The organism is Streptomyces sp. NPDC033136 (genome assembly GCF_055578235.1).
Map to the genome: position 1 here is coordinate 112628 of NZ_JBVIPD010000014.1, position 55278 is coordinate 167905.

General features: G+C 70.4%; 65 protein-coding genes and 2 pseudogenes (1 of these 67 running past the window's edge). 53 read left to right on the top strand and 14 right to left on the bottom strand.

Annotated features, from left to right (window positions below; all coding sequences use genetic code 11):
* The 3 genes from ACZ5TL_RS24810 to bldG form a co-directional block, all read right to left on the bottom strand.
* Positions 1-2263, bottom strand: the 5' portion of a protein-coding gene (locus ACZ5TL_RS24810; protein ID WP_468592435.1) for a sodium-translocating pyrophosphatase. Its footprint begins 143 nt before the window's first position; only the first 2263 of its 2406 coding nucleotides appear in the window; its start codon is at positions 2261-2263; its stop codon lies off the left edge, out of view.
* Positions 2264-2537: 274 nt separating this feature from the next.
* Positions 2538-2975, bottom strand: coding sequence for an ATP-binding protein (locus tag ACZ5TL_RS24815; RefSeq protein WP_468592436.1), 438 nt, complete (start codon positions 2973-2975; stop codon positions 2538-2540).
* Positions 2976-3096: 121 nt separating this feature from the next.
* Positions 3097-3438, bottom strand: coding sequence for an anti-sigma factor antagonist BldG (gene bldG, locus ACZ5TL_RS24820; protein WP_003991900.1), 342 nt, complete (start codon positions 3436-3438; stop codon positions 3097-3099).
* A 79-nt stretch (positions 3439-3517) separates the two neighbouring features.
* Between bldG and ACZ5TL_RS24825 the strand changes: the two genes are divergently transcribed.
* Positions 3518-6046, top strand: coding sequence for a DEAD/DEAH box helicase (locus ACZ5TL_RS24825; RefSeq protein ID WP_468592437.1), 2529 nt, complete (start codon positions 3518-3520; stop codon positions 6044-6046).
* 31 nt (positions 6047-6077) lie between these two features.
* On the opposite strand, the gene ACZ5TL_RS24830 is transcribed toward ACZ5TL_RS24825, so the two are convergent.
* The 6 genes and pseudogenes from ACZ5TL_RS24830 to ACZ5TL_RS24855 all read right to left on the bottom strand — a co-directional run.
* The gene (locus ACZ5TL_RS24830) at positions 6078-6461 is read right to left on the bottom strand and encodes an Rv3654c family TadE-like protein (protein ID WP_468592438.1); all 384 of its coding nucleotides are present in this window, start codon (positions 6459-6461) and stop codon (positions 6078-6080) included.
* The gene (locus ACZ5TL_RS24835) at positions 6458-6817 is read right to left on the bottom strand and encodes a TadE family type IV pilus minor pilin (RefSeq protein WP_468592440.1); all 360 of its coding nucleotides are present in this window, start codon (positions 6815-6817) and stop codon (positions 6458-6460) included. Before ACZ5TL_RS24835 ends, ACZ5TL_RS24830 begins: the two co-directional genes overlap by 4 nt.
* Complete coding sequence (locus tag ACZ5TL_RS24840; protein ID WP_468592441.1) at positions 6804-7016, bottom strand: DUF4244 domain-containing protein; 213 nt, start codon at positions 7014-7016, stop codon at positions 6804-6806. The genes ACZ5TL_RS24835 and ACZ5TL_RS24840 overlap by 14 nt, the downstream gene beginning before the upstream one ends.
* Positions 7017-7086: 70 nt before the next feature.
* The gene (locus tag ACZ5TL_RS24845; RefSeq protein ID WP_468592442.1) at positions 7087-7878 is read right to left on the bottom strand and encodes a type II secretion system F family protein; all 792 of its coding nucleotides are present in this window, start codon (positions 7876-7878) and stop codon (positions 7087-7089) included.
* A gap of 161 nt (positions 7879-8039) precedes the next feature.
* Positions 8040-8912 (bottom strand): type II secretion system F family protein, encoded by an 873-nt coding sequence (locus ACZ5TL_RS24850; RefSeq protein ID WP_468592443.1) that lies wholly within the window; start codon positions 8910-8912, stop codon positions 8040-8042.
* Positions 8896-9519 (bottom strand): annotated as a pseudogene (locus ACZ5TL_RS24855) (CpaF family protein); the annotation flags it as partial. The pseudogene ACZ5TL_RS24855 and the gene ACZ5TL_RS24850, both read right to left, overlap by 17 nt.
* A gap of 42 nt (positions 9520-9561) precedes the next feature.
* On the opposite strand from ACZ5TL_RS24855, the gene ACZ5TL_RS24860 reads away from it, so the two are divergent.
* Positions 9562-11046 carry a recombinase family protein gene (locus tag ACZ5TL_RS24860; protein ID WP_468592445.1) on the top strand — a complete coding sequence of 495 codons (1485 nt, stop codon included), beginning with the start codon at positions 9562-9564 and terminating at the stop codon, positions 11044-11046.
* Positions 11047-11062: 16 nt separating this feature from the next.
* Here ACZ5TL_RS24860 and ACZ5TL_RS24865 read toward each other — a convergent pair whose 3' ends face one another.
* Positions 11063-12049, bottom strand: a complete 987-nt coding sequence (locus tag ACZ5TL_RS24865) for a helix-turn-helix domain-containing protein (protein WP_468592446.1) — start codon at positions 12047-12049, stop codon at positions 11063-11065.
* Positions 12050-12271: 222 nt separating this feature from the next.
* On the opposite strand from ACZ5TL_RS24865, the gene ACZ5TL_RS24870 reads away from it, so the two are divergent.
* From ACZ5TL_RS24870 to ACZ5TL_RS25115, 50 genes are all read left to right on the top strand, one after another.
* Positions 12272-12457, top strand: a complete 186-nt coding sequence (locus ACZ5TL_RS24870) for a helix-turn-helix domain-containing protein (protein WP_468592447.1) — start codon at positions 12272-12274, stop codon at positions 12455-12457.
* 139 nt (positions 12458-12596) lie between these two features.
* Positions 12597-13319 carry a hypothetical protein gene (locus ACZ5TL_RS24875; RefSeq protein WP_468592448.1) on the top strand — a complete coding sequence of 241 codons (723 nt, stop codon included), beginning with the start codon at positions 12597-12599 and terminating at the stop codon, positions 13317-13319.
* The gene (locus ACZ5TL_RS24880) at positions 13316-13528 is read left to right on the top strand and encodes a hypothetical protein (RefSeq protein WP_468592450.1); all 213 of its coding nucleotides are present in this window, start codon (positions 13316-13318) and stop codon (positions 13526-13528) included. Before ACZ5TL_RS24875 ends, ACZ5TL_RS24880 begins: the two co-directional genes overlap by 4 nt.
* On the top strand, positions 13525-13836 hold the full coding sequence (locus ACZ5TL_RS24885) for a hypothetical protein (RefSeq protein WP_468592451.1): 312 nt from the start codon (positions 13525-13527) through the stop codon (positions 13834-13836). Before ACZ5TL_RS24880 ends, ACZ5TL_RS24885 begins: the two co-directional genes overlap by 4 nt.
* Positions 13833-14276, top strand: coding sequence for a hypothetical protein (locus tag ACZ5TL_RS24890; RefSeq protein ID WP_468592452.1), 444 nt, complete (start codon positions 13833-13835; stop codon positions 14274-14276). The genes ACZ5TL_RS24885 and ACZ5TL_RS24890 overlap by 4 nt, the downstream gene beginning before the upstream one ends.
* Before the next feature lie 102 nt (positions 14277-14378).
* Positions 14379-14678 (top strand): hypothetical protein, encoded by a 300-nt coding sequence (locus ACZ5TL_RS24895; RefSeq protein WP_468592454.1) that lies wholly within the window; start codon positions 14379-14381, stop codon positions 14676-14678.
* On the top strand, positions 14675-17302 hold the full coding sequence (locus tag ACZ5TL_RS24900) for a hypothetical protein (protein WP_468592455.1): 2628 nt from the start codon (positions 14675-14677) through the stop codon (positions 17300-17302). The genes ACZ5TL_RS24895 and ACZ5TL_RS24900 overlap by 4 nt, the downstream gene beginning before the upstream one ends.
* Before the next feature lie 229 nt (positions 17303-17531).
* On the top strand, positions 17532-17774 hold the full coding sequence (locus ACZ5TL_RS24905) for a hypothetical protein (RefSeq protein ID WP_468592456.1): 243 nt from the start codon (positions 17532-17534) through the stop codon (positions 17772-17774).
* A gap of 27 nt (positions 17775-17801) precedes the next feature.
* Positions 17802-18329, top strand: a complete 528-nt coding sequence (locus ACZ5TL_RS24910) for a hypothetical protein (protein ID WP_468592457.1) — start codon at positions 17802-17804, stop codon at positions 18327-18329.
* A gap of 74 nt (positions 18330-18403) precedes the next feature.
* Positions 18404-18895 carry a single-stranded DNA-binding protein gene (locus ACZ5TL_RS24915; protein WP_468592459.1) on the top strand — a complete coding sequence of 164 codons (492 nt, stop codon included), beginning with the start codon at positions 18404-18406 and terminating at the stop codon, positions 18893-18895.
* A 15-nt stretch (positions 18896-18910) separates the two neighbouring features.
* Positions 18911-19213, top strand: a complete 303-nt coding sequence (locus ACZ5TL_RS24920) for a hypothetical protein (protein WP_468592460.1) — start codon at positions 18911-18913, stop codon at positions 19211-19213.
* Positions 19210-19833 (top strand): hypothetical protein, encoded by a 624-nt coding sequence (locus ACZ5TL_RS24925; protein ID WP_468592461.1) that lies wholly within the window; start codon positions 19210-19212, stop codon positions 19831-19833. The genes ACZ5TL_RS24920 and ACZ5TL_RS24925 overlap by 4 nt, the downstream gene beginning before the upstream one ends.
* 32 nt (positions 19834-19865) lie before the next feature.
* Positions 19866-20078 carry a hypothetical protein gene (locus tag ACZ5TL_RS24930; RefSeq protein WP_468592462.1) on the top strand — a complete coding sequence of 71 codons (213 nt, stop codon included), beginning with the start codon at positions 19866-19868 and terminating at the stop codon, positions 20076-20078.
* Between the two features lie 126 nt (positions 20079-20204).
* On the top strand, positions 20205-20546 hold the full coding sequence (locus ACZ5TL_RS24935; RefSeq protein WP_468592464.1) for a hypothetical protein: 342 nt from the start codon (positions 20205-20207) through the stop codon (positions 20544-20546).
* Positions 20543-20908: a DUF6907 domain-containing protein gene (locus tag ACZ5TL_RS24940; protein ID WP_468592465.1), complete on the top strand. Its 366-nt coding sequence runs from the start codon at positions 20543-20545 to the stop codon at positions 20906-20908. The genes ACZ5TL_RS24935 and ACZ5TL_RS24940 overlap by 4 nt, the downstream gene beginning before the upstream one ends.
* The gene (locus tag ACZ5TL_RS24945) at positions 20905-22086 is read left to right on the top strand and encodes a helix-turn-helix domain-containing protein (RefSeq protein WP_468592466.1); all 1182 of its coding nucleotides are present in this window, start codon (positions 20905-20907) and stop codon (positions 22084-22086) included. Before ACZ5TL_RS24940 ends, ACZ5TL_RS24945 begins: the two co-directional genes overlap by 4 nt.
* A 116-nt stretch (positions 22087-22202) precedes the next feature.
* Positions 22203-22712: a hypothetical protein gene (locus ACZ5TL_RS24950; protein WP_468592468.1), complete on the top strand. Its 510-nt coding sequence runs from the start codon at positions 22203-22205 to the stop codon at positions 22710-22712.
* Positions 22709-23011 carry a hypothetical protein gene (locus ACZ5TL_RS24955; protein ID WP_468592469.1) on the top strand — a complete coding sequence of 101 codons (303 nt, stop codon included), beginning with the start codon at positions 22709-22711 and terminating at the stop codon, positions 23009-23011. Before ACZ5TL_RS24950 ends, ACZ5TL_RS24955 begins: the two co-directional genes overlap by 4 nt.
* Before the next feature lie 2 nt (positions 23012-23013).
* A complete protein-coding gene (locus ACZ5TL_RS24960) occupies positions 23014-23190 on the top strand; it encodes a DUF6257 family protein (protein WP_468592470.1) in 177 nt (58 codons plus the stop codon).
* Between the two features lie 87 nt (positions 23191-23277).
* Complete coding sequence (locus tag ACZ5TL_RS24965) at positions 23278-25386, top strand: FtsK/SpoIIIE domain-containing protein (protein ID WP_468592472.1); 2109 nt, start codon at positions 23278-23280, stop codon at positions 25384-25386.
* Positions 25387-25573: 187 nt separating this feature from the next.
* On the top strand, positions 25574-25774 hold the full coding sequence (locus tag ACZ5TL_RS24970; RefSeq protein WP_468592474.1) for a hypothetical protein: 201 nt from the start codon (positions 25574-25576) through the stop codon (positions 25772-25774).
* 193 nt (positions 25775-25967) lie between these two features.
* The gene (locus ACZ5TL_RS24975) at positions 25968-26342 is read left to right on the top strand and encodes a hypothetical protein (protein WP_468592476.1); all 375 of its coding nucleotides are present in this window, start codon (positions 25968-25970) and stop codon (positions 26340-26342) included.
* Between the two features lie 68 nt (positions 26343-26410).
* On the top strand, positions 26411-26623 hold the full coding sequence (locus tag ACZ5TL_RS24980) for a hypothetical protein (protein ID WP_468592477.1): 213 nt from the start codon (positions 26411-26413) through the stop codon (positions 26621-26623).
* A gap of 8 nt (positions 26624-26631) precedes the next feature.
* Positions 26632-26895, top strand: coding sequence for a hypothetical protein (locus ACZ5TL_RS24985; RefSeq protein WP_468592478.1), 264 nt, complete (start codon positions 26632-26634; stop codon positions 26893-26895).
* Between the two features lie 532 nt (positions 26896-27427).
* Positions 27428-27907, top strand: a complete 480-nt coding sequence (locus ACZ5TL_RS24990) for a hypothetical protein (RefSeq protein ID WP_468592480.1) — start codon at positions 27428-27430, stop codon at positions 27905-27907.
* On the top strand, positions 27891-29519 hold the full coding sequence (locus ACZ5TL_RS24995; RefSeq protein WP_468592482.1) for a hypothetical protein: 1629 nt from the start codon (positions 27891-27893) through the stop codon (positions 29517-29519). The genes ACZ5TL_RS24990 and ACZ5TL_RS24995 overlap by 17 nt, the downstream gene beginning before the upstream one ends.
* 11 nt (positions 29520-29530) lie before the next feature.
* Positions 29531-31015, top strand: a complete 1485-nt coding sequence (locus ACZ5TL_RS25000; RefSeq protein WP_468592484.1) for a phage portal protein — start codon at positions 29531-29533, stop codon at positions 31013-31015.
* Positions 31012-31998 carry a VG15 protein gene (locus ACZ5TL_RS25005; protein ID WP_468592486.1) on the top strand — a complete coding sequence of 329 codons (987 nt, stop codon included), beginning with the start codon at positions 31012-31014 and terminating at the stop codon, positions 31996-31998. The genes ACZ5TL_RS25000 and ACZ5TL_RS25005 overlap by 4 nt, the downstream gene beginning before the upstream one ends.
* A 51-nt stretch (positions 31999-32049) precedes the next feature.
* Entirely contained in the window at positions 32050-32733 is a 684-nt protein-coding gene (locus ACZ5TL_RS25010; protein WP_468592487.1) for a hypothetical protein, read from the top strand.
* A 20-nt stretch (positions 32734-32753) separates the two neighbouring features.
* Positions 32754-33605 carry a major capsid protein gene (locus tag ACZ5TL_RS25015; protein WP_468592489.1) on the top strand — a complete coding sequence of 284 codons (852 nt, stop codon included), beginning with the start codon at positions 32754-32756 and terminating at the stop codon, positions 33603-33605.
* Complete coding sequence (locus ACZ5TL_RS25020) at positions 33605-34051, top strand: hypothetical protein (RefSeq protein ID WP_468592491.1); 447 nt, start codon at positions 33605-33607, stop codon at positions 34049-34051. Before ACZ5TL_RS25015 ends, ACZ5TL_RS25020 begins: the two co-directional genes overlap by 1 nt.
* 13 nt (positions 34052-34064) lie before the next feature.
* Positions 34065-34658 carry a hypothetical protein gene (locus ACZ5TL_RS25025; protein ID WP_468592492.1) on the top strand — a complete coding sequence of 198 codons (594 nt, stop codon included), beginning with the start codon at positions 34065-34067 and terminating at the stop codon, positions 34656-34658.
* Positions 34655-35005, top strand: coding sequence for a phage head closure protein (locus ACZ5TL_RS25030; protein WP_468592493.1), 351 nt, complete (start codon positions 34655-34657; stop codon positions 35003-35005). Before ACZ5TL_RS25025 ends, ACZ5TL_RS25030 begins: the two co-directional genes overlap by 4 nt.
* A complete protein-coding gene (locus tag ACZ5TL_RS25035; RefSeq protein WP_468592495.1) occupies positions 35005-35160 on the top strand; it encodes a hypothetical protein in 156 nt (51 codons plus the stop codon). Before ACZ5TL_RS25030 ends, ACZ5TL_RS25035 begins: the two co-directional genes overlap by 1 nt.
* An 18-nt stretch (positions 35161-35178) precedes the next feature.
* Positions 35179-35607 carry an HK97-gp10 family putative phage morphogenesis protein gene (locus ACZ5TL_RS25040; RefSeq protein ID WP_468592496.1) on the top strand — a complete coding sequence of 143 codons (429 nt, stop codon included), beginning with the start codon at positions 35179-35181 and terminating at the stop codon, positions 35605-35607.
* The gene (locus tag ACZ5TL_RS25045) at positions 35604-36020 is read left to right on the top strand and encodes a DUF3168 domain-containing protein (protein WP_468592498.1); all 417 of its coding nucleotides are present in this window, start codon (positions 35604-35606) and stop codon (positions 36018-36020) included. The genes ACZ5TL_RS25040 and ACZ5TL_RS25045 overlap by 4 nt, the downstream gene beginning before the upstream one ends.
* Before the next feature lie 60 nt (positions 36021-36080).
* The gene (locus tag ACZ5TL_RS25050; RefSeq protein ID WP_468592500.1) at positions 36081-36500 is read left to right on the top strand and encodes a phage tail tube protein; all 420 of its coding nucleotides are present in this window, start codon (positions 36081-36083) and stop codon (positions 36498-36500) included.
* A gap of 18 nt (positions 36501-36518) precedes the next feature.
* Positions 36519-36920 carry a hypothetical protein gene (locus ACZ5TL_RS25055; protein WP_468592502.1) on the top strand — a complete coding sequence of 134 codons (402 nt, stop codon included), beginning with the start codon at positions 36519-36521 and terminating at the stop codon, positions 36918-36920.
* 32 nt (positions 36921-36952) lie between these two features.
* Positions 36953-37228 carry a phage tail assembly protein T gene (locus ACZ5TL_RS25060; RefSeq protein ID WP_468592564.1) on the top strand — a complete coding sequence of 92 codons (276 nt, stop codon included), beginning with the start codon at positions 36953-36955 and terminating at the stop codon, positions 37226-37228.
* An 11-nt stretch (positions 37229-37239) separates the two neighbouring features.
* On the top strand, positions 37240-39219 hold the full coding sequence (locus ACZ5TL_RS25065) for a phage tail tape measure protein (protein WP_468592503.1): 1980 nt from the start codon (positions 37240-37242) through the stop codon (positions 39217-39219).
* Positions 39220-39222: 3 nt separating this feature from the next.
* A complete protein-coding gene (locus ACZ5TL_RS25070) occupies positions 39223-42576 on the top strand; it encodes a hypothetical protein (protein WP_468592504.1) in 3354 nt (1117 codons plus the stop codon).
* A gap of 11 nt (positions 42577-42587) precedes the next feature.
* Complete coding sequence (locus ACZ5TL_RS25075; protein WP_468592506.1) at positions 42588-44567, top strand: right-handed parallel beta-helix repeat-containing protein; 1980 nt, start codon at positions 42588-42590, stop codon at positions 44565-44567.
* Between the two features lie 59 nt (positions 44568-44626).
* Complete coding sequence (locus tag ACZ5TL_RS25080) at positions 44627-45478, top strand: peptidoglycan recognition protein family protein (protein WP_468592508.1); 852 nt, start codon at positions 44627-44629, stop codon at positions 45476-45478.
* A gap of 3 nt (positions 45479-45481) precedes the next feature.
* Positions 45482-45766: a hypothetical protein gene (locus ACZ5TL_RS25085; protein WP_356656504.1), complete on the top strand. Its 285-nt coding sequence runs from the start codon at positions 45482-45484 to the stop codon at positions 45764-45766.
* On the top strand, positions 45766-46194 hold the full coding sequence (locus tag ACZ5TL_RS25090; protein ID WP_468592510.1) for a hypothetical protein: 429 nt from the start codon (positions 45766-45768) through the stop codon (positions 46192-46194). The genes ACZ5TL_RS25085 and ACZ5TL_RS25090 overlap by 1 nt, the downstream gene beginning before the upstream one ends.
* Entirely contained in the window at positions 46184-46561 is a 378-nt protein-coding gene (locus ACZ5TL_RS25095; RefSeq protein WP_468592511.1) for a hypothetical protein, read from the top strand. Before ACZ5TL_RS25090 ends, ACZ5TL_RS25095 begins: the two co-directional genes overlap by 11 nt.
* Positions 46562-46664: 103 nt before the next feature.
* The gene (locus tag ACZ5TL_RS25100) at positions 46665-47879 is read left to right on the top strand and encodes a helix-turn-helix domain-containing protein (protein WP_468592513.1); all 1215 of its coding nucleotides are present in this window, start codon (positions 46665-46667) and stop codon (positions 47877-47879) included.
* Between the two features lie 193 nt (positions 47880-48072).
* Positions 48073-48372 (top strand): hypothetical protein, encoded by a 300-nt coding sequence (locus ACZ5TL_RS25105; protein ID WP_468592514.1) that lies wholly within the window; start codon positions 48073-48075, stop codon positions 48370-48372.
* 111 nt (positions 48373-48483) lie between these two features.
* The gene (locus ACZ5TL_RS25110) at positions 48484-48978 is read left to right on the top strand and encodes a glycine-rich domain-containing protein (RefSeq protein WP_468592566.1); all 495 of its coding nucleotides are present in this window, start codon (positions 48484-48486) and stop codon (positions 48976-48978) included.
* 22 nt (positions 48979-49000) lie between these two features.
* The gene (locus tag ACZ5TL_RS25115) at positions 49001-49129 is read left to right on the top strand and encodes a hypothetical protein (protein WP_468592515.1); all 129 of its coding nucleotides are present in this window, start codon (positions 49001-49003) and stop codon (positions 49127-49129) included.
* Positions 49130-49317: 188 nt separating this feature from the next.
* On the opposite strand, the pseudogene ACZ5TL_RS25120 reads toward ACZ5TL_RS25115, so the two are convergent.
* Together ACZ5TL_RS25120 and ssd are read right to left on the bottom strand one after the other, a co-directional pair.
* Positions 49318-49962 (bottom strand): annotated as a pseudogene (locus tag ACZ5TL_RS25120) (ATPase, T2SS/T4P/T4SS family); the annotation flags it as partial.
* The gene (gene ssd, locus ACZ5TL_RS25125) at positions 49926-51029 is read right to left on the bottom strand and encodes a septum site-determining protein Ssd (RefSeq protein WP_468592516.1); all 1104 of its coding nucleotides are present in this window, start codon (positions 51027-51029) and stop codon (positions 49926-49928) included. The gene ssd and the pseudogene ACZ5TL_RS25120, both read right to left, overlap by 37 nt.
* Before the next feature lie 584 nt (positions 51030-51613).
* Here ssd and ACZ5TL_RS25130 point away from each other — a divergent pair.
* Positions 51614-52447, top strand: coding sequence for an HAD family hydrolase (locus ACZ5TL_RS25130; RefSeq protein WP_468592518.1), 834 nt, complete (start codon positions 51614-51616; stop codon positions 52445-52447).
* Positions 52448-52790: 343 nt separating this feature from the next.
* Here the strand turns inward: ACZ5TL_RS25130 and ACZ5TL_RS25135 are convergent, their stop codons facing one another.
* Together ACZ5TL_RS25135 and ACZ5TL_RS25140 are read right to left on the bottom strand one after the other, a co-directional pair.
* The gene (locus ACZ5TL_RS25135) at positions 52791-53615 is read right to left on the bottom strand and encodes a Fic family protein (RefSeq protein WP_468592519.1); all 825 of its coding nucleotides are present in this window, start codon (positions 53613-53615) and stop codon (positions 52791-52793) included.
* A gap of 134 nt (positions 53616-53749) precedes the next feature.
* Entirely contained in the window at positions 53750-55015 is a 1266-nt protein-coding gene (locus ACZ5TL_RS25140) for a polysaccharide deacetylase family protein (RefSeq protein ID WP_468592521.1), read from the bottom strand.
* Between the last annotated feature and the right edge of the window lie 263 nt (positions 55016-55278).

Here is a 55278-nt window from a genome sequence, read left to right on the forward strand (position 1 = left end):
CGATGCTCTCGTCCGGGCCGTAGGAGAACTTGATCACCGCGGGCGCGATGAGCAAGGACACCAGGTTCATGACCTTCAGCAGCGGGTTGATCGCGGGGCCGGCGGTGTCCTTGAAGGGGTCGCCGACCGTGTCGCCGATCACGGTCGCCGCGTGCGCCTCGCTTCCCTTGCCGCCGTGATGGCCGTCCTCGACGAGTTTCTTGGCGTTGTCCCAGGCGCCACCGGAGTTGGCGAGGAACACCGCCATCAGCGTGCCCGCGCCGATCGCGCCCGCCAGGAACGCGCCGAGCGGGCCGACGCCGAGCGTGAACCCGATGAAGACGGGCGCCAGTACCGCCAGCAGACCGGGGGTGGCGAGCTCGCGCAGGGCGTCCCTGGTGCAGATGTCGACGACCTTGCCGTACTCCGGCTTCTCGGTGTAGTCCATGATCCCCGGCCGCTCGCGGAACTGCCGCCGCACCTCGAAGACCACGGAACCCGCCGATCGCGACACTGCGTTGATCGCCAGCCCCGAGAAGAGGAAGACGACCGCCGCGCCGGCGATGAGGCCAACGAGGTTGTTGGGCTGGGAGATGTCCATCATCAGGCTCATCGGCGCACCCTCGCCGCTGAGTTTCTCCCCCACGTCCCGCGCGCCGGTGATGATCGCGTCACGGTACGAGCCGAACAGCGCCGCGGCCGCGAGCACGGCCGTGGCGATCGCGATGCCCTTGGTGATCGCCTTGGTGGTGTTGCCCACCGCGTCCAGGTTGGTGAGCACCTGAGCGCCCGCGCCCTGGACGTCACCGGACATCTCGGCGATGCCCTGCGCGTTGTCGGAGACGGGCCCGAAGGTGTCCATCGCGACGATCACGCCGACCGTGGTGAGCAGACCGGTGCCGGCCAGCGCCACCGCGAACAGTGCCAGCATGATCGACGTACCGCCGAGCAGGAACGCCCCGTACACGCCGAGTCCGATCAACAGGGCGGTGTAGACGGCGGATTCGAGACCTACGGAGATACCGGCGAGGACGACGGTGGCCGGGCCGGTGAGCGAGGTCTTGCCGATGTCCCTGACGGGCCGGCGGTTGGTCTCGGTGAAGTAGCCGGTCAACTGCTGGATCAGGGCGGCCAGCACGATGCCGATGCCCACCGCGACGAGCGCGAGGATCCGCGGATCGCCGTCCTTGCCCAGGATCGCGGCGTCGGTGACCCCGTCGAGCTCGGAGTACCTGCCCGGCAGGTAGATGAACACGGCCACCGCCACCAGCACGAGCGAGATCACCGCGGAGATGAAGAACCCGCGGTTGATGGCACTCATGCCGCTGCGGTCGGCACGCCTCGGCGCCACCGCGAAGATGCCGATCATGGCGGTGATCACACCGATCGCCGGCACGAGCAGCGGGAAAGCGAGCCCGGCGTCGCCGAAGGCCGCCGAGCCGAGAATCAGCGCGGCGACCAGGGTCACGGCGTACGACTCGAAGAGGTCGGCCGCCATGCCCGCGCAGTCGCCGACGTTGTCGCCCACGTTGTCGGCGATGGTCGCGGCATTGCGCGGGTCGTCCTCCGGAATGCCCTGTTCGACCTTGCCGACCAGGTCGGCGCCGACGTCGGCGGCCTTGGTGAAGATGCCGCCGCCGACTCGCATGAACATCGCGATCAGCGCGGCCCCGAGACCGAAGCCCTCGAGCACCTTCGGCGCGTCGGCCGCGTACACCAGCACCACGCACGAGGCGCCGAGCAGGCCGAGGCCCACCGTGAACATGCCGACCACGCCGCCCGTGCGAAATGCGATCTTCATCGCCTTGTGCGAGACCGCGGTCAGGTCCCTTTCCGGCTGGCCTTCCGCCGGGGTTGCTTCACGCGCCGCCGCGGCGACGCGCACATTACTGCGCACGGCGAGCCACATACCGATATAGCCGGTGGCCGCCGAGAACGCCGCTCCGATCAGAAAGAACACCGAACGTCCGGCACGCTGACTCCAGTCGTCCGCGGGCAGCAGCATGAGCAGGAAGAACACGACCACGGCGAATACGCCGAGTGTGCGCAGTTGACGTGCCAGATAGGCGTTCGCGCCTTCCTGGACCGCCGCCGCGATCTTCTTCATGCTGTCGGTGCCCTCGCCGGCCGCGAGCACCTGGCGCACCAGGACCCCCGCGAGCACCAGTGCCGCCAGTGCGACGACCGCGATGACCACGACGAGCACGCGGTTGCCATCGGTCAGTACGGCGACTGCGAGGTCTGTGGGATGGCCCGACTGTTGTGAGATGGAAAGCCCCGCCATTCGTCCTCCTTGACGCTTGGGCTGAGCTCAAGATGTGGACGGGATTGTAGGTACCGGAACCTGATCAAAACAGAGCGCGATAAACGGAATTGGCCTTCTGGGGTAATGCCCTGAAAGCATTCTCGGACTGTCGGCGGGCACGCGAATGATCGTGAACGAATTCACGCGATGAACGGCACAGGAACCACTGTAAAGGCGAGCACTGACACCCGCACATGACGAAGGGCCCCACGGGTGGGGCCCTTCGTCAAGAACGGTGTGCGCGGTGGCCGGTTCAGACCAGAACCGTCGGCGGCGGCGTGGTCGGCCAGGTCATCTTGATCAGCCCGCCATGCTCTCCCGCGCTGACCTCGACGTCGTCGACGAGTCCGCTGATGACCGCGAGGCCCATCTCGTCCTCGTCGGCCTCGCCGTCGGGGTCGCCCGGCCCGGTGCCGGATGCGCGCTCTCCGGGAACCGCGTGCCGGGCCTCGTCGCCGACCTCGATGGAGAACTGCTTCTCCTCCTCGATCAGCAGCACCTTCACCGGTGCCGAGATGCCGCCGGTCTGATGCAGTCCGACGGCCCGGGTGCACGCCTCTCCGACGGCGAGCCTGACCTCGTCGAGGACTGCCTCGTCCACTCCGGCCCTGCGCGCCACCGCTGCCGCCACCAGCCGGGCGGTCCTGACATGCTCGGGCAGCGCGCTGAAGCGGAGCTCAACGGTGGCCATGCATCCCCCTCGCAACTTCGGGCGTGCTGTCGGGAGGCTCCGGGCCTCCGAAACCCGGGCCCCCTCGGTCTTCACTTCTGCCGAACGTCGGCCGGCCCGGGCACGGGGCCCGGGACCGGTGTCAGTCGGTGGCCGCAACCGCTTCCTCGACCGAGGTGTGAATCGGGAACACCTTGGTGAGACCGGTGATGCGGAAGATCTTCAGAATGCGCTCCTGGTTGCACACCAGGCGCAGGGAGCCCTCATGGGCACGGACGCGCTTCAGGCCGCCGACCAGTACGCCGAGTCCGGTGGAGTCGAGGAAGTCCACGCCCTCCATGTCGACGACAAGGTGGAAACTGCCGTCGTTCACCAGCTCGACCAACTGCTCGCGCAGCTTGGGCGCGGTATATACGTCGATTTCGCCACCGACCCTGACGATCGTGCGATCGCCCATGGTCTCGGTCGACAGGGACAGGTCCACGGATCCTCCAGCACCTTGCTATCGAGCGGTCGCCCTTGGGGCATCTCGGCTTCAGCCCTTGGACGCTTCGCCAGCCGCGATGGCATTCAATCACTTACCGGCAGGCGTGCACGACGCCTTGGCTCCATTGTCCGTCACGCCAGTGACACACTCGGTGCCGATGGCCAAGAATCACCGATCCGATCGAACCCCGACGGACCCCGCCTCCAGGCCCGCGCCGGGCGCGGTCCTGGACCGGCTCGCGTCCGGTCCGAGCAGGGCTTCGCGCATTACTCATACGGAGCACTTGCCCCCGCGGGAGGGTCGGCATGCCGTCTGGCCGGACCGGATCCGCGCGGAGGTCGTCGCCGCCGTGCAGACCGCGGGTGTCGAGCATCCCTGGGCCCACCAGGCCCGCGCGGCCGAGCACGCGCTGGACGGCGACTCGGTCGTCGTCGCCACCGGCACCGCCTCCGGCAAGTCCCTGGCCTATCTCGCGCCGGTCCTGTCCACCCTTCTGGACGGCTCCGAGGCCCCGAACGGCCGCGGCGCGACCACCCTCTACCTGGCTCCGACCAAGGCTCTTGCGGCGGATCAGTGCCGCTCCGTGAAGGAACTTTCACAACCTCTGGGCAATTCAATCCGCCCGGCCGTGTACGACGGCGATACTCCGTTCGAGGAACGCGAGTGGATCCGCCAGTACGCCAACTACGTGCTGACCAACCCGGACATGCTGCACCGCGGCATCCTGCCGTCCCACCCTCGCTGGTCCTCCTTCCTGAAGTCGCTGAGATACGTCGTCATCGACGAGTGCCACAGCTATCGCGGCGTCTTCGGCTCACACGTCGCCCAGGTGCTGCGCCGCCTGCGCCGCCTGTGCGCCCGCTACGGCGCCTCACCCGTGTTCCTGCTGGCCTCCGCGACCGCCGCCGAACCTTCGGTGGCAGCGCGCCGCCTCACCGGCCTGCCGGTCGTCGAGGTCGCGGACGACGCCTCCCCGCGCGGTGAACTGGTGTTCGCCCTCTGGGAGCCGCCACTGACCGAGTTGCACGGCGAGAAGGGCGCCCCCGTCCGCCGCACGGCCACCGCCGAGGCCGCCGACCTGCTGACCGACCTCACCGTGCAGGGTGTGCGCTCGGTCGTCTTCGTCCGGTCCCGGCGTGGCGCCGAGCTGATCTCCGTCATCACCCGGGATCGACTGACCGAGGTCGACCGGTCGCTGGCCAGGCGTGTCGCGGCGTACCGGGGCGGCTATCTCCCGGAGGAGCGCCGCGCACTCGAACGCGCCATCCATTCGGGTGAACTCCTGGGCCTCGCCGCGACGAACGCCCTCGAACTCGGCATCGACATCTCCGGCCTGGACGCGGTCGTCATCGCCGGCTACCCCGGCACGCGCGCCTCGCTGTGGCAGCAGGCGGGCCGGGCCGGACGGTCCGGGCAGGGCGCCCTGGCCGTTCTGGTCGCCCGCGACGATCCGCTGGACACGTTCCTCGTCCACCACCCGGAGGCCCTGTTCGACCAGCCCGTCGAGTCCACCGTCCTCGACCCGGACAACCCCTACGTGCTTGCCCCGCACCTGTGCGCGGCCGCCGCGGAACTGCCCCTGACGGACGAGGACCTCGCCCTGTTCGGCCCGGCCAGCGAGGGCCTCCTGCCGCAACTGGAGGCCGCGAAACTGCTGCGCCGCCGCACCAAGGCCTGGCACTGGACCCGCCGGGAGCGCGCCGCCGACCTGACCGACATCCGCGGCGAAGGCGGACGCCCGGTCCAGGTCGTCGAGTCCGGCACGGGCCGGCTGCTCGGCACGGTCGACGCCGGCGCCGCGCACTCGACGATCCACGAGGGAGCGGTCCACCTCCACCAGGGCCGCACCTACCTGGTGCGGTCCCTGGACCTGGAGGACTCCGTCGCCCTCGTCGAGGAAGCCGCCCCGCCCTACTCCACGGTCGCCCGTGACACGACGTCGATCTCCGTCCTGGAGACGGACGTCGAGCTCCCCTGGGGCGACGGCCGGCTCTGCTACGGCTCCGTCGAAGTCACCAACCAGGTCGTCTCCTTCCTCCGTCGCCGGCTCATCACCGGTGAGGTCCTGGGCGAGACGAAGCTCGACCTCCCTCCCCGTACGCTGCGCACCCGGGCCGTGTGGTGGACCGTCACCGAGGACCAGCTGGACCGGGCCCGGATCAACCCGGAGATCCTCGGCGGCTCCCTGCACGCCGCCGAGCACGCGTCGATCGGCCTGCTGCCCCTGTTCGCCACCTGCGACCGCTGGGACATCGGCGGCGTGTCGATCCCGCTCCACCCCGACACGCTCCTGCCCACGGTCTTCGTCTACGACGGCCATCCCGGCGGCGCGGGCTTCGCGGAGCGCGCCTTCCACACCGCCCGCGCCTGGCTGACCGCCACCCGGCAGGCCATCGCCTCCTGCGAATGCGACGCCGGCTGCCCGTCCTGCATCCAGTCCCCCAAGTGCGGCAACGGCAACGACCCGCTGCACAAGAGGGGGGCGGTGCGGCTCCTCACGGTGCTGCTGGAGGGGGCTCCGGAGGAGAAGGAGACGGCTGACGAGGCAGTCGGTCAGCCGCCAGGGCACCCGGAGGCTGACCGGGAGGATCCGCACGCGCCCTGACTCGCGAGGACAGGAGATCGCGCAGGGCACGTCACCCCTCGCTCTTGGCCGGCGTCACCCCCAGCGGAGCCGTCGGAGGACCCGCCCTCGCTCTCACCTCCGCCGTGAACGGCCCCCGTCCCGAGGCCGCCGTCACGTCCGAGATCTCTCCGACGACCTCGCACCGGACGAGCCGCACGCCCTGTGCCCGGGCCACCCGGCCGGCCCGGGCACAGGCCGCCGTACCGCCCTCGGCCCAGTGGTCCGCCGCCGCGAGGGCCGCGAGATCCGCCCCGCCGGCCGCGCGGTGCCGGGTGACGACGGCCTGTCCCAGGGCGAGGACGGCCCCGAAGACCACGCACAGGACGGCGATCACCCCGACGCTCCAGACGGCCGCGGACCCCCGGTCCGACAGATCACGCCCCCGGCACCTCATGTGCCCACCGCCTCCTCCACGGACGCGACGGCCTCCTCGCGCACGGCGAAGGACAGCCCGCGCAGCACCGGCGGCTCCGCCACGACGGTCACGCGCACGTGCTCCGCGTCCCGGCTGACGGTCACCTTCGCGCCGGGCGGTGCCGCCTCGCGGGCCAGCCGCACGACCGCGCCGGGCGGGTCCTGGCGGGCCGCCGCGCGGGCGCCCGTGCGGGCCGCGTCCACGCACTGGATCTGCGCGGCCACGACCAGCAGCCCCCACACCAGCGCCATCGCGAACATCACCAGCACGGGCAGCACCACGGCCGACTCCGCCGTCACGAACCCCCGGTCCCTGTCCCGCTCACATCCGCGCATTGAGGGCTTCCTTCACGATGCCCTGCAGTTCCGCGCTGACCGTGCCGCTCGTGACGACCTTGTAGAGCACCACCGCGAACGCCACCGCCGCGACGATTCCCATCGCGTACTCGGAGGTGACCATCCCCGCGTCCCGCCGCGCCGCCGCACGCATCCCGCACACCAGGGCACGCAGCCGCGCCCGTACCGCCTGATACATCTCAACCCCCGTAGGAAAGAGTCTCAACTTCTCTTGTCTGCCGCTCACTTACTGCCGCCCTCTGACCCCCTCATCCACCACCCCCTCCGAGCGCTCCTCCCGCGAGTCCGATCACCACGGGCAGCACGCCGACCGCGATGAACGCGGGAAGGAAGCACAGCCCGACCGGCGCGCTGACCATCACGCCCGCCCGACGGGCCCTGGCCGTCGCGGCGCGGCCCCAGTCGGCCCGAGCCTCCGCGGCGAGCCGTGCGACCGGTACAGCGGCGGGCAGTCCGGACACATCGGCCCCTTCCAGCAGCCGGGCCAGGCCTGCGGCTCCCGGGACGGCAGCCAGCCTCTGCCAGGCCACGGCCGGTTCGCCGCCCAGCCGTACCTCCGCCGCACCACGGGCCAGGGCATCGCCCACCGGACCGCCCAAGGCCTCACCCACCGCCTGTGCCGCGATCACCGGGCCGGCGCCCGCCGCGATGCAGGCCGCCAGCAGGTCGGCGGCGAGGGGCAGTTGCCGTGCCGCCTCGGCGAGGTCGGGGGCGTTCGTGCCCTTTCCGGCCGCCGCCTCCTGCCGTAGCCGCCATCGCCATATCCCCACCGCGCCGGCCAGTGCCACAGCGACACCGGCGAGGCCGCCGACCAGCGCCCACCCGGCGCACGCCACACCCGCGGGGGCCAGCCACGTCCGCGCCGCCCCGCGTAAGGCGAGGCGCGGGACCGGAGCAGCCGCCTTCCGGGCCGACAACTCCGCCAGTCGCCGCAGCGTCCTCCGGCGGCGCCGCATCTCGACCAGCCACCGCAGCCACCACCCGAGGCCGAGCACGATCCCCATGGTCACCCCCAGCCTGTGGACAACTTCCCCGCTCATATCGCCGCCTCCGTTCCCCGATCCCCGCTCATATCGCCGCCTCCGCTCCCCGATCCCCGCTCATATCGCCGCCTCCGCTCCCCGATCCCCGCTCATATCGCCGCCGCCCTCGTGCCTCGTATCCCACTCACGTCACCACCGCCCCGCACCCCATCCCCCACTCATGCAGCCACCTCCGCTCCCCGCACGATCCGCAGCACCCACCACACCCCCAGGCCCTCCAGCACACCGCCGGCCGCCAGGCAGCCCAGGCCCGCCGTGGTGTGGAGCAGGACATGGAGGGGATCGGCGCCGAGGGCGGTGCCGATGAGGAGTCCCAGGGCCGGCAGACCGGCGAGCATCACCGCCGTGGCCCGGGCCCCAGCCAACTGAGCGCGCAGGTCGGACTGCTGGTCCCGCTCGGCACGCAGGGCGGCGGCCAGCCGGTCGAGTCCGTCCGCGAGCCCGGCGCCTTGGTCCACGGCCACCCGCCAGCACGCCGCGAGCCCCCGCAGTCCCCCGGCACCCGGTTGCCGGGCCGCCGTCGCGAGCGCGTCCGGCACGTCACCGCCGAACCGCGCCGCCGCCAGCACCGTCGCCCGTGCGTCGGCGAGCCCGCCGTGATCCCGGGCGGCCCTCAGCAGCGCCTCACCCGGCTGGCGTCCGGCCCGTACCTCGCCAGCCAGCGCCCCGCACAACGCGATCACCGCTTCGGCCCGGCGCTCCCGGTCCCGCCGCGCCCGAGAGGCCAGCCGGGCCCTGCGCAGTAACGGCACCCCGGCCGCGCCCAGCACCACCGGCAGCACCGACGCCCCCAGAACCGCCAGGACCAGCCCGGCCACCGGCGACCACCACTCGGCCCGCAGCCGCCCACGGGCGCGCCGCACCCCACCGGCCATCCGCTGCCACCCGGGCGGGTCACTCCCGGCGGTTCCGCCGCCCGCGAGCAGCACCCTCGCCCGCCGCGCCGCCGGGTTCCGCTCGCCCAGCAGCCACACCGCCGCGCCCACGCACACCACGGCCGCCCCCATGGACATCTCAGCCGCCCTTGTCATGACCCGCCTCCTCCACCGCGGCCTCACACGGCCCGTTTCCACCGCCGCGAAGCAGCCCCCGCAGCCGCTCCCACCCACGCTCCCGCACGAACGCCTCCGCTCCCCACCGCAGCGCCGGCACCGTCCGCACCAGCCCCGATGGGTCGCGTTCCAGCACGTGCACCTCGGCGATCCGCCGCCGTCCGGCCCGGTCGCGTACGAGGTGCAGGACCACGGAGAGGGCGGCCGCCACCTGGCTGTGCAGCGCGGCCCGGTCGAGCCCGGCGGCCGTACCGAGCGCCTCCAGCCGGGCCGGTACGTCGGCGGCAGCATTGGCGTGCACCGTCCCGCACCCGCCCTCGTGGCCGGTGTTCAGCGCGGCCAGCAGGTGCACCACTTCGGGTCCGCGCACCTCTCCCACGACCAGCCGGTCGGGCCGCATCCGCAGCGCCTGGCGCACCAGGTCCTCGAGGGTGACGAGCCCCGCGCCCTCCTGGTTGGCGGGCCGGGCCTCCAGCCGCACCACATGCGGGTGGTCCGGCCGCAGCTCCGCCGAGTCCTCGGCGAGGACGATCCGCTCGTCCGGCCCCACCAGACCCAGCAAGGCGCTCAGCAACGTCGTCTTCCCGAACCTGAGACAAAGACGCCTCTAGTCCGGCACACTCGGGCCATGAAGACCACCCGGACGGACGCGGGCCAAAAGACGCGCGCCGTCATCTATGTGCGCATCTCCCAGGACAGGACAGGCGCCGGCCTCGGCGTCGACCGGCAGCGCGAGGACTGCGAAGCCCTCGCCGAACGGATGGGCTGGGACGTCGTCGAGGTGTACGTCGACAACGACGTCTCCGCGTTCTCCGGGAAGCTCCGCAAGGACTACCGGCGGATGCTCGCCGACCTCGCCGAGGGCAAGGCCACCGTCGTCATCGTCTGGCACACCGACCGGCTCACCCGCTCGATCGTCGAGCTGGAGGAGTACATCGAGCTGTCCGACCGGCGCGGCATTGCCACCCACACCGTTCAGGCCGGGACCGTCGACCTGGCCACGCCATCCGGCCGGATGACCGCACGGATCCTCGGCGCCGTCGCCCGCCAGGAGTCCGAACACAAGGGTGAGCGCGTCGCCCGGGCCCGCCGCCAGAAGGCGTTGAAGGGCGAGTGGATGGGCGGCATCAGACCGTTCGGATGGGGCGTGCCCACCGGCGAGGTGCGCAAGAAGCTGGACCGGAAGACCGGCGAAGAGGTCGAGGTCCCCGAACTCGACATGATGAAGACCGTCCCCGAGGAAGCCGAAGCGCTGCGCTACTGGACGGATCAGATCCTGTCCGGCGCGTCGATCCGGTCGCTGGTGAAGTGGTGCGCCGACAAGGGCGTCACCACCACGCGCGGGAACACGGTCACCCACCAGGACATGCGCGACATGCTGGTGCGCCCCAGGAACGCCGGGATCGCCGTCTACCGGGGCGAGGAGGTCGGCCGCGGCCAGTGGGAGCCGATCGTCGACGAGGCGAAGTACAGGGCCGTCGTGGCGATCCTGAAGGACCCGTCACGCCGGACGACGCCCGGCGCCACCCCGAAGTGGCTGGGATCGCTGCTGTACCGGTGCGGGCGGGGTGAGTGCCCGCACTTCGTGTACGTCACCCAGTCCGGAGGTCGCCGGTTTCCCTCGTACCGCTGCCAGACCGGGCACGGCGGCGGCCGGCGCGCCGAGATCGTCGACCAGTACGTCGAGGACACCATCGTCGAGCGGCTGTCGCGGGACGACGCTCACGAGCTGCTGGAGCCCGCACCGGACGGCGTGGACGTGGCCGCGCTGCAGGCGGAGAGCGAGGAGATCCGCCGGCGGATGACGGACCTGGCGGGCCTGTTCGGTGCGGGGCAGATCGGCATGGAGGCGTTCACGACGGGCACGGACACGGCCCGGGGCCAGCTGGAGGGTGTGACGCAGCAGCTGGCGCGCGCGGCGACACTGGACCCGCTCGTCGGCCTGGTGGGAGCGCCGGACGTGCGGAAGGCGTGGAAGCGGCTGGAGCTGGAGCAGCAGCGCAACGTGCTGCGGTCACTGGTCGAGGTCACGCTGAAGACGCCGCGCCCGGGACGCATGCCCGACGGCGGGTACTTCGACTACGACGCGGTGGTGTTCGACTGGAAGCGATGACCTTCCCCGTCGATGATCACTCGCCTCGCGCCTTGCGGCTCCGAGTCGCATGGTCATCCCAGTTGCCCATAACTTCCTCAATATATGTTTCCGAGTATCCCTGTTCCTCCAAACTTCTGCGCATTTCATGTTTTTCCGCTTCGTCGTCGCGCTCCGGCTCCGTCACGCCGTACTCCTGCCGGAACTGCTCGACCAAGGGGGCTGGGTCTGCCTCAAGCGCATTCGCCAAGAGCTTGATGTAAACCGGGCCGTGCATGAAGGCTCCCGGGAAGGCGCCGTCAGCCTCAAGAAGCTCGATAATCCTGTCGGGTACGCCGGTCTTCGCACTTAGCTCGTCCCGCTCCAGGCCAGCGACTTCACGAGCCTTCCGCAGCGAGTTGCCGAAACTGCCAGGCTCTTCGTCGACTGGATCCATGCCCAGCGCCGCCCACCCGAGATCAGGACGGCGCTGCATGGCGTCGGACTTTGACTTTCCCCCCTTCGCCTGGGCCTCGTGGTACCTCTGCACCTCGATAGGCCCGTGCCCGGAAGAGAACATATTGGCCAACAACTCATCTTGGGCATCCTGGTACCTCGCAATTAGTTCCTCGGAGGCGTTCCACCGGGAGGCGAGGTCAGCGAAGAGAGTGGCATAGCTTGCGAGCTGCATCGCCTCCTGGATCTTTTCCGTTACGGCACGCAGCAGCGGGTCCTCGATGTCCTCCGGTCGCCGCAAGCTAAGGCGGCCTGTCGCTGGCCCCTCTACCTCGAAGGTGGGCTGTCCCCCGGCCAAGATCCGTTCAAAGCTTCCGCGACCAAGCTTCAGGGCTTTCTCAACCCGCAAGTAGCCCGCTGGAACCTTGCCGCGAGCCGGTACGCGACCGCGCTCGTAGTTGCTGATGGTGTTCTCCGAGACACCTGCGGCCTCCGCGAGCTGACGCTGATCCATCCCCATCTGCTTCCGGCGGACAGCGATCCACTGCCCGAGCTCAGCCCAGGCTTCAGGGTCCTTCGTTGTGGCCATGGGCCTCATTCTCTCTCAACGTTGGTCATCGGCAACCAACAGGATCCACAACATTGCGCGCGTTGTGAAGTGCATCTTCGAGGGGTACGCCCGGCTGGAGCCACAACAGTTCGAACATCCACAACGTTGTCGTTGACGTTGGTCAAAACGTTGCGTATGTTGTGGGTACGGGTCGCAACGTCAGTCACAACGGCGTTGCCCAGCCACAATGGAGCACTGCCCATGACTCAGCGTCTTGAACTGCTCACAACGAGGCAGCTCGCCGAGTACCTCAACAAGCCGGTCAACACCATCCGCGGATGGCGGCACCGCAAGGTCGGTCCGGCCGGTTTCCGGCTCGGGCGGGACGTCGTCTATCGCCGCGAGAGCGTCGAAGCCTGGCTCGCCGAGCGCGAGAAGGCGGCGTGACGGCATGACCACGAGCACGGCGGCTGCTCCCGTGTACCAGCCGGGAGCAGCCGCCGGAAACGACGAAGCGGCCGGGTACCAGCCGGCCGCCTCTGTCGAGCGAATCCGCACCTACCTGCAAGTAAGACGGGACAAGCTCATGAGCACAGTATCCGCGACGGCAACGGCGCCGTCGACCCAGAGCGTCCAGCGCCCCGGCATCACCGTCGCCATCGGCGCCTCCTACGGCCCCATCGAGTACGACCAGGCCATCAGCCTCTGGGCAACCCCCGACATGGACGATCACGCCTTCGAGGCCGTCTACGACCCCGCCCGCATCAGCCTCGCGGACGCCGAGAAGGACATACGCACGCAGCTCGCCGAGCACAACGTCCACGTGAGCGCCTTCCTCAACGCGGACGGGCCGCTCGTCGCCAGGCAGCGTGGGGCCGACTGGATGCTCCGCTGGGGCTGCACGCCTGACTGCATCACCGACCACACCGACCCGAACGCACCCGAGTGGCACCTGAGCGCCCGCGTCGAGACCCAGATGCGGGACATCGACACCTGTCACAGCGCCGCCGAGAACGCCCTGGTGCCGTTCCTCGCCGCGCAGGTCGTCGTCAGCAACGAAAAGCCGCAGGCTTACGGACGCATCACGCGCGTCTGGCTCGACTACGGCCGCACCACCGGGGAGATCAGCCCGGCCGAGGCCCGCCAGGCGCTGGAGGCGATGCGGGGCTTCGTCGGCTTGTTCGAGGCCGTCATCGAGGCCGCTGAGCGGACCGCCGTCGACGACTTCGAGGGCGACCCGGAGATCGCGCGCCTGGACGAAGAGGCGACGACCCGCCGGATCCGCGCCATCACCGAGGCCAGCGGATGAGCGCCGCGACGAACGCACCGACGGCCGGGGACACCCCCGGCCGCTCGGCCTCCGCCGACCGCCCCGTCCGCTTCGACGACCCCGCGCGCAACGCCGCCTACTGGGCACGCATCGAGCGCATCGTCGACGCCGCCCCGCCGCTGACAGACGAACAGCGCGCCGTCATCCGCACCGCGTTCCACCAGACCGAGGCCCGGGAGGCAGCGTGACCAGCCCCCTCGACACGTTCCTGTCCGACCAGGCCCTGGCTACTGGCCGCGACCTCGCCGTTCACGGGACGCCCGCCATCGTCGTCCTGCCCGCCTCCGGCACCTGCAGCTGGTGCGACTGCCGGATCACCAGCGAGAACTACCACCACCAGTTCTGTGCCGGTTGCCCGCGGGAAGCCGCGGTGGTCCTGCACGTCTACAGCGCGGCTACCGGCGAACGGGACGCGGACATCCTGCTGTGCCCCGAGCACAAGGAGGACGCACTCCAGTTCCTCACCGCTGTCGTCGCAGCAGGAGGGTTCCAGTGAGCGAGCGCCGCCCCGGCCAGTGGCCGGTCGACCGTCCCGTCCGTCTGGAGCCGGTCCCGGCTCCCGTCCTCGACGAGCAGCCTCCACAGGATCCGCCGCAGGTCGAGGTCCCCGTGCCCTCTGTCCGGCTCGTCGTCACGGTCGACCTCACCGGCCGCTACGACGACAGCAGCGAGGTATCCCGGGACCTGTACGAGCAGACCCGCTACTCCACCGACTGCCACACCGCAATCGTCCGCCTCGGCGAGGACGCCCTCCGCGTCTCCTCGGGGCTCGGCAGTGCCATCGCCTCCCGGTTCTTCCTCGCCGCCCGCGAGGTCGAGATCCACGTCCCGGCCGGCACCCGGTGGGCCTACGTCGCCACCGAGACCCAGCAGTACATGCGCCACTACGCCGCCGACCACGCCCAGACGATCAGCAGGACGCGAACGCCCGGCTGATCCGGGGAGCGCACCGCGGCCCCGGTCCACTTCCCCCTGGCCCGGGGCCGCACGCGCACTCACGAACACCACTGGCCCCGCTCGCAGAAAAGAGCACCGTTCGTGAACACCAGCACTACCCTCCCGCCTTTCGGGGAGGACACCGAGCAGGACGAGGCGGAGATCCAGCCGCCCGCGGTCCGGCTCGGCATGGCAGCAGCGGCGGCCCGCGTCGTCGCCTACCGCGACACCCGGTTCGAGGACGACGAGCCGCACGCGCTGCTCGTCGTCGACTGCCCGTTCTGCGACCACCAGCACATCCACCCCGCCGGCCTCGCCTCGGCACCGCGCGTCTGCCTCCGGCGGTCGCGGTGCGTCGGCCGACCGACCGGCGTCTACTACTTCCCGGCGGTGCACCCGTGACCCAGGCTCCCCCGGCCAAACTGGTCGCCGACCAGCAGCTGGTGCACGCGTCCCTGGCCTACCACTTCCAGGACGTGCCCGGCCTGCTCAGCATCTGCTCGGACAAGGACGGCTGGGCCGGACGCCGGTTCACCACCGACGAGGCCGGCATCGAGGCCGCCACCCAGTACGCGATGGCTCTGGACGGCCGGTCCGCGAAAGGTGTCTACGCGCAGGTGACCACCCTGCGCGAGCGGCCCGCCGAAGGGCGCGGCGGGAAGGAGTTGGCCCACGGTCTGACGTTCCTGTGGGCGGACGGCGACTTCGGCGACGTCGGGCACAAGCCCGGCCTGGACGACATGCCGCACCCCGCCGACGCGGACCACGTCCGCGAGATCGTCCTCGCCTCCGGACTGCCCGCGCCGTCGGGCTGGTGGCTGTCCGGCGGCGGCTACAACCCGATCTGGGTCCTCACCGAGCCGCACATCATCGGCAGCGACGACGACCGCGCGGCCGTCGAGCAGTTCACCATGGGCCTGCAAGCCGTCCTCGGCGGCTCCGCGTACTCCCACGGCTGCTCATGGGACACGCAGATCGGCAACCTCGACCGGCTCATGCGGATCCCCGGCACGGTCAACCGCAAGGCCGGACCCCGGCCAACGGGCAGCTTCCCGGGCACCGGGGAGACCGTCGACCTGGCCGTGATGCGCGAGGCCGTCCACCGCCTGGAACCCGACGCGCGAGAACTGCTGGAGAAGGCGGCAGCGGAGAAGCGCGCCCGGCACGACGAGCGCACCGGCCGTACCACCGTGGCCGCGCCAGCGCCGCGCCGAGCATCCTTCCCCCGCTCCGGCGGCGGCACCAGCGTCTTCGACATCCTCGCGTCCGAACTGTCGTTCCGCGATGTCCTGGAACCCGCGGGCTGGACGTACCGAGGCACGGCCGCCGACGGCCGGGAGAAGTGGCTGCGTCCCGCCGGCGCCGAGGGCCAGGCGGACAGCGAGTACAGCCTCGTCTGCGACGACCACGTGGCCGTGAACTGGTCTGAGCGCTCCGGGCTGCCGGTGGGGCAGCAGCCGTCCGGGCGGAAGCTCACCGTCCCCACGCTGTGGGCGCACCTGCACTACGGCGGCGACGAGCGCGAGGCCACCCGCGACGTGCTGCGCGCTGCATTCGACCATGACGCCCAGGCTGCAGCCCGGGCGCTGCCCGCCGCACTGCTCGGCCGGGTACGGCAGCACTGCCGGCCTCCCCGCCAGCCCGCCGCGCCTCCGCCCGGCGAGGACATGTGGTCGGGCGACCAGCTCAACGACCCGGCGCCCGAGCAGGAGCCGGACGACGACGACCCCAAGCGCCCCCGCGGCCTGCTCCCAGAGGAGTTCTGGACGCGGCGTCCTGTGCACCAGCACATCAGGCAGGCCGCGCACGCCGAGGGATCCAGCGGCGACGTGCTGTTCTACTCGCTGCTCGCCCGGATGTCGGCGATGATCTCCCACCGCATTACCGCGGTTTCCGGAATCGGCGGCCGCGCTTCCCTCAACCTGTTCGTGGCGATCGTCGCTGCCTCCGGCGGCGGCAAGTCGATCGGCACGAAAGTCGCCCGGTCCCTGCTCCCGCCGCTCGACCCTGAGTTCCGCGACGGTTTGCCGATCGGCTCCGGCGAGGGAATCGCCGAGGCCTTCATGGGCACGGTCGACGAGGAGACCGGCGAGATCCACGCCAAGGGCCCGCTGAAGGGCGACCCCGTCACGCGGAAGGTCCGCAAGCAGGTCCGGCACAACGCCTACTTCTACGTCGACGAGGGCCAAACCCTGGCGCGCCTGGCTGAGCGGGCGGGCAGCGTGCTCGGCGAGACGTTGCGGCGTGCCGCGATCGGGGAGACCCTCGGCCAGACGAACGCCTCCGAGGAGCGAACTCGGTACGTGGCCGCGGGCTCATACAGCCTGGGCATGGTCGTCGGATTCCAACCCTCAACGGCAATGCCGGTCATCGCCGACGCGAGCACTGGCACGCCGCAGCGGTTCCTGTGGGCGTGGGCCGCCGACCCGTCCATCCCGGACGAGCCGCCGGCCTCGCCCGGCCCCCTCCCGGTGAACCCTGCTTCGCTCCAGCCCACCAGCGAACTGGACATCGTGCTGCCCGAACGCATCCGCCGGATGCTGTGGGCTGAGCACGTCGCCCGCAACCGGGGCGAGTTGGAAATCGACCAGCTCGACGGCCACGCGAACCTGATGAAGGTGAAGCTGACCGCCCTGCTGGCACTGCTCGACCGCGGCCGGACCGAGGCGACGGAAGAGGACTGGGAGCTCGCCGAGGTCGTATGGCAGTCGTCCTGCGCCGTCCGCGCGACGCTCATCCGGCGGGCGGAGCGCGAGGCTGAGGTAGCGCGGCGTCGCGAGCAGGACGCCAAGGTCGCCCAGGAGCTCCGTGCGCACCAGGCCAAGACCGATACGGACCGCACCCTGCAACGCATCGCCCGGCTGGTGAAGAAGCACGCGTCCGCAGTCGGCGGCATCACCTTCGGCGAGCTGAACCGGCGACTGCGCAGCAGCGACCGGGAGTTCCTCCGCCGTGCCGTTGAGGTTGCGGAAGCCCACGAGTGGGTGTTCGTCGAGGGGGACCGGGTCTGTGTCCAGACGGAGTGAGCGATGTGGACATGTGGACATGTGGATGGCTGTCCACGTCCACCCGTCCCGCCATCGCTCACGCCCCCCTAAGTAGTACATAAATGGACAAAACAAATATCAATCTCACTCACGTAACGCGAGACGGGCAGACGTGGACAGCCGTCCACGTTGTCCACGTCCACATTCCGCGTCCACGTCCACATCAAAGATCTGAAGCGCACCTGAACGCTGTGAACCGGAGGACCCCTTGAGTACCTTCATCCCCGCCGCTCCCGGCTGGTACGTCCGCGAGACCGACGACGAAGGCGAGTCCCTCGACCCGGTCATCGCCTGGAAGACCTCGACCGACGACGACGGCGACGACGTCCTGCTGCCCGCGGTCGACGCGGGGCCCGGCTATCCGCCGTTCTTCCTGACCGCGAGCTCCTTCACGGGCACCGACCGCAGCGTCGTCTACCGGCCCAACCACGACCCCAGCGCCGAAGTCTGACCCTCACCACACCTCATGGAGGACGAGATGAACAACAACTTCCACGACCGTGCCGCCGCCATCTTCGGCACGCACGAGGGAACCGTCACGTGGCCCTACGGCCTGGAGGCACCGCACCCCCGGCGCAGCGGACTCAGCCGCGAGCGCCTCGCAGAAGCGACCTCCCACGCCGAAGCCGCGCAGCACACCATCGTCGAGTGGGCCGAGCGATACGGCCTGCGCTACAGCCGCACCGGCTGCTGCCAGCTCTGGCTGCTGCGCAAGGTCAGCCGGAAGTGCCCGATCGGTACCTGCCGCAACAGCGGCGGCCTGGACTACGTATGGCTCGACCATGTCAACGGCTGGCTCAAGGACAGCCGCCCGGCCGCCCTGACGAGCGCTCCCTACTCCCCCGGGTACGACGCCGAGAACCCCGAGATCCGCGACTGCCTCGCAACCGACGAACGACTGCGCGCAACGTTCGGGCCCGGTTGGTATGGCCACGGCACCAAGCAGATCGTCCTGTGGCGCACGGACCGCATCGACCACATCGAACCGGCGACGCTGCCGAGCTGAACCGCGGGCCCTACGGCCGGGCCCGCGGGTATCGGGCCCGGCTTCCCACCCAGCACACCACGAAGGAGTCCGCCATGGCAGGCGAGACCGTCATCACCATCGTCGGCAATCTGGTCGACGACCCCGAACTCCGCTTCACCCCGGCCGGCGTCGCCGTCGCGAAGTTCCGCGTCGCCTCGACCCCGCGCACGTTCGACCGGCAGGCCAACGAGTGGAAGGACGGCGAGAGCCTCTTCCTGACCTGCTCGGTGTGGCGGCAGGCCGCCGAGAACGTCGCCGAGTCCCTCGCCCGCGGCACGCGCGTGATCGTCCAGGGCCGGTTGAAGCAGCGGTCCTACGAGGACCGCGAGGGCGTGAAGCGCACCGTGTACGAGCTCGACGTCGACGAGGTCGGCGTGAGCCTCGCCCGCGCCAGCGCCAAGGTCACCAAGAATCCGGCGGGCGGCGGCCAGCGCCCGCCCCAGCCCAATGGCCAGCAGCAGGGTGGCGGCTGGGGCAGCGCCCCGCCCGCCCAGCAGCAACCCGCCCAGCAGAGCGCCGGCTACAGCGACGAACCCCCCTTCTAGGCCCGGGAGCACGACATGACCGACCACGAGATCCAGCTGCTCGCCATCGGCGGCGCGATCGGCTCGAACCTGACGGTGCTCGCCTTGATGACCGCCGACTTCGTAACCGGGCGCCGCGCCGACCGGCGCCGCAGCAAGCAGGCAGGTCAGCGTGCAGCGAAGCGAGCAGCGACCGCTGAGTGGCGCGATGCGATCCCGGCCCCGGCCGGACCGCACCCGGCCGAGCTGCTCGAAGCGTCCGTCCGGGACTTCGAACTGAAGCTGTACGACGCCGTCGACCGCGTCGAGGACGCCGCCCGCCGGGACGGCCTGCTGTGACTACCTGCGAACTGTGCGGCGACGAGACCGACGGCCGGTACCTCTGTCAGCGGCACACCGTGGCCCTCGCGAAGCGGCTGGACGACCTGCCCACCCTGTACGCCGAGGTCGCCGAGTGCCTGGTGCCCCGCGGCCACGGGTGGGGCGAGATCGTCTCCACTCGCGGCGCGGCCGGCCCGCGGTCCCCGCTCGACGAAGACGTCCTCGACAACGTCAACACGGCCCGGGCCGCCGAGGTGGTGCATCTGTGGCGGGTGGACGTGCAGCGGGTGCGCTGGCCCCGCCACGGTGCGCCACCGCCGGGGCAGCTGGCCGCGGACTGCCGCTGGCTGGGGATGGAGCTGGAGTGGATCGTCGCCCACTACCCCGGCACCGGCGACCTGGCGCGCGAGGTGGGCGAGCTGGAGAAGGCGGCCCGGACCATCGTCGGCGACCCGGCGCCCCGGCCGCAGCGGCTCGGCACGTGCGTGGCTGTGGGCAGCGACGGCGTGCTGTGCGGGGCGGTGATCTCCCGGCTGCCCGGGCAGTTCCGGGTGGTGTGTAGGTGGTGCGGCTACAGCTACGAGTCCGAGCAGGACTGGCTTCTCCTGCTGCACCTTCAGCCGAAGGAAGTTGCGTGACTGTCACACCCCCCTGTGATAGTCTCGCCGTTGTGACCGAGGAACCCTGGCGGGTTCGGTTCCAGCGTGAGGACGAGCTGGTGGAACAGCTCCAATCGCAGCTGAACGAAGCTGCCAAACGACGGGCCGCAGCACTCCATGACGGAGTAGCCGAGCTGGGCACCGTCTACAAGGTCGCGAAGGACGTCGGCAAGAGCTACACCGCCGTCAGTAACGCGATCAAGAAGTACCCGACAACCGAATAGAAGCGGGGCCGGACGACAGCTCCCCGGGTGGTGGAACACCCGAGAGCGGCCGCGTCGCCCGACCCCTGACGCACCGGAGCGCTGACACGCCCCGGCACTTGCCCACGAGAGAGACGGAACCTCCTCATGGACCACCAGCACCTTAGCGCGCCCGAAAGCGCGCAGATCAACATGGCCGAGCCCCTCCACGGGGCCGCCGCCGACGCGATCCGCGACCAGCTGCGCAACCCGGGCGACGCCCGCGACCTCCGCAACCTGCTGGAGGCCGTAGCCGACGCCCTCACCCTGCCCTACGACACCGACGACTACGAGAAGCAGCTCGTCGACCGCGCCGGCCACGCCCTGACCGTGATCCGCGGCGCCCTCGACGAGGACCCGGCCGACATCGGCTGGAACGCCGACTACCTCCGCTCCCGCACCGCCCCCACGCCCGCCGCTGGCCACGCGAAGCCGGGTGAGGGCCAGTGAGCACCGAGCCCCGCACCGCGAACGTCAACGTCTTCGTCACCAAGCCCCTGGAGATCGACGAACCCGACTGGTGTGCCGGCCACGACGACGACCGCGCCGGATACAAGGTCGACATCTCCCACGACGGGCCCGAGCACGTCATCGCCCCCGGCGACAGGGAAATGTTCCGGGCGTCCCTCACGCAGGCCCCGTTCTCCAACGTCGACCGCACCATCGGCCTGTACGTCGAGGTCCAGGACATCACCGGCACCCACACCCCGGACGACGTCGAGCAGCTCGCCGCCGACCTCGAAGCCGCCGCCAGCAGCCTGCGCGCCCTCGGCCGTGAGCTCGCCCGCATCCTCGACGGGGGTGGCCAGTGAGCACCATCACCGCCTGGGCGCAGGCCAACGTCATCGTCACCGCCGGCGCCGCGCTGCTGCTGCTCGCCGCGCTCGCCCTGCCACTGCTGCGCTCCCGCCGCACCCGCAGCACCGAGCGCACCCCGGCCGCCGTCATCGTCGCCGCAATCGGCGCCATCGCCTGCACCGCCTACAGCGGCGACACGTCCTGGCGCTTCGCCGAGCACCGCCTGGACATGGCGTCCCTCGAGGAACGGGCCGCCCTGTTCCTCGCCGCGGAACTCGCCCTGTTCGCCTGCGCCCTCATGGCCCGCCAGAACCTCCGCGACCACGGCATCCCCGGTGTCCCCGGCACCCTCGTCTGGTTCATCACCGGCGTACAGGTCATCCCCGCCTACTCCGAGTCCGGCATCGTCGGCGGCACCGTCCGCGCCGTCGTCGGCCCCGTCCTCGCCGCCCTCCTCTGGCACCTCGCCATGGGCATCGAGCTCCGGCACGCCCGACCGGACGCCGCCTCAGCCTCCCTGCCCGCCCTGCTCGCCCGCGAGCTGCGTGAGCGGCTGCTGTCCCGGCTCGGCCTCGCCACCCGGGACCGCACCGCCGAGCAGATCACCCGCGACCGGTGGACCGTCAAGGCCGTCGCGCTCGCCGCGAAGCTCGCCGACATGGGCCCGAAGGCACGCGGCCGTGCCCGGGTGGCCCGGCGCCTGTCCGTGGCCGTGGGCAAGGCGCAGGCCGGCGCGAGCGAGGAGCAGCGCACCAAGCTGCTGGAGCTGCTCGCCGCCCGCCGGCACGCCGCCGCGCTCGCCACCATCGACCTTCCCTCGCCCTGGCAGGACGCCCCCGAGGACGCCCAGGACACCGAGGACGCCCCCGCGCCCCCCAGCGTCCCGCCCTTTCCCTCACCCGTCCCGCCCGGCGCCCGCATGCTCCCGATCGTCGCCCGCCCGGCGCTGGCCGACCCGACCGGGCAGGACGCCCAGGACGCGCCCCAGGACACCGAGGACACCCAGGACGCACCCCCGCCCGAACCGCCCCTCATGACGTCCGCCGACGTCGCCCGGCACTACGACATCGAGCAGTCCACCGTCCGCTCCTGGGTGGCCGCAGGACGCATCCACGTCCACAGCAAGGACGCCCGGGGACGCAACCTCTTCCACCCGGACGACCTGCCCGACTACGCGGGCGTGCCGGTCTGAAGGCACCTGTCCAGGATCCCCCAGGGGTCCTGCTGGTGCTCCACCTGGCCGCGCTGCCGCTCACCGCCGCGCGTCCGGCCCCGCTCACCTGTCCTTTCAGACTCCCGAGGACTCTCATGATTTCCATCGTTCGTACCCGCACCCTGCGTGCCCTGCGTGCCGACATCACCGAGGCCGAGACGGCCGCCCAGGCCGCCCGTGACGACGCTGAGAAGCACCAGCAGGACGCCCAGACGGCCACCACCTCCGCGATCCGAGCGGAGACCGCCCTCGAGGACCTGCGCGCCGAGCACGCCCGCCTCGCCACCGCCGCCGCCCGCGCCCATGGCGAACTGGAGACGCTGCGCGCCCAGCAGCTGCTCGACACCGAGGACCGGGCTGCCCTGCGGATGCTGCTCCGCACCGCCCGCAAGACGGCCGCGGCCCAGCAGCACGTGTTCGTCCTGCTGAAGCGCGGCCAGTTCCACAGCGTCCACGCCACCCGGGAGGACGCCGAGAAGGCCGCCGAACGCGAGGGCGCCCACCCCGGCGGCTGGTTGACCCATGGGGCGCCCGGCACCGACTGCCCCGCCTCCGAGGTGTCGTGGCGCATCCAGCCGATGCGACTGGCCGGTGAGACCCAGTGAGCGACGTGGAGAAGGCCGCGCGGGACGCGGTCGAGGCCGCCGAGAACACGGAGCTCACCCGGCAGATCGCCGCGATCCTCGCCGCGCAGCAGCTGCTCAACACCCAGCAGCCGCAGCAGCCGGCGCCCACCCGGCAGGAGTTCGACGCGAAGAAGTGGGTGGTCATCGGCGGGGTGGTCGTGTCGGTCGGCCTGGTCGGCGCCCTGTTCGCCGTCGCCATCGCCATCGGCGCCACCTGCGCCACCGCCTGCCTGCTGATCCTGCGCGGCCTGTGGGCCGACTTCCAGAAGGGAAAGTGACCATGGCCGAGGACCTCACGCCCGCCGACCTCACGTTCGGGGAGAAGACCCGCATCGCCGGGCTGGTCGCCCGGATGGCGAAGCGCGGCATGGCCGGCATGGACGTCGACATCAGCGACCTGCAGCGCAAGGTCGAACGCATCGAGAACCAGGCCCGCCGCCGCAAGCACAGCAAGTAGCGCAGCCCCGGGGACGGCCGCATGCGGCCAGCGTGTCCGGCCGTCCCCGGCCCCCATCCCCCCAGCAGGGAGACAGGACCCACCAGCATGACGAACAACGTCGTCCAACTCCACAAGGACGTCCCCCCGGCGCCTGCCGAGGACGCCCGCGACACCCTGACCGAGACCATCATCGACGTCGTCGCCAACGCCGAACCGAGGCCCGTCGACCCGCCCGAGCAGGCCACCGAACCCGGCACGTGGATCACCGAGAAGCAGGCCTACCTGGCCGAGGCCCCGCCCGTCGTCCCCACCTTCCTGCGCAACGCCGCCGAGTTCATCGACGCCACCCGCTGGACCGTGTCGTACTACGCGCACGTCACCGCCTTCCACGCCCTGCGCGCGCCCGTCTACCTCGCCCGCCTCCTGCTGCGCGCGCCGCGCGGCACCGGCCGGCTCATCGTCCGCTGGGGCCGGTGGGTCGCCGACACCGACGCCCGGCCCGTCGAGGCCAAGGCCGCCGCCTCCGCCGACATCGAGGCCTGGCTGGCACTCTCGCGCGAGCACTCCCGCCGCGTCCGCCCCCGCCGCATCGCCTCCCTGGCCGTCGCCACCGTCACCAGCATCACCGCCACCGTCAGCGCGTTCCTGGTGCCCGGCTGGACCGCCACGGCCGCCATTACCGCCGCCGCACTGTGCGGCCTGAACGGCAGGAAGGGCGACAAGTCCCTCGTCACCCGCTACGTAGCCACCAACGTCATGCGGCGCCTGGACTCCACCGAGGTGTTCGACGCGCTCGCCGCCATCGGCATCGAGGGCAAGAAGGGCCGCCGCGGCGTCGAGTTCGCCTCCGAGGTCATGCGCGACGGACCCGGATGGCGCGCCGAAGTCGACCTCCCGCCCGGCGTCGAGGCCACCGCCGTCCTGGAGAAGCGCGCCGCCCTCGCCGCCGCCATGCGACGGCCCATCAGCACCGTGTGGCCCGAAGCCGACCGCACCGCCCACCCCGGCCGCCTCGTGCTGTGGGTCGCCCAACGCGACCCCGCCAAGGCCGGCCGCAAACTCTGGCCGCTCATGAAGGACGGCCAGGCCGACGTCTACCAGCCGCTCCCCTACGGCTTCGACCCGCGCGGCAACCTCGTCGAGATCACCCTCATGTACTCCAATCTCCTCGTCGGAGGCATCCCCGGCAGCGGCAAGACCAGCTGCGCGCTCGCCATCGTCCTCGGCGTCGCCCTCGACCCCACCGCCGAACTGTGGATCTACGAACTCAAGGGCTCCGGCGACCTCGACTCCGTCAAACCGATCTGCCACCGCTACGTCTCCGGCGACGAGGACGAGGACCTGGAGGCCGCCCTGGCCGGCATGCGCTCCGGGATCGCCGAGTACCAGCGACGCGCCGCGTTCGTCCGTTCCCTGCCCGCCTCCGAAGTGCCCGAGGGCCGCAAGGTCACCCGCGCGCTCGCCGAGAAGTACCCCGATCAGAACCTGGGCCCGCGCGTCATCGTCATCGACGAGGTCCAAGAGCTGTTCACACACGACGACTACAAGGAAGAGGCCGCAGCCCTCGCCACCCGCCTCATCAAGAAGGCCCGCGCCTACGGCATCATCCTCATCCTGCTCACCCAGAACCCCGACGCCCCGTCCCTGCCCTCCTCCGTGTCGTCCAGCGTCGGCACGCGCCTGTGCCTCGCCGTCATGGACTGGAGGGCCAACAACAACGTCCTGGGCACCGGCGCCTACGACCGCGGCCTGCGCGCCACCGACATCAGCATCGACGAACAGGGCACCGGCATCCTCGCCCGTGGCCGCGAAGGCATCACCGTCCGCGCCGCGTTCATCAAGCAGACCGAAGCCGAGGACATCGCCAAACGCGCACTCGCGCTGCGCACCGCCGCCGGCACCCTGTCCGGGCAGTCCGTCGGCGCCCAGGTCGAGGAACAGGACGTCGAGACGGTCGTGGACCACCTGCGGGCCATCTGGCCGGACGGAGTCGAGGCCGTGCACTCCCACCGCCTCGTCGAGGCCCTCGCCCGGTTCCGCCCGGACCTGTACAAGCCGTGGACGGAGATGGACGCCGCCGGATCGTCCACGGCGCTCAGCGCCGCCCTGAAGCCCTTCAAGGTGTCCACCCGGCAGCTCACCATCCGGGAGTGCTGCGGCGGCGCCAAGGGCCTCCGCTGGGCCGACCTCCCGGCCCCCGAGGACAGCGAGTAGAAGCCGCCGAGCCGGTTTCGGGAACGGGTAGTGGTTTCACCCCGCCCCGAAACCGGTTTCGCCCCCGATATCGGCCCTGAGCTGGCAAGTTTCGAGTTTCGGACCCTCACGCGAGACCCTCGAAAGGTCCCGCAATCAGCCTCACCGAGAGCCCTCACAGGCGACACCGCTGCCGCATCATGGAGCCATGGAGTCGCAGATCATCCGCCCCGGCCACCTCACCGCACACCAGACCGCCGAGCAACTCGGCATCGGCCTGGACGGCGTCCGCAAGCTCGTCCAGCGCGGCAAGCTGAAGCGGTCCGGCGGCAGTCCCCGACAGCCCTGGTACGCCTGGCAGGATGTCGCCACGCTCGTCGTCGAGAGGCGCAACAGCAAGGCCGCTTGACCGCAGGTCAGCGCCGTGTCACGATCTCGGCGTACAACTGTGTCCCGAGACGGGCACCACAGACATACGGCGAAGCCCCGGCTCGGTCCCCCCGGCCGGGGCTTCGCCGTGTCACAACAGCGTCACCACGCCTCCACCACTTCTCCCCAGCCCGCATGATGACCCCTCAGCACCAGCAATCCCAGGGGGGACCATGCGCACCCGCACCACCACCGCCGGCATCCTCGCCGTGCTCGCCCTCACGCTCACCGCATGCGGCAGCACCGACGACCAGGCCGACACCAAGCCCAGCACCACGGCCACCAACAGCGCCTTCCTGCGGCCCAACGTGGCCCAGCAGAAGACGCTCATCGACGGCCTCACCGCCATCGACCCCGGCCTAACCGTCAACAAGGAACGGGCCGTCCGCCGCTCGGTCAACGTCTGCGACGACATCCGCAAGGGCAAGGACGGCAAGACCGTCATCGGCAACGCCGCGTATCGGTACGACGGCGGGGACGCCAGCGTCGACAACGCCATGGCCGAGAAGATCGTGAAGGTCATCAAGGACGCCTACTGCAAGTCCTGACCCACACCACCCAGGCCCGGCCAGTGCACACCAGCACGGCCGGGCCTCGGCATGCCCAGGAGAATGCTGTGATCCAGCTGCCCGAACTCCCCGAGAGCATCACCCGCGAGCAGGCGCTTGCAGCCCTGGACGCCCTCGGGCTGCCGGGATCCGTGACCACCTTCGAACTGGACCACGAGGACGGCCTCACTGTCGGCCTGCTGGCTCAGGACACTGAAGGCCGCAAAGTCAGGGTGGGTGATGGGCCAGTGCTCATCACCGTGCAGATCCCGTTCACGTAGGAGGCCCCATGCTGCACCGCCTACTCATCGTCGCCGAGCTGCGAGAGAAGCAGCCCGACGGCCAATGGGCTCAGTACGAGGCCACCGGCCGCGCCTGCATCGTCTGCCCCTGCGGACTCAACACCGGCTTCACCGACAGGAACGAGGCCGCCCAGCAGTACCGCGACCACGCGCACGCCAACCAGCCCCCCGCCGCTGTACGCATCCACCCCGAGACAGGCGAGGCCAGCGACGTACTGCACGACATGCTTGGCGAGATCACGCGAGACTGAGCATGCCCAGGCGTAAAGCCATGCAGGTCTGCCCCACACCAGGCTGCCCCACGCTCACCCCGAGCGGACGATGCCCAGCCTGCGAGGCCAAGGCCAGAGCATCCCGCCCCCAGCACAAGGACGCAGGACGAGGAGCAGCCTGGCGCAAGGCCAGTGCCGCCTACCTCGAGACGCATCCGTACTGCGAGTGCGACGACTGCTCAGCCAAGCCTCAGCTACAGCGCGACCTCGCAACCGAGGTCGACCACATCGACGGACTCGGACCACTCGGACCACGAGGCTTCGACCCCACCAACTGGCAGGCCATGAGCAAGCGCCACCACAGCCGCAAGACCGCGCGCGAGACATGGGGACACGGGTGACGCACCGTGACCGCACCCAGGGGGGTGACCCCCAGCCAGCCCGGGGGGAAGCGACGCGGGGGAGGGCGCTGTCTGGTCCGTCGGGTTCAGAGGTCCACCTGAGACCCCCCAGGCGTCACGCAACGTGACGCCGTTCGTGCTGCGCAACGCAGCGTGGAGGAGTGATCGACATGCCCCGTGGTGGAGCGCGCACCGTGTCCGGGCCGCCGCCGGACCCGACCTCTCTGCGGCAGGCCAAGGCGGCTGAGGTCGGCGGGTGGAAGACGCTGCCGGCGGAGGGCTACGCCGGTGAGGTGCCCGAGTGGCCGCTGACGGAGGCGACGCCGCGCGAGGAGACCATCTGGGACGACCTGTGGGCGAAGCCGCAGGCGGTGATGTGGGCCGAGCTGGGCCAGGCGCTCGAGGTGGCGCTGTTCTGCCGGACGCTGGCGGAGGCCGAGCGGCCCGACGCTCGCGCGGACATCAAGAAGATGGTGCGCGGCTACCTCGACAGCCTCGGCCTGAGCGTCTCGGGAATGCTGCGGAACCGGTGGAAGATCGCCCCGGCCTCCGAGCTGGCCGCCCTCGAGGCGCCGGCCGCTGCGGAGGCTCCCCGGCGACGCTCGGCCCGGGATCGGCTGAAGGTCGTGCCCAGTGGCGAAGGGGCCTGACGCCGGGCCCGAGTTCGTCGTCGACTTCCCCACCCTGTGGATCGTCCCGGACTGGATCGAGGCTCACTGCCCGATCCCGGACGGCTTCCGGCAGGGCGAGGACCTCGAGCTGTACCCATGGCAGTTGTGGTGCACGGTCAACCACTACCGGGTGAAGCCCACCGCGCGCGTGCCTCAGTTGGCGCCGGCGTTCCACTACCGCCGTAGCCAGATCGTGGCGCCGCAGAAGACCGGCAAGGGCCCGTGGTCGGCGACCATCACGCTCGCGGAGGCCGCGGGCCCGGTGGTGTTCGCCGGGTGGGCGCGCGGCGGCGAGGTGTACCGGTGCTCGGATCACGGCTGCGGCTGCGGCTGGTGGTACCAGTACGAGCCGGGCGAGCCGATGGGCGTGCCGTGGCCGACGCCGCTGATCCAGCTGGTGGCCACGGCCGAGGACCAGGTCGACAACGTGTACCGGCCGCTGCGGAACATGGTGAAGCTGGGCCCGCTGTCGGAGTTCATGCGGGTGGGCGAGGAGTTCACCCGGGTTGGCGACCAGGGCCGTATCGACACGGTGACGTCGTCGGCGATGTCCCGGCTGGGCAACCCGATCACGTTCGCCAACCAGGACGAGACCGGGCTGTGGACCACGGCGAACAAGCTACGCAGGGTCGCCGAGACCCAGCGGCGTGGTCTGGCCGGCATGGGTGGCCGGTCGATGGAGACGACGAACGGGTGGGACCCGTCGGAGAACTCGGTGGCTCAGACGACGTCCGGGTCCAAGGCCCGGGATATCTTCCGCTACCACCCGCAGGCCCCGAAGACGCTGTCCTATGGCAGCAAGCGGGACCGCCGGAAGATCCACACCGTGGTGTACGCCGGTTCGTCGCACGTCGACCTGGACGCGATCGAGGCCGAGGCCGCCGAGATCATGGAGAAGGACCCGGCGCAGGCAGAGAGGTTCTTCGGTAACCGGTGCGTGTCCGGCTCGGCGGCCTGGCTGGACCCGGCGAAGTGGGCGGCCAAGGCCTCCCCGCGCAGGGTGCGTCCGATGACGCGGATCGTCCTCGGATTCGACGGCTCGGACGTCGACGACTGGACGGCGATCCGCGCCGAGACGATGGACGGCTACCAGTTCACCCCGGTCTACGGGGAGAACGACGAGCCGACCATCTGGAACCCCGCCGACCACGGCGGCCAGGTCCCGCGCGCGGAGGTGCGCGCGGCGATGCACCAGCTGATGTTCCGCTACGACGTCGTCCGGCTGTACGCGGACCCGCCGTACTGGGAGTCGGAGATCGACGAGTGGGTGGACCTGTATGGCGAGGAGCGTGTCATCCGCTGGCACACCCGGCGCATCGTCCAGATGCATTCGGCCTGTGAGCGGCTGAAGACCGACGTGGTCAAGAGCGGCGGGACGGCGTTCTCGCACGACGGGTGCCCGATCACGGCTGACCACATCGCGAACACGCGCGCGGCCGCGCGCCCGATGGACCGCTACGTGCTGCGCAAGGCGAGCCCTGCCCAGAAGATCGACGCCACCATTCCCAGCGTCCTCGCCCACGAGGCGCTCGGTGACGTCATCGCGGCCGGCCTCGCCGAGAAGCAGGTGTCCTACTACTACGGCAGCTGAAAGGGGGCCCGATGGCAACCGAGGCGCAGGCCCTCCAGCTGGTGCAGCTGCTTGAGGCGGAACTGATCCAGCGCAGCCGGGACATCACCACCCACAACGCGTTCTACCGCGGGGACCACCCGCTGAAGTTCGCGTCGGATGAGTTCGCGAAGTTCCACGGGGACCGCTACCGGGACTTCTCCGACAACTGGACGCAGGTGGTGGCCGACTCCCCGGTGGAGCGGATGACCGTGACCGGCTTCCAGGCGTCCGGCGAGACGGACGCCGACGAAGATCTGTGGAAGGTGTGGCAGGTCAACGGGCTGGACGCCGACAGCCAGCTGGGGTTCCTCGGCTCGGTCGTCAACGCCCGCTCTTTCGCGCTGGTGTGGGGCGATCCGTCCGAACCCGACACACCGGTCGTGACGTTCGAGGACCCGTCCCAGTGCGTCATCGCCTACGAGCCCGGCTCGCGCCGGCTGCGCAGGGCGGCCCTGAAGCGGTGGCAGGACGGCAATCAGGACTTCGCCACCCTGTACCTCGCCGATGAGGTGTGGAAGTTCTCGAGGCCTCACCTGATCTCGGACGGCGGCAAGTCTCCGCAGATGGTGGACGTCGACGAGGCGCTGCGGCAGTGGAAGCCGCGCGACCCGGAGCAGCTGCGCGAGCCGAACCCGCAGCCCAACCCCATGGGCGTGGTGCCGATGGTGGAGCTGCCGAACAAGCCGTCCCTGGCGGCCGATCCGATCAGCGACGTCGGTGGCGTGATCGCCATGCAGAATGCGATCAACTTGCTGTGGGCGCAGCTGTTCACCGCCTCCGACTACGCCAGCTTCCCGCAGCGGGTCATCATGGGCGCCGAGCGTCCGGTGATTCCGAAGCTGAACAGCGAAGGCGAGGTCATCGGCACCCAGCCGGTGGACATCGAGAAGTTCGCCGTGGACCGCGTGATGATGTTCAACGGCAAGGACGTCCGCATCGGCGAGTGGCAGGCCGCCAACCTCACTATGTACACCGGCATGATCGAGGTCGCCGTGGGGCACCTCGCCGCGCAGACCCGCACCCCCCAGCACTACCTCATCGGGAAGATGGCCAACCTGGCGGAGGGCGCCCTGCTGGCCGCTGAGACCGGCCTGGTCAAGCGGGTGGAGGAAAAGCAGATCTGGTCCGGGCAGGGCCTGCGGGAGATGGCCCGCCTGATCGCACTGGCCCGCGGTGAGGACGACAAGGCGGCCGCGCTGCGCTCGGGGCGGGTGCTGTGGAAGGACGCAGAGTCCCGCTCCCACGCGCAGCTGGCGGACGCCCTGCTGAAGCTGAAGCAGCTGGGCTTCCCCTTCAAGTGGCTGGCGCTGAAGTACGGGCTGACGCCGACCGAGGTGGCCGACGTGATGGCGATGCGCATGGAGGAGCTGGAGGCCGACCCGGTCACCGAGCTCACCCGGCAGATCGGCGGCGGCCCGCCGACCCTCGGCAACGAGCCGCCCGAGCCCGACGAGGGTGAGGAGCCGGCGGCGTGAGCCCGACCCCGGAGGCGGTCGCGCACATGGAAGCGCGGCAGCGTCTCGCCCTCGCTACGGCCCTGGCCACACACCGCGTGTGGCGGCGCCTGGACCAGGACAACCTCGTGCAGTCGTGGGCCGGTCTGCTGGGCGACGTCCTCGCCATCGTCATGACGAGCCAGATGACGGCCGCGCAGATGACCGGTCCGTGGCTGGACAGCCTGCTGGGCGTAGAGAACGAGGACCGGCCGGACGCCGGGCAGCCGATCCCGGAGGCGTTCGCCGGCGTGGACGGCACGGGCCGTCCCCTCGCCGGGGTGCTGATGGCGCCGGTCTGGACGGCGCTGCGGCTGGTCACGGCCGGACGGCCGATCGTGCAGTCGTTGGTGGCCGGGCGGTCGCTGCTGGACGCCATCGTCAGGACGGCCGTGGCGGACACGGGGCGGGCCGCCGATTCGGTGGGGATGACCGCGCGTCCGTCGGTGACCGGCTACATCCGGGTGGTGGAGGGCGGCGCCTGCTCGCGCTGCGTGGTCCTCGCCGGGAACGAGTACCAGACGGACAAGGCGTTCCTGCGGCATCCGCGCTGCAACTGCGGCATGGAGCCCATCACCCGGGAGCACCGGCCCCGCCCGGCGTCGCCGAGCGAGCTGGTGGCGCAGATGTCCGACGCGCAGAAGCGCAAGACGTTCGGCGAGGCCGGCGCCAAGGCCCTCGCCGAGGGCGCCGACCTGGGTCAGCTGGTGAACGCCCGCCGCGGCATGCAGTCCGCTTCCGTGCTGGGCGGCCGGGCCATCACCACCACCGAGGGCACGGTGCGCGGCGAGTTCCGCCGCCGGGAGTTCCGTCGCCTGCAGGCCGAGGGCGCCATCCCGCGCTCGCGGTCCATGCGCGGATTCCGCCCGAACGTGGCGCGGCTGATGCCTGAAGAGATCTACCGCCTGGCCGACGACCGGCAGCACGCCGTCCAGCTGCTGCGGCAGCACGGCTACATCGTCTGACCCCTCGCCCGCGCGCAACGCACGGGCCCGCACCCGCAATGGGAGAACACCATGAGCACGCCCACGCCTGCCGTTGAGCCCGCCGTCGACGACGACCTGGACCCGGCAGCCGAGCCCGCAGAGCCGGACGACGCGATCGACCCGGCCACTGTGGACGACACGGACGCCGACCCGGAGGGCGCCGAGCAGCTCGGCGACCCGGGCAAGAAGGCCCTGGACACCATGAAGGGCAAGCTGAAGGCGGAGCGCGAGCGCCGGAGGTCCCTCGAGGCCCAACTGGCCGAGCGTGACAAGCCGGCCGACGGTGACCAGCCCGACCCCGACGCGCTCGTGCGACAGGCCGAGGCGACGGCCCTGGCCCGCGTGAACGAGCGCCTGGTGAAGGCCGAGGTGCGGGCCGCCGCGGCGGGCAAGCTCGCCGACCCGGCCGACGCGCACCGGTTCCTGGACCTGTCCCAGTTCGAGGTCGACGACGACGGCAACGTCGACGCCGACGAGGTCGCCGACGCGATCGATGACCTGCTCCAGTCCAAGCCGTACCTGGCCGCGCAAGGCGGCAGCACCAAGCCGCGGTTCCAAGGGACCGCAGACTCCGGCGCCCGCAAGGGGAATGCCCGGCCCACCCAGCTCACCGAGGCGGACGTCAAGCGTCTGTCGCAGGCGGGCAAGCACGCCGAGATCGTCAAGGCCCAGAACGAGGGCCGCCTCGACGACTACCTCGGCTCCAACCGGTAACCCCCTGAGGAGAAGTCACCATGGCCATCAGCGCCTTCAAGCCGGAAGTCTGGAACGCCAACCTCCTGGTCACCCTGGAGAAGTCCCACGTCTACGGCGCCCCCGGCGTCGTCAACCGGGACTACGAGGGCGACATCGCCAACTACGGCGACACCGTCCACATCACGTCCCTCGCCGACCCGACGATCGGCGACTACACCCCGCACACCGACATCACCATCGAGGACGTCGACGACTCCGACGCCACGCTGCTGATCGACCAGGCGAAGTACTTCGCGTTCGAGGTCGACGACATCGAGAAGCGTCAGGCGATGAACGGCGGCAAGGTCCTCACCGAGCAGGCCCGCAAGGCCGCTTACAAGCTGCGCGACGTCGCCGACCAGTACGTGGCCGGCCTCATGGCCGCCGGTGTCGACGCGGGCAACCTCGTCGCCGAGCAGACCCTGGCTACCCCGTCCGACGCCTACGACCTGCTGGTCGACCTGGGCACGACCCTCACCGAGGACGACGTCCCCACCGAGGCCCGCTGGGCCGTGGTCACGCCGAAGTTCTACGGCCTGCTGCTGAAGGACTCCCGGTTCGTCGGCACAGGCGACGCCCAGGCGGCCACGACCCGCGCCAACGGCTTCGTCGGCCAGGCCGCCGGCTTCTCCATCCGCATGTCCAACAACGCCCCCGACGGGCCGGGCGCGGGCGCGGGCAAGCTGGTCATCGCCGGGTACAACGGCGCGGTCACCTACGCCGAGCAGATCAACAAGACGGAGGCGACCCGTAAGGAGAAGGGCTTCGCGGACATCGTGAAGGGCCTGCACCTGTACGGCGCGAAGGTCGTCCGCCCGAAGGGCCTGGCCGCTGCGGACGTGATCATCTGATGGCCCGGGAGCTGAAGGACGGCGAGGAGGTCCTGCTGCGCGGCTCGGCCGGAGCCCTGTTCCGGGTGAGGGTCGGCCAGCCGTTCACGCGGGATCTCATCGAGCGGCGCCTCAAGGCCGGGGAGTGGTCCTGGCCGGACGACGAGCCGGAGGCCGCCGCAGAGGGCCAGCCGCAGCCGCGGGCCGAGGAGAAGTCCAAGCCCGCCCCGGGCGAGGACAGCCCCAAGCCGCGTACCGAGATCAAGTCGGAGCGCGGCGACGGCGACGATCCGGGCCCCCAGCCGCGCGAGGAGATCGTGTCTCCGCCCGAGGACGGCGACACGGACCGGCCCTCGCAGAGCGCGCCGAAGGCCGAGTGGGTCGCCTACGTGGCCCGCCTGCAGCGCATGTCCCGTGAGGACGCGGCGAACTACACCAAGGCCGACCTGATCGACATGGCCAAGTAGCAGGGAGGACGCCGTGGCACTGGCACCACTGGCAACGGTGGACGACCTCGAGGCCCGCGGCCTGACCGTGGAGCCGGGCGAGGTGGGCATCGTCAACGTGTACCTCGGCGTCGCCTCTGCGGTGGTGCGGGAGGCCGCGGGGACGGCCATCACCCGCACCACGTCCACCCTCACTCTGGAGGGCGTGCCCGGGCAGCGGCTGACGCTGCCCGGCCCGCCCATCGTGTCCGTCGACGCGGTCACTGTCGACGGCCGTACCGTCACCGACTGGCGGCTTCGCTCCGAGCGGCTGTGGCGCGCGGCCGGCTGGTCCGGCATCGAGCCGTCCGAGGTGGGAGTCACCTACACGCACGGCCTGCTGTCCGTGCCGGACGACATCGTCGATCTGGTGTGCCGGGCGGTCGCGGCCGCGCTGGTGGCGTACCGGTCGGAGGACGGCGGGACAGGGCTGGCCGCCGACAAGGAGGTCACCTCCGAGCGGCTCGGCGACTGGTCCGTCACTTACGGGGCCGACGGACGGGTCACCGAGATGGAGCTCACCCAGTCCTGGCGGGACCGGCTCGCGGCCAGGTTCGGGAACAGCGTCACGGCGCTGATGTCCCGATGAAGGGCATCGGCCGGCACCTCAACCGCACGCTTGAGGTGTGGCGCACCACGACGGTGGACGACGGCGCGGGCGGCGAAGGGGTCACCATCACGCAGGTCGGCACCGTGCGGGCGAAGGTCGACCAGCCCTCCCCGACAGAGCGGCTGATCGCGCAGCAGGCCGGGTCCCGGCACTCGCACAACGTGTACCTGTCCGCGCGCGCGGACGTGCGCCGCGGGGACGAGCTGCGCGGCACCGATGACCTGGGCAACGCCCAGAAGTTCCGTGTCCAGTCCGTCATCCAGCCCTCCACGCCGGTCTACTCCAAGGCCGAGGTGGAGCTCACCCAGTCCCAGCAGGAGAGCTGATGGAACAGCCGTTCATGGCGAGCGAGCCGCACGAGTGCAAGCAGCGCGCCGAGGACCCCAAGATGGCCACGGACGAGCGGCTGGTGTGGGCGCAGCTGGCGGTGGCCGCCGAACTGGCCGCTATCCGCCGGCTGCTGTCCAAGGCCCGACGGTAGCCCTGAAGGGAGCCTGTCATGGCAGCACGACGCCGAGGCCGGGGCGGCCGTGGACGTGGCGGCCGGCGTGGCGGCAGCACCATCATCACGGTGGAGGTCGTGGGTACGGACCGGCTGCGCGGCCAGCTGAACGACCTGCGTACCGAGATCCGGCAGGCGGCGTTCGAGGCTCTGAAGGAGGGCGCCCAGGCCGTCGTCGACGACACGAAGCAGAAGGTCGCCCGGGACACCGGCAACCTCCAGCAGAGCGTCGACGCCCGATACCACAACAGCCGGCTGCTGGCGGAGATCGGCTGGTGGGACCTCGATGACCGGTACGCGTACTGGCAGGAGCTCGGCACCCGCCGCAGGCCCGCCAACCCCTCGCTGGTTCCCGCGCTGGAAGCCGAACGCGCGAAGATCGGCGACCGCATCAACTCCAAGATCGGGGCGGTGCTGCCACGATGACCGCTCCCACCGCGATGCTGCCGGTGCAGCGTGCCATCTACGCCCGCCTCACCGGCGACAGCGCCCTGATGGCCACCGTCACGGGCGTCTTCGACTACGTCCCCGAGGACGACGTCTACCCGTTCGTCGTCATCGGCGAGGCCACCGAGATCCCCGACAACCGGCACGGCGGCTTCGGCCGGCAGACGGTGGTGACGCTGCACGTGTGGACGAAGTACCGCGGCCACAGCAAGGGCCTGGCCATCGCCGACCAGATCACGCAGCTACTGGACCACCAGCCGCTGACCATCACCGGCCTGGCCCACGTGGTCACACGCTTCGAGTTCTCGCAGACCCTCACCGACCCGGAGCCGCCCGGCGACATCCGGCATGTGGTGCTGCGCTACCGGGTGGTCACAGAGCAGCCCGCCTGACCCCCCTTCAGTCCCCGCGCCGGACGGCCGGGGTTTTCTCATGCCCGAGGAGGCACCGGCATGTCCGGAATCAACGCGTTCGGAACACAGCTCAAGCGGGGCGACGGCGCGGCCACGGAGGTTTTCACCGCCATCGCCGACGCCACCGGCATCTCCGGCCCGGGCCTGTCCCGGGAGACCCTCGACGTCACCAGCCATGGCAGCCCGGACGCCTGGATGGAGCACGTCGGCGGTCTGAAGGACGGCGGTGAGGTGTCCGTCGACATCAACTACCAGCCCGCCGTGCACGACCTGCTGGTCGCCGACTTCGACGACGACGAGCCCCGCAACTACCAGCTGGTGTTCCCCGACGACCCGACCACTCCCACCACGTGGGCGTTCGCGGCCATCATGACCGGCTTCGAGCCGGATGCCCCCTACGACGACAAGCTGTCGGCGTCGCTCACCTTCAAGGTGACCGGCAAGCCGACCCTGTCCTGACCCGGAAGGACACCGGCAATGGCTCTTCTGTCCCGCGCCCAGATCGACGGCGCCGACGACCGCAAATGGGAGGACGTCCCCGTCCCCGAGTGGGGCGGCGACGTGCGCCTGCTGGGCCTGTCCGGCACCGCGCGCAACGCGTATGAGAAGTCCCTGGTGCAGCTCGGCCCGAACGGCTCCGTGCAGCGCGTGAACCTCGAGAACGCCACGGCCCGCCTGGTCTCCCTGTGCCTGGTCGACGAGAACTTCGAGCGGCTCTACACCGACAAGGAGATCGCCGAGCTGGGCGCGAAGAACGGGGCCGTGCTTCAGCGGCTCCACGAGAAGGCCCAGCGCCTGTCCGGGCTCGGGAAGAAGGCCGTGGAGACGGCGGAGGGAAACTCCGAAGCCGCCCCGAGCGGCAGTTCTACTTCCGACTAGCGCTCGAAAAGGGCCTCTCGGTCGCTGAGCTGCTGCGCACACACAGCTCGGCGGAGCTCACCGAGTGGATCGCCTACGAGCGGGTCACCGGCCCGCTGGGCGGCGCCCGCAGCGATGTGCAGATGGCGATGCTCGCCTCGGTCATCGCCAACGCCAACCGCGGCAAGGGCTCCCGCGTGATGAAGCCTGCCGACTTCCTGCCGAAGTGGGACCGCGGCGCGCAGCAGGACTGGCGGCAGATGCTCGCCACCGTCAAGGGCATCAACAAGCGGCTCGGCGGCACGGACACCACCCAGAAGACGACGTAAGGGAGGCGGCCGTGACGGCTCTTGACGAGGTTCTGGTCAGGCTCGGCATCGACGCGTCGGGCCTGGACCAGGGCAGCCAGGACGCGGCCGGGCAGGTGGAGAACAACCTGTCCGGGATCGCCGCCGGCGCGGCCGGAATCGCTGTCGGCGGGCTGTTCCTGGCGGGCCTGGAGTCGGCCATGGACATCACCACGGCCACCACCAACCTGCAGAACCAGCTGAACCTGACCGAGGGCCAGGCGCAGCAGGCCGGGCAGATTGCCGGTGACGTCTTCGCGCAGGGTTTCGGCGAGTCCGTCACCAGCGTCGCCGACTCGCTGACCGCCGTGTCCCAGAACATGGGCGGCTTCACCAGCATGAGCAAGGGCGAGCTGACCGAGCTCACCCGGCAGGCCGAGGCCCTGGCCGCCACCTTCAAGTTCGACGTCGCCGAGTCGACGCAGGCCGCCGGTGAGCTCATCAAGTCGGGCATGGCCAAGAACGGCCAGGAGGCGTTCGACCTGATCACCGCGGCGGCCAAGAAGCTGCCCCCCGCGCTGCGCGAGGAGATCCCGGCCGTCACCCGCGAGTACTCCCAGTTCTTCGACCAGCTCGGGTTCACCGGCCCGCAGATGATGGGCCTGCTCGCCGAGTCCGCGAAGTCCCCGGTGTTCGAGATCGACAAGGTCGCGGACACGCTGAAGGAACTGACGCTGCGCCTGGCGGACACGGACGCGGTCGCTGACCCGCTGAAGGAACTGAAGCTGAATGTCGGGGACATTCAGGACCTGGTCAACACCGGTAAGGGCACCGAGGCCCTGGACCAGATCACCACCGCACTGGCCGGGGTGAAGAACCAGACCGACCGAACCCGGCTCGCCGCCGAACTGATGGGCGGCCCGGGTGAGGACGCCCAAGCGGTCCTTGAGGGCCTCGGGAAGGCCGGCGGGATCGCCAAGCTGGGCCTGGACGACGTGGCCGGGTCCTCCAAGGCAGTCGCCGACAACTTGGCCGCCTCGCCGGGGCAGGCCTTCAACAGCATCCTGCGCACCCTGACAACCACCATCGGTACGGCTCTGGCACCGGCGCTGAGCGCCGTAGCTCAGCTGATGGCGGAGAACCCCGGGCTGGTGCAGGCCGTCGTGCCGGTCGTGCTGGCCCTGGCCGTGGCCCTCGGTATCTGGGCCATCGCACAGTGGGCGGTCAACTCGGCACTGCTCGCCAACCCCGTCACCTGGATCATCCTGGGCATCGTCGCCCTGGTCGCCATCATCGTCATGATCGCCACGAAGACGACCTGGTTCCAGGACATCTGGTCCGCCATGACGAGCGGGGTGTCAGCCGCGTGGGACTGGCTGTGGGGCAAGGTTTCCGGCGCGGCGGCCGCAGCAATCTCGTTCCTGGACTCGGTGATCTCCACGGGGATCAGCACCGTGCTGAGCATCTTCGGGTGGCTGTCGTCGCTGCCCGGGCGCGTGGGCGCGTGGTTCGCCGGCGTCCGTAACGCAGCCGTCGTCAAGCTCGTCGCGATGATCGCGTGGGTGCGGGGCCTGCCCGGGCGGATCCTCAACGCCGTCGGCAACCTGGGCGGCCTGCTGCTGAACGCCGGCCGCTCGATCATCCGGGGCCTGATCAACGGCGTGACATCCATGATCGGCTCGCTGCGCAGCAAGTTCTCCGAGATCACCGGCATGATCCCGGACTGGAAGGGGCCCATGACGGTCGACCTGAAGCTGCTGGCCCCCTCCGGGCAGGCGCTCATGTCCGGCCTCATGGACGGCGTCGACGACCAGCTGCCCGCGTTCGAGCGGCAGCTGGGCGGCATCACCGCCGGCATCCCCGCGAACCTCAACACCTCCGTATCCGCGGCCGCGAGGGCGTCCGTGGAGAAGACCACGGTGGTGGAGTTCCGCGGCTCGGAGGACGACTTCAACAGGTTCATGCGCCGCTCGGTCGTCGTCTACGGCGGTGGCAGCGTGCAGCGGGCCTACGGGCAAGGGAAGGGGACGTGACGGGTGGACATCACCACCGAGCTCAACCTGGGCGGCATCTGGACGGACATCAGCGCGGACGTGCGGACCGCTTCCGACATGCAGGGCACCCGCGGCCTGTCCTCGTGGGCCTCGGAGGCGGACCCGTCGAAGTACACGTTCGCCCTGAACAACCGGCACGGCAAGTACTCGCCCAGGAACCCGCTGTCCCCGTACTACCGGCAGCTGTCGCGCAACACGCCCATCCGGATCAGCCTGCCGTCGGCCACCAGCCACCTGGAGATTCTCGACGACACCGGGACGGTGACCACCCCGCACAGCGACGCACTGAACATCGCCGGGGACATCGACGTGCGGGTGGAGTTCGACGCCACCCTCACCTCCGCCACCGCCAACCAGACCATCATCGGCAAGTGGTCGCCGGTGTCGGCGGAGAAGCAGTGGATGCTGTCGGTCTACAACGGCTTCCTGTGGTTCCGCTTCATCAACGCGGCAGGCGCTGAGCAGCATGCCTTTCAAACCGTCTCCGGCTTCGGCGGGAAGGTGCTGCGGGCCACCCTCGACGCCGACAACGGTGACGGTGGCTGGAGGGTGCAGTTCTGGCAGGCCGACGAGTGGGGCGGCCCCTGGTCGTCGGTGTCTTCGCCGCTCGGCCTGAACGGCAGCACCGGGGTGCGGCCGGTGACGGCGGGCCCGCTCGCCATTGGCTTCAACGACCCCTCAGGCAGCATCCCCCGTACCCCGTTCATCGGCTACGGCCGGCGCTTCCAGGTCCGCCGCGGCATCAAGGGCCTGGTCGTCGCCGACGTCGACTTCACCAGCGTGGCGGCCGGGGCCACGTCGTTCACCGACTCGACCGGCAACCTGTGGACCCTGTCCGGTGGCTCCCAGATCACCGCGCGCAACTACCGGTTCCACGGCGAGGTGTCCGAGTGGCCGGCCGAGACCGACGACTCCGACACCGACAGCATCGTGCGGATCACCGCCCAGTCCCTCAAGCGGCGCCTGGACTCCGGCCGTGACCCGCTCAAGTCCGTGCTGGCCCGGCGGGTGCCCGGCTACAGCCCGCGCGCCTACTGGCCGCTGGAAGAGGGCTCCGACGCCTCCCGCGCGTACAGCCCGATCGACGGCGTGCAGCCGATGACGGTGCTGAACATGGACTTCGCCGCCGACTCGTCGCTGCCGTCCTCCGCTGCGCTGCCGACCGTCAACACGCAGAACGGTGCCGTCACCTCCCGGCTGTCCGGGCAGATTCCCGCAGGCGGATCGTCCACCGCCTGGTCGGTGTACTGGCTGTACCGGCTCAACTCGCAACCGTCGGCCTACGCCTCCCACATGTCGATCCAGACGTCCGGCACCGTGCGGGACTGGCGCATCCAGGTGTCGAACATCGCCGGGGTGAACAGCCGGATCCTGGGCTACAACGCCGACGGTGTCGCCGTCGTCTCCCACCTGCTGGACACCGGCGCCGACCTGTTCAACCAGTGGGTGCTGGCCCGCTTCTACGCCTATCAGACCGGGTCGACCGTCACCTGGGTCATTGTGTGGCAGGACGTCGGCGGCGACGCCGGCGCCTACAGCAACAGCTACACCGGCACCCTCGGCCGCGTCACCTCCGTGGGCTCCCCGCCCAACGGCTGGCACCAGCAGATGGACGGCCTGGCCCTGGGCCACATCTCCGTGTGGGACGCCACCAGCACCCAGGCCTACGACAACTCGGCCTCCACCGGCACCATGCTGCTGGGCTACGCCGGCGAGTTCACCTCCGACCGCATCAACCGCGTGGCGCGGGAGAACGATGTTCCCCTCGCCTGGCGCGGCAAGTGGTTCGCCGGTGAGCGGGTGGGGCCGCAGCCGGTGGACACGTTCCTGACGGCCGTGCGGGAGGCGACCGCCGCTGACGGCGGGATTCTCCTCGACCAGCGCGCACGCAACGGGTTCCTGTACCTGTCCCCGTCCGCGCTGCAGAACCAGACGCCCAAGCTGACCCTGGACTACACCCAGCCCGGGCACGTGGTCGGCGCCTTCGCGCCCGTCGACGACGACTCCGCACTGGAGAACGACTCCACAGTCCAGCGTGAGGGCGGATCCTCGGGCCGGTACGAGAAGAAGACGGGGCCGCTGAACGTCAACCCGCCCGAGCTGGACGAGGACGGCGTGGGCCGGTACGCCAAGCAGGTCACCCTCAGCCTCTACAGCGACGAGCAGTGCGAGGGCCTGGCCGCGTGGCGCGTGCATCTGGGCACCTGGGACGAGGCGAGGTTCCCGACCCTGACGGTGGACGCGAGGGCGATCGTCGACCAGGTCCCGGAGGTCACTCAGCTCGATGTCGGCGACGTCATCAAGTTGACGAACGTCCCCACCAAGTACTCGTTCGACGACCTGTATCTGCTGGTGCAGGGCTACACCGAGGTCCTGAACCTCTACCGGTGGCAGATCACGTTCAACTGCGTGCCCTACGGGCCGTGGGTGACGGCCGTGGTGGGGGAGGCCCGCGCGGACACCACGGGCAGCACCCTCACCACGGCGGCCACCGCCACCGCCACGACCCTCCAGGTCGTCAACGAGGGCGCCCTGTGGGCACGGTCGGCCGACTACCCGGGCGACTTCCCCATGGACATCCTCGTCGACGGCGAGCGCATGACGCTGACCGGTGTGACAGGGGCCGTGGAGGATACCTTCGCCCGCACCACCATCGACGGCTGGGGCAGCGCGGACACCGGGCAGCCGTGGCAGAACAGCGGCGGAGCGGCCGACGACTACCAGGTGGGCGGCGGGTACGGCAGTCACCGGCTGGCCTCCGGGAACGTCTCACGCCGATCGGTCCTGGACTTCACACAGGCCGACTTCGACGTCTACGGCAGCATCGCCACAAGCGCCACGGCCACCGGCGGGTTCCTGTCCGGGTCGCTGACCGGCCGCTACACCGACGGCAACAACCTGTACGCGGCCAGGCTGGCGTTCAACACCACCGGGACGCTGACGCTGACCGTCCGCAAGCGGGTGGCCGGCACGGAGAGCGAGCTGGGCAGCTACAGCGCCGGCAGCTACAGCGTGGGCACCTACTACCGGCTGCGGTTCCAGGCGGTGGGCGAACAGCTGCGTGGCAAGGTGTGGCCCGCCGGCAGCCGTGAGCCCGCCCAGTGGCAGATCGATGTCACCGACACGTCGCTGACGTCGTCGGCGCCCATCGCCATGCGGTCGATCTCCGCCAGCTCCAACTCCAACACCAACCCGGAGATCCGTTACCAGGACCTTCGGGTGGTCAGCCCGCAGACGTTCACGGTCGTCCGCAGCGTCAACGGCGTCGTCAAGGCGCAGCCCGTAGGCGCCCGGGTGTCGCTGTTCCAGATGCCGTTCACGGCACTCACCGAATAGGAGGCGCCCGCGTGCAGTGGCTCAACGGGCTCAAGCTCACCCCCGAGCGGTTGATGGACAACACCGCCGACGAGGTCATCACGTCGGGGCTGTCCGTGCCGTCCGGCTGGACGGTGTCGTCGTTCACCGGCATCCGCGTGCACGGCATCACCGAAGTCGACATTTTCGTCACGCGGACCGGCGCCGACATCACCGAGTCGTCGTCCGGGTCCGGCAACATCACCGGAGACCCGGAACTGTGCACCCTGCCGTCCGGCTGGGCCCCGCCCCGGCCGGTGAACGCCACCTGGGGCAACGGCTCCACCGACGGCGAGGCCACCATCGTCACCTCCGGCGTGGTGCAGCTGCGGTCCATCTCCGGCTCGGGGGGCATCGCCACCGGCACCAACGTCCGCGTCACCTCCATGTGGATCAGCGAGACGCCGGGCGGGTTCTCCCACGACGAGACCACCGACATCACCACGTTCACAGAGGCCGGCCTGTTCTGGGTCACCGGCGCCGCGGGCGACGGTACCTCTGACGACGGGTGGGCGATCCAGGCCCAGCTGGACGCCGCGCACGCCGCCGGGGGCGGCACGGTCGTCATCCCCGGCGGCAAGACCTACGGCGTGTCCACCTTCCTCGTCGTCTACGACAACACGACGATCTGGGCCTACGGGGCCACGATCAAGGCCATCGGCAACTCGGGCCTGCTCAGGAACTTCCTCAGCGGCGAGACCTTCAGCGGCTACACCGGCCACTCCCACATCCAGGTGCTGGGCGGCACGTGGGACGGCAACGCCGCCGACGCCGGCGTCGGGACGGTGACCGCCATGACGAACGTCATGGGGTTCATCCACTGCGAGGACATCACCGTCCGGGACGCCACCATCACCAACGTGTCCTCGGCGCACGGTGTGGAGTTCAACTCGACCAGCGGCGGCCGCGCCATCAACTGCCGCCTCCTCGGCTACAAGGACAACAGCGGCGACGGCTCCCGCGACTTCTCCGAGGCCGTGCAGATCGATATGGCGGTCTCGGGCAGCGCCGCCATCGGCGACTTCGACGAGACCCCGTGCAAGGACATCCTGATCGAGGGCTGCTACGTCGGCCCGTCCAGCCGCCTCGGGTCCTTCGGCCGCGGCTTCGGCTCGCACATGCTGCGCTCCGGCGTCTACTACTACGGCATCCAGATCATCGGCAACCGCGTCGACAGCCCGGGCCACCAGGGCGTCTACGGGTACGGCTGGCGCCGCGCAGTGATCGCCAACAACGTCATCGTCAACTCGGGCCTGTCCGGCATCCAGCTGTCCCGCCCGAACCCTGCAGAGGTGGGTTTCTCCGCCAACGGCCGCAACGTCACCATCGTCGGTAACACCGTCGAGGGCGCCAAAGACGCCTCTGGCATCAGGGTGTTCGGCGCCTCAGGCGCTACCTGGGACCAGGTCGTCATCGCCGGGAACTCGGTGCTGGGCTTCAACACGGACACCTCCAACGGCATCCACGTCGAGTACTGCAGCCGACCGAACGTCACCGGGAACACGATCGACGGCACCCAGTCCACGGGCGTCGTGGTGTTCAACTGCGACGGGGCGCACGTCGGCTCCAACACCATCCGCAGTGCCGGTTCCAACGGCGTCAACGTCACGGGCTGCACCGGCGCGAACATCACCGGAAACACCATCGACGGCACCACCACCAACCACGGTGTTTTCATCGCCAGCACCAGCAAGTTCTCCGTGCAGGGCAACTGGATCCAGTCGGCCGCGTCGGCGGGTGTCCGCCTCAGCGACGGCGCCCAGGACGGCACCGTCACCGGCAACCGCATCATCAAGGGCACCGGCACCAGCGGCATCACGATCAGCGGCACCTCAGCCGGGGACAACGTCGTCGCGAACAACGACCTGACGAACGGCGGCTGGGCCGTCGGCACCGCCCTCATCTTCAGCACGGCGGCGATCACCGCCTACACCGGCGGCACCACCTCGCCCGGCGCCAACCTCGTCTCCTGACCCCGCCCACCCCACGCCCCGAGCCGCCGGCCGGGGCCTTTCCCATGCCTGGAGGGCCCATGGCCTGGTATCCCCACGCCACGAAGATGGAGCTGCAGCCTGAGAGCGACGCCCAGCCGGCGATCCGGCCGACGCAGCTCATCGTTCACAGCATCGTCGGCCCGTGGACGGCGCGACGCACCTATGAGTACTGGCGCGACTCCACCAACCTCGAAAGCCACTTCGGGATCGGCTACGCGGGCGACATCGCCCAGTACATCGGCACCGAGACCCGCGCCGACGCCAACGCCGCAGCGAACCGGCGCGCGGACGGTACGGGCGCCGTGTCCGTCGAGACCGCGTCCAACACCAGCGCGAGCGACCCATGGACCGACGAGCAGGTCGAGGAACTCATCCGGCTCGGCGTGTGGATGCACCAGCGCCACGGGGTCCCCCTGCGGATCTGCCGCACGCACGCCGACCCGGGCTTCGGCTACCACTCCATGTTCCGCGAGTGGTCGACCAGAGGCACCGCCTGCCCGGGCCCGGCCCGCATAGAGCAGTTCAAGAAGGTCGTGTTCCCGGGGATCGTCGCCCGCGCGACCGGCAAGACCAACGCCCCCAAGGAGGACGGTATGCAGCTCACCGACAAGGTCCCGGTCGGCGACTGGGTAAAGGACGCCTGGCCCGAAGACAAGGGCATCGCGGACGGCAGCATCCTCGTACAGACCGCCCTTGGCTCGGGCTACGCGCACTCCCGCCGCGCCGCCGAGAACACGGCCGTACTGGTCGCGCAGGTCGCCGCGCTCGGCGCTGCGGTCGGCAAGCTCGCCGAGGGCGGAGGCCTCGACGCCACACAGATCCAGGCCGCAGCCGAGGCCGGCGCACGGGCCGCCCTCGACAAGCTCGGCGACGCACTGAAGGAGAACTGACCCATGACGCTCTACGACTGGCTCGCCTCCCTCTGGCGCACCCTCGTTCCTTACGTCGTCGGGTTCGCCGCGGTGCAGCTGGCGCGTCTCGGCATCACCCTGGACGACGCCACCCTCACGGCCGCGCTGGCCGGTGCGTTCGGCACCGTGTACTACGCCCTGTTCCGGCTGCTGGAGCAGAAGGCAGGTCGAGGCTGGGGATGGTTCCTCGGCCTGGCCAGGCCCCCGCACTACCCGGACAAGGACGGCGGCATCGCCATCACCGGCCGTCCAGGCCTGGACGCCTGATGCGCGCGGCGGCTCGGCGGCTCACCAGGCGGCTGGGCCGCCGCGGCGCCCTGCTGACGATGAAGGGCACCATCGCCACCCTCTACGGCTCCGGCCAGCTCGCCGAGCCGGTCCGGGATACGAGCGGCCTGCGCCTGCTGCTCGGGCTCTGGCCGCTTCATGTGTGGGGCTGGGCATGGATCACGGCCGGGATCATCGCGCTGGTCTGCGCGTGGCTGCCGCCGAGGAAGGACTGGCCCGGGTTCCTGGCCGTCTGGGCGATCACCGCGCCCTGGTCCATGTCCTACCTAGTGGCCTGGTGGCCCCTCGGCGACTACTCCAGGGGCTGGGTAGCGGCCCTGATCTTCGGCGCGTTCGGCGCGGTCTGCCTCGTGGCGATCGGCTGGGACGAGCCCCCAGCACGGACGGAGCTACCGCGTGAGACCTGAGATGCTCACCGCGCTGAGCGCCCTGGCCGTCGCCCTCGTCACGGCGGCCGGCGGCATCATCACCACCGTCATCGGCCGGCGGCAGCCTCGTCGTCCGCGCGGCGCCGACCGCCGCGACGACTTCACCGCGGTGACCGACAAGCTCAGCGCGCACATCGAGCGCTTGGAGCGGGAGGCCGAACAGGACCGTCAGCAGGCCGAGCAGGACCGGGCGCGGCTCGGCGCCCAGGACTTCGCCCTGCGCTACATCGCCAGCTGGGCCCGCTCGCTGGTCGCGTATATGCGGCAGGCCCAGCTGGAGCCGCCTCCGCCCCCGCAGCCCATACCCGACGAGGTCCGCCCGTACCTGCACGACATCGGCTCATGACCGCGGCCCCGCTCTCCTTCGGGAGGGCGGGGCCGCTTCGTCGTGTCCGGACCAACTTGCTGGCGCACGCTCTCCCGCTGCTCCGGCGGCGTACCGTGACAACGTGGCAAATGACGACCTCGGGCGCACTCTCCGTCGCCTTCGCAGGCTGGCCTCCTTGACCCAAGAGGAACTGGCCAGCCGTTCGGGCGTATCTGTCGATGTGATTCGTCAGCTTGAGCAACGCCGCAAGCACTCAGCGCGACTGCCCACGCTGCATGCCTTGGCCAACGGACTGGGAGTGGAGCTGACCACGCTCCTGGGTGATCCACCCGGAGTCTCCTCCACTGGTGAGAACGATGGACCACGTTTTGTGGCCGTGCGCCGGGCCATCATGCCCGTGCTCTGGGGGCCGGATCCGGAGCCGCCAGGGCCAGACTTCACCCTGGACAAGCTTCGCGGGCAGATCGCAGACGGTTGGACGCAGTACCACGCCGCCGAGTTCGACGCGGTGATGAAGGCCCTCCCAGACTTGATCGCTGACGCGCGTACCGCCACAGCATGGGGCGAAGACCACGACCGTCGCGCGGGTTTCGCAGCCCTGGGCAAAGCCCTGCAGCTCGCCGGACACGTCGCGGTGCGCATGGGGAAGACGGACCTTGCGTTGACGAGCTTGGAGCGGGCGATAGATGCCGCTGAGCAGTCGTCTGACCCCCTTCTGTCGCCGATGATCGTCAACTCCATGGCATGGGCCTACCAGCGGCAGGGGCGCCTGGAGGACGCGTTGAGCATCGCACTCCGTGCAGCCGCCGACATCGTCGTAGCGGGTCATGACGGAACCGCCGACGGTTTGAAGGTCTGGGGTGCACTCACAATGAGTGCCGCCACCTCGGCCGCACGGAGCGGTGACTACGACCGGGCAGCGGCAATGATGGAGACAGCGGAGAAGGAGGCCGCTCGCCTCTCGAAGCTCCCCGAGGGCGGCGACAACCGCATGGTCAGCGTGTTCAGCCCTTCGTCGGTCCGTATCGAACGCGTTCGGCTTGCTGTCCAATACGGGCACCCGCATGACGCGCTGGCGCTCGCCAAGGGGATGCGGCTCAGCAAGGACACCCCTCCGTCCTGGCGGACGTGGCTGCTGCTGGATGTCGCCCGGGCCCACACGGACATCGGGGACGCGGCCGGGGCAGTGAAGACCCTGGAATCTCTGCGCCGTGTGGCCCCAACCTGGATGCAGCACCACACGTTGGCCGTGGCGATCGTGCGTGATCTGTGGGCGCTTCCCAACCACCCACCGGGGCTCGGGGCGTTGGCGCAGTTCCTGGGAGTCAACGAATAGCGTCGTAAAACTGGGACGTCACATCCCTGTCACTGTGTGTAGCTCGGCGATTCCATAACCGGACAGCGCCCCGGCGACCGCGTGAACGGCCCCGGGGCTTGGCCGACTGGTTGGAGTCGACGTGACGCACCGTACCGCCGCAGCACCCCCACCGTCAGGATCACCCAGAGCCCTACTCGAAGTACCCGCCAGCGTGGTAGCCGCCCTGCTACTGCCAGCCGCCGCGGACGCGACCGAGGACCAACTACGCGGCGCCCGCTGCGTCTGGTGCGAGGAAGGGCCGCTGAACGCCGAGACGGCCATCGACCTGGGCGAGCAGAAGTCACCGGCAGGCAGCTGGTTCCCCCGCGCCTGCCAGCGCTGCACGGCCGCATGGGCACACCGCGGCCTCTTCGAGCACGCCCCGATGTGCGAGCAGTGCACGGACGACGCGAGCCGCTGCGAAGTCGGGCTGATCCTCTACCGGCTCATCAGGCAGGGGCCGCGCCCGTAACCCTCAAGCTCCCCGCCCGGCCGGTGAATCCCGCGAAGAACCCCGGCCCGGGCGGGGCCATCCCCAACCGCAACCAGCGAAGGAGATTCCGTGACCATACCTCCGGGCCCCATGGACCCGCCCGAGAACCCGGCCGTGCCCGCCCTCGCGCGCATGCTCATCACCGACGAGCAGTTCGCCAGTGTCCGCGGCACCGTCATGGACGCCAACCCCGACATGTCCGAGGAGATGGCCGGCCGCATCGTCGACGAGGGCCTCAAGTTCGTGGCGGCCTGCGCGAAGAACCCCGGCGTCGGGCTCGCCCCGTCGCGCATCGTGGACGAGGGCTGGCACGCTCTCATCCTGCACACGGCGATGTACGCCGAGCTGTGCGAGTCCCTCGGCAGCTTTGTGCACCACTTCCCGGGCTACGACCCCACGAACTACGATCCGCCGATCCTGGACCGGACCCGCGAGAAGATCACGGAACTCGGGTGGGAGGCGGATGCGGAGCTGTGGGGGCCGCCGTCCGACGAGACCCTGGCGTCGGTGGCGGCGAAGTGCCAGCACGCCCCGGACTGCACGATCGTCGTCACACCGAAGCCGAAGAAGCCCGGGGTGGCATAGCCTGCCCGTGAAGGGAGGCACCGTGTCCGAATGGATCGACCCGCGCTACGCGGAGATGGTGGCGGCGTGGAAGCGCGCGCAGCAGCCCGCATCGCGTGACCCGAAGGAGCAGCGGCCTGTCCGGGGCTTCGTGACCCCGCCCAAGCCCTGACCTCAGCTCAACCCGCGGCCCCGGCCGGCGTCCCCTCGACGCCGCCGGGGCCGCTTTCTGTGCTCACCTTGGATTCGAAGGCGATCACGCCTGCTGCCGAATCGGACATCAAATCCGCAGGTCAGAGGGCATTTCTCGCGGTCCCGAAAGGTTCTCTGACCATGATCACAGTAGAGGAGTCATAGCTGTAGTTTGGGGTTTCCACTGCCCGTGCCACCGCTGACCAGGAAGGACAGCCGTGCGTCAAGCAGTGCGCGCAGCACACGGTCACCGCCCGGCGGCACCGTGCCCGCCGCGACCAGCTCGCCGAGCGTGAAGGCTCGCGGTCGTACGACCCGCAGCGACAGGCAGGCACATCCCACGGCCACCGGCGGCAGCACCGCGTGCAGCCGGGTCCCGTCGGGCAGCCGGGCGTCCGCCCAGGGCCGGGCATCGTCCAGACGGCGTCCGGCCACGGCGGCGAGACGCTGGGCGAGACGTCGTACGGCTGCGGCGTCCGCGAACCGCACCGACGTCAGCTCCAGCCCGCCGCCCCGGTCCACCCATACCCGGTCCGGGGCCGACACCAGCACGTCCGTCACCGACGGATCGGCGAGCAGCGGCTCCAGCGGTCCGCTGCCGACCAGCTCGGACCGCAGCCGCGCGGCGGCGCCCAGGACTTCGGTGTCCCCGAGCACGCGTCCCTGCTCCCGCAGGGCCTGCGCCACGCGCGCGGGTGTCGGTTCGGCCCCGCTCTCGGCCAGCCACCGCCGCACTCCGTCGAGCAGTTCCGCGCCCTCCGGTCCGGCCAGGGTGCTCATGCCGCACCCGCCTCGACGAGCGCCCGCTCCCAGAACTCCTTGCAGAACCGGGCGAGAGGTCCACGCGGGACGGCACCGGGTGGTGCCGTGCCCTCGTCCGGGCGCAGCAGCCCCGGTTCGAGCGGCACCTCGCCGGCCAGCGGCAGCCCGAGCAGCCGGGCCACCTCCCGGTCGCCGAGCCCCGGCGAGTACGGCCCGCGGACCGCCACCCGAAGATCCCGCAGGACCATGCCGACAGCGGAGGCCACCCGCCCGGCGGCCGCGACGGCCCGCAGCTCGGCGGGTACGACCAGCACACCCATGTCCAGCTGGGTGAGCACCTCGGCGACCCCGTCGTCGATGCGGCGCGGCAGGTCGACCACCACCGTGCCGCTCCGGCGTCGGGCCGCCGCCAGCACCGCGCGCACCGCCTGCGGCGGGACGGCGATCCGGTCGCCGCGGTCCCAGCTGAGCACCCGCAGCGAGTGCAGCTCGGGGAGCGACTCCTCCAGGGCGCCCCCGCCGACGCGTCCACGCGAGGAGGCGAAGGCGGGCCAGCGCAGCCCCTCGGCCGTCTCACCGCCGAGGAGCACGTCGAGTCCGCCGCCCAGCGGATCGGCGTCCACCAGGAGCGTGCGCAGCCCCTCACGCGCGGAGGTGACGGCGAGGGCGCACGCGAGCGTGGACGCTCCGGCCCCGCCCCGGCCGCCGATCACGCCCACGGTGAGGGCGGGCCGGCCGACGCCCTCGGCCACGTCGGCGATCCGGTCGACCAGCCACTGCTCGCCGTCGGGCAGCATCAGGACGTGCTCGGCGCCGATCTCGACGGCCCGCCGCCACACCCCGGAGTCGTCCTGGTCGCGGCCGACGAGGACGACTCCCCTTCTGCGCGCGGCCCCGCGGACGCGCCGCGCCGCGTCGTCGCCCACCAGGACGAGCGGAGCCGCCTCCCAGCTGCCTCTGCGCTCCGGCACCCCGTGGTGCACCTCAGGCGTGGCGCCCGCCGCCGCGCACAGGCGCAGCAGGTCGTCGAGGAGTTCGGTGTCCTCGGTGACGATCAGCGGTCCGCCCTGCCGCCCTCCGGCTGCCGGCTGCGGATCGTGTGTGACGGTTCCGGCCATGGTCTCCATCCCCCTTCGCTGTTCCGCTCGCGCGGCCTCTGGGGCCCCGCGATTCGCAAACGTGGGAAGAACCGGCAAGGCGGCCTCCCTATGAACGGCCGACAGAAACCGGCCAAACGCCCCCCGCAATCGGAACCGGCCATGAACTCGCCGCGAGCGGGACGCGCTGGAATCACGGTGCAGCGATCCCGGAAATCGTGTGGATCTTGGTGGATAACTGTGGACGTCCCGGGGGTTGTGAATATCGCCGTCACCCATACCGGTGACCCCCGCCGACCCACCGCGTGACTTCCGCAGAGCAGCTCGACGACTACAGAGCGTAACAAGTCAGGGGCATGCCGAAGAGGCGACCGAAGCCGCCTCAAAGCGGCGCTCAGGCCGCGCGAAGAAGGAGAAAACCCATCCGGACATGCGACGACCCCCGCCGGGGGGGAGAGCGGGGGTCGTCCCCACGGCCGACTCGGGGGGGGGAGGAGTCGGGCCGGGTTAGCACGGTCGCGAACGATCCGTGACTTCCATGGTGTACCCGAGAGCCCTCTCAGGCAAACCCACACGCCCCACCTTACGCCGAATGGGCTGCCCCTATGCTCAAGGGCGTGGAAAACCACTCCTTGCCCCGCACAGCCGCCTTCTTTGACCTGGACAAGACGGTCATTGCGAAGTCGAGCACGCTCACGTTCAGCAAGTCGTTCTACCAAGGCGGTCTGATCAACCGCAGGGCTGTCCTGCGCACCGCATATGCCCAGTTCGTCTTCCTGGCCGGCGGCGCCGACCACGACCAGATGGAACGCATGCGCGCCTACCTGTCCGCGCTGTGCCGCGGCTGGAACGTACAGCAGGTCAAGGAGATCGTCGCTGAGACGCTGCACGACCTGATCGACCCGATCATCTACGACGAGGCCGCCTCCCTCATCGAGGAGCACCACACCGCCGGCCGCGACGTCGTGATCGTCTCCACCTCGGGTGCGGAGGTGGTCGAGCCGATCGGTGAACTGCTCGGCGCGGACCGCGTGGTCGCCACCCGCATGGTGGTGGGTGAGGACGGCTGCTTCACCGGCGACGTGGAGTACTACGCGTACGGCCCCACGAAGGCCGAGGCCATCAGGGAGCTGGCCGAGTCCGAGGGGTACGACCTCAGCCGCTGCTACGCCTACAGCGACTCGGCGACCGACGTGCCGATGCTGGAGTCCGTCGGCCATCCCCATGCCGTGAACCCGGACCGCGCTCTGCGCCGCGAGGCCCTCGCGCGCGGGTGGCCGGTCCTGGACTTCCACCGTCCGGTCCGGCTCAAGCAGCGCATCCCCGCGTTCGCCGTACCGCCGCGTCCGGCGCTCGTCGCGGTCGCCGCGATAGGCGCGGCGGCGGCCACCGCGGGGCTTGTCTGGTACGCGAACCGGCGCCGGGCCACAGTCGCCTGACCTGAGACGATCCGCAGTCCTCCACACTCCTGTTTGAACCCAAAAGTAAAGAAGTGCAGCCTGGACTTCCGCTTGTCGCGGGTCAGGAGTACAAAGGACTCAACGGCCCGCGAGACCAAGGACATCCGCGAGGATCACCTTAAATACGCATTCTGGCCCCACGGACCGAGCATGAACACCGGGCACCCACGCGACGTCGACCCGTCGAATACGGGCCAGCCGCACCAGGCACGGGCAAAGCTCCCGACCTGATGGGCACTGTTCGAGGACGCTTGGTAACCCGATGCTCATGCCAGCGGCGGTACGAGAACTCGTACCGCCGCATCTCTGTTCCGGGCGGTTGTCACGCCGCTCCGCGCTGCAGCGCCTCGCACACCGCCGTCGACTCGCGCGCCCCCAGTTCGACCGCCCGGCCACAGTGGGCGATCCAGGCGGCCATGCCCTCCGGGGTGCCGGAGACGTATCCGTCGAGAGCTTCCAGGTAGGCCTCGCGACCCAGCTCGGCATGGCCGACCTCGGCCGGGCAGACCGACTTCGGGTCCAGGCCGCTGCCGACCAGCACGATGCGCTCGGCCGTGCGGGCGACCAGGCCGTTGTGGGAGGTGAAGGGGCGCAGCGCGAGGAGTTCGCCATGGACCACGGCGGCCGTCACCAGCGCCGGCGCGGAGCCGCCGGCGACGATCAGCCCGGCGAGTCCCTCCAGCCGCCCGTGCGTCTCGGCCGCGCTCGGCAGCGGCAGTCCGACCAGCGGCTCGTCGACCGGCTCGCCCTCCTGCCGGGGCCGCCCCACCTGGTCGGCCTGGTCGGCTGCCGCCACGAGGTGAAGCCGGGCCAGCACCCGCAGCGGCGACTGCCGCCAGATCGACAGCAGCTGGCCTGCCTCCGCGGTGAGCCGTAGTGAGGCACCGACGGTGCGTGCCTCGTCCTCGCCGCTGAAGTCCGTACGCCGACGCACCTCCTCCAGGGCCCAGTCCGCACCGGACAGCGCGGCCGAGCCGCGGGCGCCGCGCAAGGCGGCCTCGGAGGTGATCGCGTTGCTGCGCCGCCGCATGATCCGGTGCCCGTAGACCCGGTCCACGGCCTTGCGCACGGACTCCACGGAATCGGCCACTCCGGGCAGCGCCCCCAGGGCCGCGAGGGGGTCGGCGGTCGCGCCTGCTGTACTCATGAGTACGACCCTACGCATCCCGGGGCCCGGCCCCACGGCGGAGTGGCCTTCTTCACGCGCGCGTGCCCATCCCGCGCTGCACGCGCGCGTGACCGTGACGTCGACCGCCTGAGGGCCTATGACCGCCTGACGGACTACCCCTTGGCCGCCGGAGCCCCCGGCACGCCCTTCGGCGCCGGGGCGGGACGGCCCGACAGGAAAGACGCCCAGCCCTCCTTCGGCGCCTCGCCGACCCTCAGGGTGCGCAGCTTCTCGAGCGTCTTGGGGTCCTGTGCGTCCAGCCAGTCCACGAGCTGCCGGAACGAGACACAGCGCACCTCCTCCTTGTTGCACACCGTCTCGATGACCTCCTCGACGGCCCGCATGTAGGTGCCGCCGTTCCAGGACTCGAAGTGGTTGCCGATGATCAGCGGGGCACGGTTGCCGTCATAGGCGCGCTGGAAGCCCTGGAGCAGGCCGTCACGCATCTGGTCGCCCCAGAAGTCGTGCATGGCGGGATTGCCCTGGGTCTTGGTGCCCGACTGGTTGACCATGAAGTTGTAGTCCATGGTGAGCTGCTCGAAGGAGTGGCCGGGGAACGGTACGAGCTGCATGGACAGGTCCCACAGGCCCTGCTTCCGCTTCGGCCAGACCTGGTCGGTGACGCCACTGGTGTCGTAGCGGAAGCCCAGGTCTCGGGCCGCCTTCATGAAGTTGCGCTGGCCCTCCAGGCAGGGCGTGCGTGCGCCGATGAGCTCCTTGTCGTAGTCGAAGGGCAGCGGGGCGGCGTTCTTCAGGCCGGTGTTGGTCTTCCAGGTCTTCACGAACTGCTTGGCCTGGGAGATCTCGTCCTTCCAGTCCTCCACGGACCACTCACCGACACCGCCGCCACTGCCGCAGAAGTGGCCGTTGAAGTGGGTGCCGATCTCATTGCCCTCCAGCCAGGCCAGACGCAGCTGCTTCGCGGTGGCGGCGATGCCGCGGCGGTCGTTGAAGCCGATGTCGGAGCGTCCCGGGGAGTGCTGGGGCGGCCGGTACAGGTCGCGCTTCTTCGCCGGCAGCATGTACACGCCGCTCAGGAAGTACGTCATGGTCGCGTTGTTCTTCTTCGCCACCTCGCGGAAGTGAGAGAACAGCTTCTGGCTGTCCTCGCCCGCGCCGTCCCAGGAGAAGACGACGAACTGCGGGGGCTTCTGGCCGGGGCGCAGCCGTTCGGGCCTGGGCAGGTGGGGCTGGGCGCCGGTGTAGGCGGTGGAACCGTCGCCGATCAGCCGCACCGTGCTCTTCGGTGCCTGGGCGGGCTTCGCCCGGGACGGTTCGGGGTTGCTTTGCCTGGATGTGCCGGTCGCGCAACCGGCGAGCGATGCGGCGCAGACCGCGACGATCACGGAGCCCGCGGCGATCCTGTGGGTGGCGGCCATGTTCCGCCCACCTTCTTCCTTCTCTCGGGTGCCGACAGCGCCGCCAAATTCGCACGAGTCAGAGAAGGAATTAGTACGACAAGCCGACCACATAGCCACTCCACTCTTCAGAGTGATCTATTCGCCCATTTGCCCGTAAAGTCCATGCCCGCCCTTTACTCTGCATTACGATCCGTTTACCGAACGTTGATTCATCCCGCCGATTTATGCCGTGACCCACGGCCGCGAACGCCCCCGCCCCAAGCGGGGACCCCAGTCACGCG

Coding starts and splice junctions, on each gene's coding strand:
- ACZ5TL_RS24815 (WP_468592436.1), bottom strand. CDS start 2,975: ATGGCCACCGTTGAGCTCCGCTTCAGCGCGCTGCCCGAGCATGTCAGG.
- ACZ5TL_RS24825 (WP_468592437.1), top strand. CDS start 3,518: ATGGCATTCAATCACTTACCGGCAGGCGTGCACGACGCCTTGGCTCCA.
- ACZ5TL_RS24830 (WP_468592438.1), bottom strand. CDS start 6,461: ATGAGGTGCCGGGGGCGTGATCTGTCGGACCGGGGGTCCGCGGCCGTC.
- ACZ5TL_RS24835 (WP_468592440.1), bottom strand. CDS start 6,817: ATGCGCGGATGTGAGCGGGACAGGGACCGGGGGTTCGTGACGGCGGAG.
- ACZ5TL_RS24840 (WP_468592441.1), bottom strand. CDS start 7,016: ATGTATCAGGCGGTACGGGCGCGGCTGCGTGCCCTGGTGTGCGGGATG.
- ACZ5TL_RS24845 (WP_468592442.1), bottom strand. CDS start 7,878: ATGAGCGGGGAAGTTGTCCACAGGCTGGGGGTGACCATGGGGATCGTG.
- ACZ5TL_RS24850 (WP_468592443.1), bottom strand. CDS start 8,912: ATGACAAGGGCGGCTGAGATGTCCATGGGGGCGGCCGTGGTGTGCGTG.
- ACZ5TL_RS24860 (WP_468592445.1), top strand. CDS start 9,562: ATGAAGACCACCCGGACGGACGCGGGCCAAAAGACGCGCGCCGTCATC.
- ACZ5TL_RS24865 (WP_468592446.1), bottom strand. CDS start 12,049: ATGGCCACAACGAAGGACCCTGAAGCCTGGGCTGAGCTCGGGCAGTGG.
- ACZ5TL_RS24870 (WP_468592447.1), top strand. CDS start 12,272: ATGACTCAGCGTCTTGAACTGCTCACAACGAGGCAGCTCGCCGAGTAC.
- ACZ5TL_RS24875 (WP_468592448.1), top strand. CDS start 12,597: ATGAGCACAGTATCCGCGACGGCAACGGCGCCGTCGACCCAGAGCGTC.
- ACZ5TL_RS24880 (WP_468592450.1), top strand. CDS start 13,316: ATGAGCGCCGCGACGAACGCACCGACGGCCGGGGACACCCCCGGCCGC.
- ACZ5TL_RS24910 (WP_468592457.1), top strand. CDS start 17,802: ATGAACAACAACTTCCACGACCGTGCCGCCGCCATCTTCGGCACGCAC.
- ACZ5TL_RS24915 (WP_468592459.1), top strand. CDS start 18,404: ATGGCAGGCGAGACCGTCATCACCATCGTCGGCAATCTGGTCGACGAC.
- ACZ5TL_RS24920 (WP_468592460.1), top strand. CDS start 18,911: ATGACCGACCACGAGATCCAGCTGCTCGCCATCGGCGGCGCGATCGGC.
- ACZ5TL_RS24935 (WP_468592464.1), top strand. CDS start 20,205: ATGGACCACCAGCACCTTAGCGCGCCCGAAAGCGCGCAGATCAACATG.
- ACZ5TL_RS24950 (WP_468592468.1), top strand. CDS start 22,203: ATGATTTCCATCGTTCGTACCCGCACCCTGCGTGCCCTGCGTGCCGAC.
- ACZ5TL_RS24960 (WP_468592470.1), top strand. CDS start 23,014: ATGGCCGAGGACCTCACGCCCGCCGACCTCACGTTCGGGGAGAAGACC.
- ACZ5TL_RS24965 (WP_468592472.1), top strand. CDS start 23,278: ATGACGAACAACGTCGTCCAACTCCACAAGGACGTCCCCCCGGCGCCT.
- ACZ5TL_RS24970 (WP_468592474.1), top strand. CDS start 25,574: ATGGAGTCGCAGATCATCCGCCCCGGCCACCTCACCGCACACCAGACC.
- ACZ5TL_RS24975 (WP_468592476.1), top strand. CDS start 25,968: ATGCGCACCCGCACCACCACCGCCGGCATCCTCGCCGTGCTCGCCCTC.
- ACZ5TL_RS24985 (WP_468592478.1), top strand. CDS start 26,632: ATGCTGCACCGCCTACTCATCGTCGCCGAGCTGCGAGAGAAGCAGCCC.
- ACZ5TL_RS24990 (WP_468592480.1), top strand. CDS start 27,428: ATGCCCCGTGGTGGAGCGCGCACCGTGTCCGGGCCGCCGCCGGACCCG.
- ACZ5TL_RS25000 (WP_468592484.1), top strand. CDS start 29,531: ATGGCAACCGAGGCGCAGGCCCTCCAGCTGGTGCAGCTGCTTGAGGCG.
- ACZ5TL_RS25010 (WP_468592487.1), top strand. CDS start 32,050: ATGAGCACGCCCACGCCTGCCGTTGAGCCCGCCGTCGACGACGACCTG.
- ACZ5TL_RS25015 (WP_468592489.1), top strand. CDS start 32,754: ATGGCCATCAGCGCCTTCAAGCCGGAAGTCTGGAACGCCAACCTCCTG.
- ACZ5TL_RS25020 (WP_468592491.1), top strand. CDS start 33,605: ATGGCCCGGGAGCTGAAGGACGGCGAGGAGGTCCTGCTGCGCGGCTCG.
- ACZ5TL_RS25030 (WP_468592493.1), top strand. CDS start 34,655: ATGAAGGGCATCGGCCGGCACCTCAACCGCACGCTTGAGGTGTGGCGC.
- ACZ5TL_RS25035 (WP_468592495.1), top strand. CDS start 35,005: ATGGAACAGCCGTTCATGGCGAGCGAGCCGCACGAGTGCAAGCAGCGC.
- ACZ5TL_RS25040 (WP_468592496.1), top strand. CDS start 35,179: ATGGCAGCACGACGCCGAGGCCGGGGCGGCCGTGGACGTGGCGGCCGG.
- ACZ5TL_RS25045 (WP_468592498.1), top strand. CDS start 35,604: ATGACCGCTCCCACCGCGATGCTGCCGGTGCAGCGTGCCATCTACGCC.
- ACZ5TL_RS25050 (WP_468592500.1), top strand. CDS start 36,081: ATGTCCGGAATCAACGCGTTCGGAACACAGCTCAAGCGGGGCGACGGC.
- ACZ5TL_RS25055 (WP_468592502.1), top strand. CDS start 36,519: ATGGCTCTTCTGTCCCGCGCCCAGATCGACGGCGCCGACGACCGCAAA.
- ACZ5TL_RS25080 (WP_468592508.1), top strand. CDS start 44,627: ATGGCCTGGTATCCCCACGCCACGAAGATGGAGCTGCAGCCTGAGAGC.
- ACZ5TL_RS25085 (WP_356656504.1), top strand. CDS start 45,482: ATGACGCTCTACGACTGGCTCGCCTCCCTCTGGCGCACCCTCGTTCCT.
- ACZ5TL_RS25090 (WP_468592510.1), top strand. CDS start 45,766: ATGCGCGCGGCGGCTCGGCGGCTCACCAGGCGGCTGGGCCGCCGCGGC.
- ACZ5TL_RS25110 (WP_468592566.1), top strand. CDS start 48,484: ATGGACCCGCCCGAGAACCCGGCCGTGCCCGCCCTCGCGCGCATGCTC.
- ssd (WP_468592516.1), bottom strand. CDS start 51,029: ATGGCCGGAACCGTCACACACGATCCGCAGCCGGCAGCCGGAGGGCGG.
- ACZ5TL_RS25130 (WP_468592518.1), top strand. CDS start 51,614: ATGCTCAAGGGCGTGGAAAACCACTCCTTGCCCCGCACAGCCGCCTTC.
- ACZ5TL_RS25135 (WP_468592519.1), bottom strand. CDS start 53,615: ATGAGTACAGCAGGCGCGACCGCCGACCCCCTCGCGGCCCTGGGGGCG.
- ACZ5TL_RS25140 (WP_468592521.1), bottom strand. CDS start 55,015: ATGGCCGCCACCCACAGGATCGCCGCGGGCTCCGTGATCGTCGCGGTC.